The organism is Calothrix anomala FACHB-343, from assembly GCF_014696435.1.
GTDB classification, from domain to species: domain Bacteria; phylum Cyanobacteriota; class Cyanobacteriia; order Cyanobacteriales; family Nostocaceae; genus Aulosira; species Aulosira anomala_A.
Genome location: NZ_JACJQG010000053.1, coordinates 1 through 57,671, shown reverse-complemented (window position 1 = coordinate 57,671; position 57,671 = coordinate 1). Strand labels below are relative to the sequence as shown.

Annotated in this window: 43 protein-coding genes and 1 pseudogene (1 of these 44 running past the window's edge); 26 read left to right on the top strand and 18 right to left on the bottom strand. The window is 41.3% G+C overall.

Annotation, left to right across the window (positions count from 1 at the left end; genetic code table 11):
- A protein-coding gene (locus H6G08_RS25650; RefSeq protein WP_190548166.1) for an S-(hydroxymethyl)glutathione dehydrogenase/class III alcohol dehydrogenase crosses the window boundary here: on the top strand, positions 1–1,071 show its 3' portion. 39 nt of this gene lie to the left of the window's left edge; only the last 1,071 of its 1,110 coding nucleotides appear in the window; its start codon lies beyond the left edge, outside the window; it ends in the stop codon at positions 1,069–1,071.
- A 283-nt stretch (positions 1,072–1,354) separates the two neighbouring features.
- Here H6G08_RS25650 and H6G08_RS25645 read toward each other — a convergent pair whose 3' ends face one another.
- Positions 1,355–1,717, bottom strand: a complete 363-nt coding sequence (locus tag H6G08_RS25645; protein WP_190548164.1) for a DUF4864 domain-containing protein — start codon at positions 1,715–1,717, stop codon at positions 1,355–1,357.
- Positions 1,718–1,739: 22 nt separating this feature from the next.
- On the bottom strand, positions 1,740–2,804 hold the full coding sequence (locus H6G08_RS25640) for an SGNH/GDSL hydrolase family protein (RefSeq protein ID WP_190548162.1): 1,065 nt from the start codon (positions 2,802–2,804) through the stop codon (positions 1,740–1,742).
- Positions 2,805–3,947: 1,143 nt separating this feature from the next.
- Here H6G08_RS25640 and H6G08_RS25635 point away from each other — a divergent pair.
- Positions 3,948–4,160 (top strand): hypothetical protein, encoded by a 213-nt coding sequence (locus H6G08_RS25635; RefSeq protein WP_096642333.1) that lies wholly within the window; start codon positions 3,948–3,950, stop codon positions 4,158–4,160.
- Between the two features lie 244 nt (positions 4,161–4,404).
- Here the strand turns inward: H6G08_RS25635 and H6G08_RS25630 are convergent, their stop codons facing one another.
- From H6G08_RS25630 to H6G08_RS25600, 7 genes are all read right to left on the bottom strand, one after another.
- A complete protein-coding gene (locus tag H6G08_RS25630) occupies positions 4,405–5,325 on the bottom strand; it encodes a DNA-methyltransferase (protein WP_199322741.1) in 921 nt (306 codons plus the stop codon).
- 77 nt (positions 5,326–5,402) lie between these two features.
- Positions 5,403–5,843 (bottom strand): cyanase, encoded by a 441-nt coding sequence (gene cynS / locus H6G08_RS25625; protein WP_190548160.1) that lies wholly within the window; start codon positions 5,841–5,843, stop codon positions 5,403–5,405.
- Positions 5,844–6,469: 626 nt separating this feature from the next.
- Positions 6,470–7,540, bottom strand: coding sequence for a PstS family phosphate ABC transporter substrate-binding protein (locus H6G08_RS25620; RefSeq protein ID WP_190548158.1), 1,071 nt, complete (start codon positions 7,538–7,540; stop codon positions 6,470–6,472).
- Between the two features lie 208 nt (positions 7,541–7,748).
- Positions 7,749–8,897 (bottom strand): protein kinase domain-containing protein, encoded by a 1,149-nt coding sequence (locus H6G08_RS25615; RefSeq protein ID WP_313942729.1) that lies wholly within the window; start codon positions 8,895–8,897, stop codon positions 7,749–7,751.
- A gap of 732 nt (positions 8,898–9,629) precedes the next feature.
- A complete protein-coding gene (locus H6G08_RS25610; RefSeq protein ID WP_096642338.1) occupies positions 9,630–10,256 on the bottom strand; it encodes a cytochrome c oxidase subunit 3 in 627 nt (208 codons plus the stop codon).
- Positions 10,257–10,447: 191 nt separating this feature from the next.
- Positions 10,448–12,184, bottom strand: a complete 1,737-nt coding sequence (gene ctaD / locus H6G08_RS25605; RefSeq protein ID WP_190548154.1) for a cytochrome c oxidase subunit I — start codon at positions 12,182–12,184, stop codon at positions 10,448–10,450.
- 104 nt (positions 12,185–12,288) lie between these two features.
- Positions 12,289–13,374, bottom strand: a complete 1,086-nt coding sequence (locus tag H6G08_RS25600) for a cytochrome c oxidase subunit II (protein WP_190548152.1) — start codon at positions 13,372–13,374, stop codon at positions 12,289–12,291.
- 549 nt (positions 13,375–13,923) lie between these two features.
- On the opposite strand from H6G08_RS25600, the gene H6G08_RS25595 reads away from it, so the two are divergent.
- The 3 genes from H6G08_RS25595 (at position 13,924) to H6G08_RS25585 (ending at position 17,345) form a co-directional block, all read left to right on the top strand.
- Positions 13,924–14,895, top strand: coding sequence for a COX15/CtaA family protein (locus H6G08_RS25595; protein WP_190548150.1), 972 nt, complete (start codon positions 13,924–13,926; stop codon positions 14,893–14,895).
- Positions 14,896–15,083: 188 nt separating this feature from the next.
- The gene (locus tag H6G08_RS25590; RefSeq protein WP_190548148.1) at positions 15,084–16,043 is read left to right on the top strand and encodes a heme o synthase; all 960 of its coding nucleotides are present in this window, start codon (positions 15,084–15,086) and stop codon (positions 16,041–16,043) included.
- Between the two features lie 867 nt (positions 16,044–16,910).
- Positions 16,911–17,345, top strand: a complete 435-nt coding sequence (locus tag H6G08_RS25585; RefSeq protein WP_242046271.1) for a hypothetical protein — start codon at positions 16,911–16,913, stop codon at positions 17,343–17,345.
- A 164-nt stretch (positions 17,346–17,509) separates the two neighbouring features.
- Here H6G08_RS25585 and H6G08_RS25580 read toward each other — a convergent pair whose 3' ends face one another.
- Positions 17,510–20,971, bottom strand: a complete 3,462-nt coding sequence (locus H6G08_RS25580) for a CHAT domain-containing tetratricopeptide repeat protein (protein ID WP_190548146.1) — start codon at positions 20,969–20,971, stop codon at positions 17,510–17,512.
- A 1,376-nt stretch (positions 20,972–22,347) separates the two neighbouring features.
- Between H6G08_RS25580 and H6G08_RS25570 the strand changes: the two genes are divergently transcribed.
- Together H6G08_RS25570 and H6G08_RS25565 are read left to right on the top strand one after the other, a co-directional pair.
- The gene (locus H6G08_RS25570) at positions 22,348–23,670 is read left to right on the top strand and encodes a protein kinase domain-containing protein (protein WP_190548142.1); all 1,323 of its coding nucleotides are present in this window, start codon (positions 22,348–22,350) and stop codon (positions 23,668–23,670) included.
- 5 nt (positions 23,671–23,675) lie between these two features.
- Positions 23,676–25,091, top strand: a complete 1,416-nt coding sequence (locus H6G08_RS25565; RefSeq protein WP_190548140.1) for an RDD family protein — start codon at positions 23,676–23,678, stop codon at positions 25,089–25,091.
- Between the two features lie 152 nt (positions 25,092–25,243).
- Here H6G08_RS25565 and H6G08_RS25560 read toward each other — a convergent pair whose 3' ends face one another.
- Positions 25,244–26,500, bottom strand: a complete 1,257-nt coding sequence (locus tag H6G08_RS25560; RefSeq protein WP_190548138.1) for a glycosyltransferase family protein — start codon at positions 26,498–26,500, stop codon at positions 25,244–25,246.
- A gap of 229 nt (positions 26,501–26,729) precedes the next feature.
- Here H6G08_RS25560 and H6G08_RS25555 point away from each other — a divergent pair, with 229 nt between their 5' ends.
- From H6G08_RS25555 to H6G08_RS25540, 4 genes are all read left to right on the top strand, one after another.
- Positions 26,730–27,548, top strand: coding sequence for an Rpn family recombination-promoting nuclease/putative transposase (locus H6G08_RS25555; RefSeq protein ID WP_190548136.1), 819 nt, complete (start codon positions 26,730–26,732; stop codon positions 27,546–27,548).
- A 4-nt stretch (positions 27,549–27,552) separates the two neighbouring features.
- Complete coding sequence (locus tag H6G08_RS25550) at positions 27,553–27,747, top strand: hypothetical protein (protein ID WP_190548133.1); 195 nt, start codon at positions 27,553–27,555, stop codon at positions 27,745–27,747.
- Positions 27,748–27,759: 12 nt separating this feature from the next.
- Positions 27,760–28,362 (top strand): hypothetical protein, encoded by a 603-nt coding sequence (locus H6G08_RS25545; RefSeq protein WP_190548131.1) that lies wholly within the window; start codon positions 27,760–27,762, stop codon positions 28,360–28,362.
- 752 nt (positions 28,363–29,114) lie between these two features.
- On the top strand, positions 29,115–33,101 hold the full coding sequence (locus H6G08_RS25540) for a magnesium chelatase subunit H (RefSeq protein ID WP_190548129.1): 3,987 nt from the start codon (positions 29,115–29,117) through the stop codon (positions 33,099–33,101).
- A gap of 39 nt (positions 33,102–33,140) precedes the next feature.
- Here the strand turns inward: H6G08_RS25540 and H6G08_RS25535 are convergent, their stop codons facing one another.
- The gene (locus tag H6G08_RS25535) at positions 33,141–34,295 is read right to left on the bottom strand and encodes a PIN domain-containing protein (RefSeq protein WP_190548127.1); all 1,155 of its coding nucleotides are present in this window, start codon (positions 34,293–34,295) and stop codon (positions 33,141–33,143) included.
- Positions 34,296–34,647: 352 nt separating this feature from the next.
- Here H6G08_RS25535 and H6G08_RS25530 point away from each other — a divergent pair, with 352 nt between their 5' ends.
- From H6G08_RS25530 to H6G08_RS25500, 7 genes are all read left to right on the top strand, one after another.
- Positions 34,648–35,064 (top strand): XisH family protein, encoded by a 417-nt coding sequence (locus H6G08_RS25530; RefSeq protein ID WP_190548178.1) that lies wholly within the window; start codon positions 34,648–34,650, stop codon positions 35,062–35,064.
- Complete coding sequence (locus H6G08_RS25525) at positions 35,052–35,393, top strand: XisI protein (protein ID WP_190548125.1); 342 nt, start codon at positions 35,052–35,054, stop codon at positions 35,391–35,393. The genes H6G08_RS25530 and H6G08_RS25525 overlap by 13 nt, the downstream gene beginning before the upstream one ends.
- A gap of 22 nt (positions 35,394–35,415) precedes the next feature.
- A complete protein-coding gene (locus H6G08_RS25520; RefSeq protein ID WP_190548123.1) occupies positions 35,416–35,991 on the top strand; it encodes a Uma2 family endonuclease in 576 nt (191 codons plus the stop codon).
- 329 nt (positions 35,992–36,320) lie between these two features.
- Complete coding sequence (locus tag H6G08_RS25515; RefSeq protein ID WP_190548121.1) at positions 36,321–36,536, top strand: hypothetical protein; 216 nt, start codon at positions 36,321–36,323, stop codon at positions 36,534–36,536.
- Between the two features lie 44 nt (positions 36,537–36,580).
- Positions 36,581–36,850 (top strand): DUF2171 domain-containing protein, encoded by a 270-nt coding sequence (locus H6G08_RS25510; protein ID WP_190548119.1) that lies wholly within the window; start codon positions 36,581–36,583, stop codon positions 36,848–36,850.
- A gap of 494 nt (positions 36,851–37,344) precedes the next feature.
- Positions 37,345–38,046: a conjugal transfer protein TrbI gene (locus tag H6G08_RS25505; protein WP_190548117.1), complete on the top strand. Its 702-nt coding sequence runs from the start codon at positions 37,345–37,347 to the stop codon at positions 38,044–38,046.
- A 456-nt stretch (positions 38,047–38,502) separates the two neighbouring features.
- The gene (locus tag H6G08_RS25500) at positions 38,503–39,744 is read left to right on the top strand and encodes an S-layer homology domain-containing protein (RefSeq protein WP_190548114.1); all 1,242 of its coding nucleotides are present in this window, start codon (positions 38,503–38,505) and stop codon (positions 39,742–39,744) included.
- A 53-nt stretch (positions 39,745–39,797) separates the two neighbouring features.
- Here H6G08_RS25500 and H6G08_RS25495 read toward each other — a convergent pair whose 3' ends face one another.
- On the bottom strand, positions 39,798–41,129 hold the full coding sequence (locus tag H6G08_RS25495; RefSeq protein ID WP_190548112.1) for a sensor histidine kinase: 1,332 nt from the start codon (positions 41,127–41,129) through the stop codon (positions 39,798–39,800).
- Positions 41,130–41,410: 281 nt separating this feature from the next.
- On the opposite strand from H6G08_RS25495, the gene H6G08_RS25490 reads away from it, so the two are divergent.
- Complete coding sequence (locus H6G08_RS25490) at positions 41,411–41,728, top strand: DUF3155 domain-containing protein (RefSeq protein ID WP_096642104.1); 318 nt, start codon at positions 41,411–41,413, stop codon at positions 41,726–41,728.
- A 428-nt stretch (positions 41,729–42,156) separates the two neighbouring features.
- On the opposite strand, the gene H6G08_RS25485 is transcribed toward H6G08_RS25490, so the two are convergent.
- Together H6G08_RS25485 and H6G08_RS25480 are read right to left on the bottom strand one after the other, a co-directional pair.
- Positions 42,157–42,684 (bottom strand): cofactor assembly of complex C subunit B, encoded by a 528-nt coding sequence (locus tag H6G08_RS25485; protein WP_190548110.1) that lies wholly within the window; start codon positions 42,682–42,684, stop codon positions 42,157–42,159.
- Between the two features lie 59 nt (positions 42,685–42,743).
- A complete protein-coding gene (locus H6G08_RS25480; RefSeq protein WP_096642102.1) occupies positions 42,744–43,091 on the bottom strand; it encodes a PadR family transcriptional regulator in 348 nt (115 codons plus the stop codon).
- 596 nt (positions 43,092–43,687) lie between these two features.
- Between H6G08_RS25480 and H6G08_RS25475 the strand changes: the two genes are divergently transcribed.
- The 5 genes from H6G08_RS25475 (at position 43,688) to rpsN (ending at position 48,134) form a co-directional block, all read left to right on the top strand.
- On the top strand, positions 43,688–44,263 hold the full coding sequence (locus H6G08_RS25475; RefSeq protein ID WP_190548108.1) for a DUF3611 family protein: 576 nt from the start codon (positions 43,688–43,690) through the stop codon (positions 44,261–44,263).
- Between the two features lie 226 nt (positions 44,264–44,489).
- Entirely contained in the window at positions 44,490–45,770 is a 1,281-nt protein-coding gene (serS, locus tag H6G08_RS25470) for a serine--tRNA ligase (protein WP_190548106.1), read from the top strand.
- A 201-nt stretch (positions 45,771–45,971) separates the two neighbouring features.
- The gene (rseP, locus tag H6G08_RS25465) at positions 45,972–47,069 is read left to right on the top strand and encodes an RIP metalloprotease RseP (RefSeq protein WP_190548104.1); all 1,098 of its coding nucleotides are present in this window, start codon (positions 45,972–45,974) and stop codon (positions 47,067–47,069) included.
- Entirely contained in the window at positions 47,045–47,734 is a 690-nt protein-coding gene (gene nth, locus H6G08_RS25460) for an endonuclease III (RefSeq protein ID WP_190548102.1), read from the top strand. Before rseP ends, nth begins: the two co-directional genes overlap by 25 nt.
- Positions 47,735–47,831: 97 nt before the next feature.
- Entirely contained in the window at positions 47,832–48,134 is a 303-nt protein-coding gene (gene rpsN / locus H6G08_RS25455; RefSeq protein ID WP_167724537.1) for a 30S ribosomal protein S14, read from the top strand.
- A 76-nt stretch (positions 48,135–48,210) separates the two neighbouring features.
- On the opposite strand, the gene H6G08_RS25450 is transcribed toward rpsN, so the two are convergent.
- Positions 48,211–48,540: a DUF8822 family protein gene (locus H6G08_RS25450; protein WP_190548100.1), complete on the bottom strand. Its 330-nt coding sequence runs from the start codon at positions 48,538–48,540 to the stop codon at positions 48,211–48,213.
- 105 nt (positions 48,541–48,645) lie between these two features.
- On the opposite strand from H6G08_RS25450, the gene aat reads away from it, so the two are divergent.
- Positions 48,646–49,221 (top strand): leucyl/phenylalanyl-tRNA--protein transferase, encoded by a 576-nt coding sequence (aat, locus tag H6G08_RS25445; RefSeq protein WP_190548098.1) that lies wholly within the window; start codon positions 48,646–48,648, stop codon positions 49,219–49,221.
- Between the two features lie 607 nt (positions 49,222–49,828).
- Positions 49,829–56,377, top strand: coding sequence for a cadherin-like domain-containing protein (locus H6G08_RS25440; RefSeq protein WP_190548096.1), 6,549 nt, complete (start codon positions 49,829–49,831; stop codon positions 56,375–56,377).
- A gap of 187 nt (positions 56,378–56,564) precedes the next feature.
- On the opposite strand, the gene H6G08_RS38310 is transcribed toward H6G08_RS25440, so the two are convergent.
- Positions 56,565–57,239 carry a GGDEF domain-containing protein gene (locus H6G08_RS38310; protein WP_339381708.1) on the bottom strand — a complete coding sequence of 225 codons (675 nt, stop codon included), beginning with the start codon at positions 57,237–57,239 and terminating at the stop codon, positions 56,565–56,567.
- Positions 57,213–57,527 (bottom strand): annotated as a pseudogene (locus tag H6G08_RS38305) (GGDEF domain-containing protein); the annotation flags it as partial. The pseudogene H6G08_RS38305 and the gene H6G08_RS38310, both read right to left, overlap by 27 nt.
- Positions 57,528–57,671: the final 144 nt, after the last annotated feature.

The window sequence follows — 57,671 nt, the reverse complement described above, 5'->3', positions numbered from 1 at the left end:
CCATTAACTATAGAAACCGTTCAATTAGCAGGGCCACAAGCTGGTGAAGTTTTGGTAGAAATCAAAGCGAGTGGTGTTTGTCATACCGATGCATTTACTCTTTCTGGTGAAGATCCTGAAGGTTTGTTTCCCGCCATTTTAGGGCATGAAGGCGCAGGTGTAGTTGTCGATGTGGGTGCTGGTGTAACTAGTGTAAAACCAGGCGATCGCGTTATTCCTCTTTACACCCCAGAATGTCGTCAGTGTGAATATTGTCTCAGTCTCAAAACCAATCTCTGCCAAGCTATCCGCCCTACTCAAGGACGCGGTGTCATGCCTGATGGTACTAGTCGCTTTAGTATCGGTGGCGAAATGATTCATCATTATATGGGCACATCTACCTTCGCCAACTATACAGTTTTACCGGAAATTGCCGTTGCTAAAATTCGCGAGGATGCCCCCTTTGATAAGGTTTGTTACATTGGCTGCGGTGTTACCACAGGTATAGGCGCAGTTATTTATACAGCCAAAGTAGAACCAGGTGCAAAGGTAATAGTATTTGGCTTAGGGGGGATAGGCTTAAATGTCATCCAAGGAGCAAGGCTGGTGGGAGCAGATATGATTGTTGGGGTAGATATTAATCCCAGCAAACGCGCCTTAGCCGAAAAATTTGGGATGACACATTTTGTAAATCCCCAAGAAGTCGAAGGTGATTTAGTTCCTTATTTAGTTGACTTAACCAAAGGTGGTGCGGATTACACTTTTGAATGTATCGGCAATGTCAAAGTAATGCGCCAAGCCTTAGAATGCTGTCACAAAGGTTGGGGTGTTAGTGTAATTATTGGTGTTGCTGGTGCGGGACAAGAAATTAGTACTCGTCCTTTCCAATTAGTAACAGGGCGCGTGTGGAAAGGTTCAGCCTTCGGCGGTGCCAGAGGACGTACAGATGTGCCGAAAATTGTTGATTGGTATATGGAAGGAAAGATTAATATTGATGATTTAATTACCCATGTAATGCCCATTGAACAAATTAATGATGCCTTTGAATTAATGCACATAGGTGAATCAATTAGAAGTGTAGTTACATTTTAAAGTAGGGAAATGGGCATTGGGCATTGGGCATTGGGCATTGGGCATTGGGGAGACAAGGAGGACAAATGACTATAGTGATTACGCACACTCTACGAATTCTTCTCCCAAGGGGAGACGCTGCGCGTTGGCGGAAGCCTCTCGCAGAGAAGGCGTTCTTGGCGTCTACCCTGCGGGAAGCCACTGCGTGTCTAATGCGGTTCAATAAATTAAGCTTTTTGGCAATTTTTGCGTAAGTCCTTGACTATTGACTATTGACTATTGACTATTGACTATTGACAAATAACTAATTAATTTCCGCTTCTACAGGAATCAACACACACCCGTTAATCTTCCAGAGGGTATCCCGCTGCTTTGCCATGATATATAATGCCCTTACCGGAATTCCGTCAGGGCCTAGCAGCAATACTAATTGAGTTACCTTTCCGTGAATGGTTTTAATCTTCTCAAAAAAGACTGAACGGGGACGATACACCGCAGGGTAACCCAGTTTTACCATCTGCATAAAGTTTTCTGGGTTGCGGAACTGAATTTGAATTTCTGGACTTGCAAGGGCGAAGGCTCCTGCAGTATCATCCTTTTGAAAGGCTGCTAATTGCCGTTCTATTGTCTCACGGATGGCGATGGCATCGCTGGGACTAATTTCCATATATCTCAAAAAGAGCGATCGCTTAATTATTGCGCTCTGTAGATTTTAATTCTAATTTCTCTATTTCTGCTCGCCAAAGGTCATAACCATCTAATGATAAATGTAAGCCATCGGTGGTTAAATCTTCCCGTAATTTACCTTCTAAGTCTGTAAACCACTTATACATATTTACATAGGTAACTTTTTCTTGTTTGGCAATTACTTCTATTTGGGTATTTAAATTGCGAATTCTTTGATTAGAAATATTAGGTAAGCGCGTAGGTAATATTGATTGCACAATTATTTTTGCATTGGGGTGACTCAGACGTAAGGTACGCATAATTCGGCGATGATTGCGCAAAATTACTTCGTCTTTAGTACCTTTTCTTAAGTCGTTAATCCCAGCCATGATATATATGACATCTGGTCTGGTTTCCGAAAATGCTGATAATCTTTTTAAAATTCCGGTAGATGTATCGCCTGATATACCCTGATTTAACCACAATTTACCAGCAGGGAGTTTTTCTTGAGGAAACCACATGCTTAAGGAATCCCCAACTAAAATACCGAGAGAATCTGTGCCTTTGCTACGGGCGATCGATTTGGCTTCTAATACTAATAAACGTTTCCAATCTTCATAAGTTAATTGACGTTTGTTTGCCGATTCTAATGATTGCAAACTATCTGCAAATAGACGTTTATTTTGTTGAACTGTTTTTAAAGCTTCTAATCTTTGATCGTAAAGTTGGCTCCCTGATGCCAACACCCGATTAGCTTCGGGAAAAGTAGAATTTACTGATGATTCTACTAGTTTGGCAAATTTATCATCGCTAAATCTTGGTACCGCCAAGCTTGACTGGGGGTTAATTTTTTCACCTAATATTGGCTGGGAAATTGCTGATGTTTGCAAACCTGGGTGAGGAAATTCTTTTAAAAAGAAATTGACGCTGGGAATGCTTTGTTGATTGATTTTTGACTGGGAACCCTGTTGTAAATTCCACTGAAATCTTGAATGCTCTGGCAGAATAATCGACATCTGGGGAAGAGCCGATGCTGGTATTGCCAATACTGTTAACAAACCTGCTGTCAACAGATAAGGGTCCCTCATCGTATTTTCTCTCCTATACTCATTGCTTTTACTTATAACAGTAGTAATTGACTAAATTCAGGAAAATTATTTCGGTGTAACTGCTTATTTTGTTATTTTCATTTACTCTGTCTATATCTGTAAAGCGGATTCAGAGGATTTGCTTGGACAATTTACAATCTCTTTAAACCGAATTTTTACTGAACTACCGCAGATAAAATTTACTAGAGTACTTTAGTTACAAACAGAGATTTTACTAACTCTATCACTTCCTCCACTGTAATCTAAGTACTTTCACGTTTTTTGGGCTATTATCAACAATACTAATAGCTATTATATTTGTGACTTATATAACTAAAGTCATCAGTATTTACTCTACTATTTGCCGATGAATGACAGTGTAACTTTCTCATCAAGGAGGCGCTGACATTGAATGTTGTTGTCATGGTAAATGTCTAAATTTATTTCTAAATGTCTAATTTAGGAAATTTCAGCAAAAATTTCCAGTTTCCTATACCTAGAAACGATTTTAATTTTCTTATATCAAATTGGGCGTGCTTAGACAGCATAAATCAAAACAGAGGTTTAAGAGAAGGATGCAAACAAACAGAATTATATTACGAAAAGTAAATTTAGTTAAAACCCTCTTCCCCTCTACCATCTTTTCATGATAGATATTCATGCCGTCTGAGTGAATAAAATGAAAAATTTTACAACTATCACTAGTAGATGCGATCGCAACTCCTACATAGTGGGTAATACCCATCCTAGCTATGTGGAAAAACTTCAGTATGAATCATAGAACACAATACACAGGATATAAGGAAACAAGCAGGCGATCGCTAGAGGTTGATTTACATTGCTTTAGGCAGTTAAATTCGCTATTCTAGGGTAATCATCGGAAATTTTACACTTAAGTAATCAAGTTACTCACACGTTTCCTGGCATAATTGCAAATTTAGTCAAAAATCAAAAGGAATAGACGATTTTTGCTTATATTCTAACTAGAGGAATAGGAAAATTAGCGCGTTTTCTGCTAACTATATTTTGTCAACCGCCAGATGAATGCAAAAATGCGAAAACTACATTTGACTAATTCTCATAGATTATATATTTATGTAGAATAAGCGGAAAGGAAATGCTAAGATTTAGGCGAAGTCGTTAATATTTATCTGTTATTTCGTGGCTAGAGCTAGTACAGCGATCGGTGTCAGTCCGATTATTAAGGAGATTGTGCAAAAACAGGCACATTCAACTCGTTTAACTCTGAAAGAGGTTATACTGATGGGGATGTTAGCAATTGATAAACTCGACGATCAAAGTCGTCAAGAGCTAGCAGATGAAGTGCATAAAATGCAGGTTAACGGTGAGATATAAATCTGCTTTTTGGGGTCAATAATTAAAATTCCCAAATGAATATTCTCAATATTCAAAAATTTTCAATTTACAGTTTAGCCCCAAAAAAGGGATTGAGAAAATAAATCACTGTTCAGTTTTGGCTGATTTTTCCATCAATAATTGTCAGGTTTAAAGGATGAAAGATGAAGTAAAAACTCTATCAATACTCAATCTTGTTTAACTTTCGCACTCCATCCTCAAATGGGTGGGGTAAACTCATCCTTTAAGCTTCGTCTTCTACTTGATGGAAACGGTAAATACTTCCCCTGACATAATCCTCATTAATTTCAAAAGCAAACCATCGGCGTTGCAAAACCTCAGCAACAAATCCTGTAGTATTAGAACCAGCAAAAGGATCTAATACTATATCATCTCGCTCAGTCAAAAATTTAATAAAAAACTCGGCGAAAGCTTGAGGAAATCTGGCTGGATGGGGTTTAATTCCTGCAACTTTACAACGGCGTAAATATGCGCTATTTGATTCCGTATTGGCAATTTCCAGCAAATTTGGCGGAATTGCACCTTGATTATCTTTTTGAAATTTATCAGAAATATCGTGTCCGCTAGGCCGAATTTTTGCCTGATAGCCATTTTTAAGTAGTTGTTTCATACTTTGGCTATATGGTTTTAAAACTTGTCTGTTGTCTGCTTTAGGATTTGGTGTTTTTGATAACCACCAAACAACATTAACTGAATCTTTGACACGAATTCGCCTAATTGTTACCCATTCTGCCGGGGTAGGTAATCTGGCTGGATTATAATGATAAAATTCTTGCGCTAAAAAAAAGCCAACTTCTTTGCACAATCTAACTAAAAGTTCATATTGGTAGATACTGCGAACAGGATTACCGGGAAGATAAGCACCGCCTAAATCTAAAACAAATGAGCCGTTATCAGTCAGCTTTTTTTTAAATTCGTAGGCGAAAGGTAAAAACCATTCTATATATTTATCCGCACTTTCGTTACCATATTCTTTTTTACGTGCCAAAGCAAAGGGAGGAGAAGTGAGAATTAAATTAATACTGTTATCTTCAATATGTTTAATTAATTCCAGACTATCACCTAAATAAATTGCCCCGTAATTTTGATGATAATAAGGGCTAAAAATACTAGATTTATTTGATTTTGGGATATTTGCTGTCAAGATTAGCTAACTTTTTATACTAAGATAATGGCAGTGATGAGCACAAGGATAATGTTATCCTTGCTCAGATTCACAACTTACCATTTTTTGTAAGGGAGAAACTTTCCAGACATAATAATTTTTACGCGATCGCCTTTTGGATCTTCTTCTTTTTCAATATCCAAGGTAAAATCGATTGCGCTCATAATCCCATCACCGAATTTTTCCTGAATGATGTCTTTTATGGGCATACCATATACCTGCATAATTTCGTAAAAACGGTAAATTAAAGGATCTGTAGGAACAATTGGCCCCAATCCTTTAACAGGATATGCGGTTAAATCTTGAATATATATCGGCCCTAATTCCAATGTCTCTAAGATTAACTTCGCCTCTTCTTCAGAAGCACTAGCTTGACGGTAAAATACAGCTGCAATCCAGACTTCATCTCGTCCAAGAATTTTTTCTAAATCAGCGAAACTAAGTCCTTTCTGCTTCTTGGCGGCTAAGAGCTTTTGCGTAATTTCTGGTAGAGACATTGGCTAAATTTTAGGTGAGTACTTTTGTCAGAGTTAAATTTTACCACGTTAGGAATTGATTCATCGGATACATACACAAAAAAGTGGGGTTTATAGTTGTTGACGGTTGACGGTTGACGGTTGACTGATTTGAAAGGCTTTTAGGGACTTCCAAGAAATAAATTATCCAATCTTGTGGGGTGGGCATCTTGCCCGCCTTTGACTATGGGCGGGCGAGACGCCATTGGTGTCAATTTAAGCTAAAAGCTATATACGGCGCGTGTTGTACAATAACCCTCGCCCTCATCCCCTCACCCCTTCTCCCCCAGGAGAAGGGGAATTAAATCTCTTGCGGGTTGGGGGTGAGGGCAAAAACCTTGCTACAAAGCGGATTTAGCGTTAAGTTGACACCAATGGCGAGACGCCCACCCCAAAATAAAAGGACAAACGTCTCGCACGATGAGCGAACATCAGCGAGCAAGATGCTCGCACTACGGAATATGGGTAATTTATTTTTTGTAATTCATGTGATAAATCACACAACCAAACATGAAAATTTATCTTAAGAGTCAACAGTCAACCGTCAACAGTCAACCGTCAACGCTATTTTCAAGGTAGATGCTGTAGCCCTATGTCAAGTTCACTTACTAGCGAAGTCCCACAAAACCAGCTTGCTCAATAGCTTGTTGTCCTTGGTCAGTCAGCAATAGATTAGCATAGGCATTTCCCACCTTCTGCTGTTGACCTTGGTTTTGTTTGATAATCACAAACAATTTAGAGGTGATGGGATAGCTACCATTTTTGATCGCTTCAGTATTTACTTGGTTACGTTGGCGCGGACATTGTGCAGATGATACCAAGGGTTCGCGGTAAGGGGAAACAAAATCGCTAGCAGTGCGACCTATTGGTAAAGGCTTGACGCTACATTGAGGTATTACCGCACGAGCAGAAGCGTAATAGATACCGCCAGGGGTTTTACTAAGTTGGCGCAATGCATCTGTAGTTGAGTAAACATACTTGACATTAGAGCCAAGTTCTGATTTTTTGCTATTGCTGTTATTAGAGAAGATGGTAGTATCTGCATTCTCTGGCGGTTGGGAAAAAGCGGCGATCGCTAAATTAGGCCCGCCTACCTGATTCCAGTTAGTAATTTTACCTAAATATATTTGTTGCAATTGCTCCACAGTTAAACCAGGGACATTGAGCGCTGGATTAACTACCACTGCTACCCCATCAACGCCAATTTGCCGTTGCTCAAGTGTAACACCTCGCGCTTTGGCGATCGCTTGTTCTTCATCTGTGAGCGGACGAGAAGATTGAGCAAAATCTAATTCTCCATCTAGCAACATCCGAATTCCCGCGCTAGAACCAGGACTACCTTGCGCCGGATTTAAGTACTGTAATTGTAATTCTGGACGAGCGCTGAGAATTTGCGCATCTACTACTTGGCGAATTGGTGCCCAAGTTGTGCTACCACCATAGTTAAATGAATCTGTTGGCACATCAGCCAGTGATTGAAAGGTTGATGCAGTAGAGTTAGATTTAATACTCAAGTTAGTGGCTTCACTATTATTACCCCGGAAAGACTCTGGCTTAAGTAACCACCAGAGCAATCCACCAATCACCATGAGCGTGAGTACTTTCCCAATAATCAAACCTCTCAAAAAAATCGCAATATCTTCTTTGAGCAAAGCTTTTCCGTGGTTGCTATTATCCATATTCTTCAAGTTGTTATTTGGTATTGAAAACACAAAAAATTGAGATATCAATTGTATTAAGCACCCGGATAATTATTAGTTGATAACTGTAGATGAGAATTTATTGGATAGCTTGAAAATGGGCATTGGGCATTGGGCATTGGGCATTGGGAAAGAGTCAAATATAATTTTGAATTTTGCGGAAAGTCTGAGCGGAGGTTTCCTCCGATCAGAACTTTCCAAGAGAGAATTTTGAATTTTGAATTGTGTATCCTCCTTGTCCAAAATTTGCTCTAAAAGAATGTATGGGTGTGGGTTGTTTTGGCGGCGATAAATTCGTGCGAAAAAATGTATATATTAAAAGCATGAGGATGACGCTGGTGATGGTACCGAGTCCGATTCCTAAAAACAAAATAAACTTTTTATATAGTTGTAAGGCTTGCTCTGCATCATTTTCTGATGGCGTAGTCAATGGTGCAGATTCTGATAACTGAATCTCTGGAATTAATGCTTGCAAAGCTTCTGCGGCTGATTGGTAACGCTGGTTATGACGTTCGCGCACCATTTTGTCTAAAACATTCGCGAGGCGATCGCTTACTTGTACTTTGTCGCGCCAGATGATTTCTCCTGTATCGGGATCTTCTGGTAATTCCTCCGGCTTTAAACCTGTTAAAGCTTGAATTCCTATCATCCCCACTGCATAAATATCGCTGCTGAGTTTTGGCTTTCCCTTGGCTTGTTCTGTTGGCATATAGCCAGGAGTTCCAACTGCTATTGTTAAGGTTGCTCCTTGAATTCCTAGTTTTTTAATACTGCCAAAATCAATCAGCACTAGTTTTTGATCTGAGTGCCGCCGCATAATATTATGGGGTTTAATATCTCGGTGAATAATGTTATGTTGATGGACGAAGTTTAACACTTCTAAAATATCTTTTAATAAGTCTATAACGGCTGCTTCACTTAGCGGTTTTACTGAAACAATTTCTTGTGTCAAGTCATAACCATCAATAAATTCCTGGACTAAATAAAAGTCTCCATCTTCATGGAAGTGAGCAAATAATGTGGGAATTTGGTTATGATTTTTACCTAGATGATATAAACTTTCTGCTTCCCGTTCAAATAGATTTTTAGCAATTGGGATAACAGCCGGATGGGGATTTTTAGGATAAAAATGTTTGACAACACAGTATGGTTGTCCTGGTAAATCTAGATCGATAGCTAAGTAAGTATCGCCAGATCCTCCTCTAGCTATGAGTTGGAAAATTTTAAAGCGATTTCGCAGTATTTGCTTTTTTAGAAGATGCTGTTGTCTGTTTCTCGGCTCGCCGGAAAATAAGTAATTAATATCGCTAGTTACTCTACCCTTTAACTGTGTCACAGTCTGGTAGCGATGTCGAAGTGTTCTGATAATGCGAGGGTATTGACGCATGTGGCGTATTTTATCTACTTTGCGGACAAATTAGAGTTTGATGGTATAGTGTCATGGCTAATTGCAAATGAAATATTCACTAGTGCCTTAGTAGCTTTAATCACAAAGTTGAGTTAAGAGTTATTCATCTGCAAGCAATTTTCTAAACACACTTTAATGTATCATTAATCTACGTTTCAATGTATATATAAGAATGTATAAAAAAACTATAGTTGAGCGGTTAAGCATGAATTAAAAGTCAAAAATCATGCTGATAAGCTGTATAGCAAATAGCTTGATATTTGATTAATTATGCAGATTAAAGCTTAGGCAATTGGAGCTTTAAGACAATTGCGCGATCGCCTGATATAAAAGCTAAAACCTTGATATCTTTAATGTCTTTAATCGCGATTCCTGAACTGAGATAATGGGTTAATAGCTAGGAAAAAGCAACAATAGTAATACCAATTTTAAAAAAGAATGCGACAGATGCGTAGGTTGGGTTAAACGGAGTGAAACCCAACATATACAAGGCGTTGGGGTGTTGGGTTTCGTTCCTCAACCCAACCTACATTTGTAGCGATCATTCTTCAAATTGGTATAACTCTAAAAACAATCAAATTACGTAAATAACTGACAAAAAAACCCCCATTGGGGGGTGGGGTAGTTATTCGCGTGGAGTGAACAACTACTAACTATTACTTAGAGTAGATACAACAATCCGAACAGAATAATCCAAATTACGTCCACAAAGTGCCAGTAGATTTCTGCGGCTTCAATACCGAAGTGTTTTTCACTACTGTAATGACCGGGACGACGCGATCGCCATAACACAGCCGCGATCGCCAAAACGCCGAGAGTAACGTGCAAACCGTGAAACCCAGTTAACACATAAAAAGCACTGGCAAATAAATTGGTAGTTAAACCAAATTCTAAATGGGTGTATTCATATACCTGACCCACTAAGAAAATCGTACCCATCAAGGCAGTAATTGCCAACCAAGTACGCATACCCTTGGTATCATTCTTTTTGATAGCAGTGTCAGCATTATGCATGACAAAACTACTAGCAATTAGATTGACAGTGTTAACTCCAGGTAGTAGCAGTTCTAACTCTGGTGTACCTGCGGGAGGCCAGACAGGTAAAGTAGCACGGAAAGCGAGATAAGCTCCGAACAAACCCATAAAAATCATCCCTTCCGCAATCAGGAAGACAATTAGCCCAAACAGGCGATGATCTGGATGTTCTTCGTGCCCAACATGGGCAGCTTCCGCCGCGTGGTGATGATTTAGTTCAGCTTGTGCTGGATCAACTATTTGGCTTTGCATGAATTCTTTGTTAAAGATGAGGGACTAGGGAGGCAGGGGGCAGGGAGCAGGCGGCAGGGGGAATAACAATTCAAAATTCAAAATTCAAAATTCAAAATTAAGAATTCTATTTGACTGTTGACTGTTGACTATTGACCATTGACAGTTGACTCTTCCCCAATGCCCAATGCCCAATGCCCCATGCCCAACATTTATTCTTTTTCCGCAGTGATTCCGGGATATGGTTCGTCGGGTTCGGCTCTTAATACTGAGTTGACGCCACCAGATAATATGGGGTTGGGATCGGATAAGGGTACGCCTTCGCCGGCGTTTTCCAAACCGTAGTCGTAGGGGCCTGTAGCCAATACGGGAGTTTTATCAAAATTTTCGATGGCTGGGGGTGAGGAGGTCATCCACTCTAGGGTTAGTCCTTTCCAAGGATTATTACCTGCTTTCTCTCCGTATAGCCAACTCCAAATTGCATTGATAATGAAGGGAATTGTGGAAACAGCAAGTATGTAAGAACCATAAGTGCAAATTTCGTTCAACAAGGTGAATTTGGGGTCATATTGCGCTACCCGGCGGTTCATGCCCATTAAACCCAGTTTGTGCATGGGTAAGAAGGTCATGTTTAAACCCACAAGAGTTAAGGCAAAGTGAACCTTACCCCAGAATTCGTTCATTTTTCTTCCCGTCATTTTCGGGAACCAATGATAGATAGCGGCAAAAATTCCCAGGACGCTACCACCAAATAGTACGTAATGTAAATGGGCGACGACAAAATATGTGTCGTGTACGTGAATGTCAAAGGGTACAGAGGCTAACATTACGCCGCTAATCCCGCCAATCACAAAGGTACCAACAAAGCCCATTGCAAATAGCATGGGAGTAACTAGCTGGATTTTACCGCCCCACATGGTGCCTAACCAACTGAAAATTTTAATTCCTGTAGGTACGGCGATGATCATGGTGGTGATCATAAAGAACATCCGCAACCAACCGGGAATACCACTGGTAAACATGTGGTGTGCCCAGACAATTAGCCCTAAGAAACTAATTGCGAGGGATGAATATGCGATCGCTTTATAACCAAATATTGGTTTACGGGAATGCACGGGAATAATTTCCGAAATTACCCCGAAAAAGGGCAAAATCATGATATATACCGCCGGGTGGGAATAAAACCAGAACATATGCTGGTACACCACCGGATCGCCACCGCCTGTTGGGTTGAAAAATGTTGTCCCGGCGAGTAAGTCAAAAGCTAGCAAAATTAAACCAGCTGCTAACACTGGCGTCGATACTAACACCAGGGCGGAAGTTGCAAACATTGCCCAGCAAAATAAGGGCATTTGATGCACGCCCATACCGGGAATACGCATCCGCAGCAAGGTGACGAGGAAATTAATCGCCCCCAAAATTGATGATGTCCCTAGCAGCAAGACGCTGATAATCCAAATCGCCTCACCTACTTGGCCTGTGACTAAGCTGAGGGGCGGGTAAGAAGTCCAGCCGGCATCCGGTGCATCACCTACAGCTAAACTGGCAATTAATAACACCCCAGCAGGCGGAATCATCCAAAAGGCGACGGCATTTAAGCGCGGGAATGCCATATCCTTAGCCCCAATCATCAAGGGGATGAGGAAATTAGCAAACCCTGCACCTGCGGGCACAATCCACAAGAAAATCATGATTGTGGCGTGGAGGGTAAACAAGCTGTTATAGACTTCTGGGGTGACAAAATCTACATCAGGGGTTCTCAGTTCCGTGCGAACCAAGTCCGCCATCACACCGCCAATGCAGTAGAAAATAAACGAAGTAACGAGGTATTGAATCCCAATTACCTTGTGGTCGGTATTAAAGCTAAAGTAATCTTGCCATTTTCTCACCCCTGGTTCTTCAATCCGGGCAGGGATGTTGGCTGTTTCTTGGATTTGCGCTTGGGTCATAAAGGTTTTTTGTCAAGGGTCAATAGTCAATGGTCAATGGTCAAAAATAATTTATTAAAAACCTTGGACTGTTGACTGTGGACTATTGACTTTGGACTATTGACTTATTTGTGAACTTGATGAAGTACTTCTGGTTTAATTCCCATGTCCTTGGTGTAAGGGGCGAGGAATTCATCGGCTGATAGATTGGCGGGATTGAGAGCAACGGCTTGATTCAAGGTGTCGCGGCTAGCTACTAGTTGCTCTTGTATCCATTTGTCAAAGTTTTCTGGACTTTCTACAACTACTTGCGTTCTCATTGCGCCGTGGTAAGGGCCACAAAGTTCGGCGCAGATGAGGGCATAATCACCTTCAACTCTCGGTGTGAAGCGAATTTCGCTTTGTCTCCCAGGAATCGCATCTTGCTTGAGGCGGAACTCTGGTACCCAAAAGGCGTGAATCACATCGTTGGCTGTCATGTTGATTTTTACTTCCCGCCCGATGGGAAGGTGTAGTTCACCTGTAGACACGCCTGTTTCGGGATAGGTGAACAGCCAAGCATATTGCAGCCCTGTGACGTTAACTGCTAATGCTGGGGGTTTCCCGCCTTTGTCTGGGCTTTCGCCAATGGTGGGAGACACAATACCGATCCCTGGCGCATTTTGCTTTTGGGGAATTTGGTCAGCATTGCGAATTGCGGCTGTAGCTGGGTCTTGCATCGCCGCATCCGATTCTTGCTGATTGAGGTTGGGTTCGGTGCTGGGGGGTGTATCGGTTAGAGTAGCGGCGATTGCAGCCCCCGGCATATTCATTGACATATTTTGGGTAATTGGCGCTTCATGGACAGCATGGGGATCGAAGCCGCCAATGTCGTTGTATACGTCAAAACTGTATACGGAAATACCAATAACTATAATTGCGGGGATCGCTGTCCAGAGAATTTCTAGGGGTACGTTACCTTCCACTGGCGGCCCGTCTTGGTTGTCACCGGGTTTCCGTCGATAGCGAAAAGCAGCGTAAAGCAAAATACCTTCGACAATCAAAAAGATGCCTGTCGAAACAATCATCATTGTGTTAAACAAACCATCAACTAAGACGGCTTCATCAGAGGCTGCTGTTGGCAGCAGACCGTGATTTTGACCGTACCAAAGGCTGACGAGCGTTAGCACAATGCCAATGAGTAATGTCCAGATGGAACTTGGAATTTTCACGGCTCACTTAAATGAATTTACTATGTGATTTTAAAGCTGCCCACTTACTAAGGTAGTCGAGTCCACTCGCTGTGGACGTTAAAGGTCTGAAATTTTTATTAATTTTTTTAGCTATATAAATATTTTTGAGTAAAAGAGTCTTATCGGATATTGCTCAGGATAGATGTGAAGCATGGAAAAAATTTAAGAATAATTTTAGATATGGGATACTTTTTTGATTTTTAACAAAATTACCGAAAGCTGGCAATGCTTACTTTATCGGTATTTTGGTAGGTATTGCCCAGCCTACAAGTATCAAGAATCAAACTAGATTGCCTAAGTAAACTTTATGCCTTAAAAAAAATATCAACAACTTGAAAAATACCTAAAGCTTTTAGCAAAAAGTAGCAATAGTGCTTCAAAGTGTAAAGGAAAAGTATCACTGAAAGCTAAATCTATCAATCCTAGTCGTATACGCTAGGGTGGAAAAGGGTCGTGGCTGACAAACTAACAAATTAATAATTTTCAGTAAGTAGCTCTATTTGAGAGCGGGCATTAAAGGTATAGTTCATGAGCGAATTTGTCTTACAACCACAAAATGAAACGGTAGGCTCACAGCCACCAGATATAATTCGTCGTTTGGTTTGGAAGATCTGCATAGCCACCTTGATTTTGATGGCGATAGGTTCTGCCACAAGGGTGATGAATGCCGGACTTGCTTGCCCTGACTGGCCTTTGTGCTACGGGGAATTAGTGCCAGCCAAACAGATGAATTTCCAAGTATTTTTGGAATGGTTTCACAGATTGGATGCGGCTTTAATTGGTGTCAGCGCGATCGCCTTGGTTGGTTTATCTTGGTGGTATCGTCGCGCTTTACCCAATTGGCTCCCTTGGGCATCAGCATTTGCCCTGTTTTTAATTGTCTTTCAAGGCATCTTAGGGGGTCTGACAGTCACAGAACTGTTACGGTTTGATATCGTGACTGCCCACCTGGGAACTGCACTGTTGTTTTTCATGACACTCTTGGTAATTGGTACAGCCCTCACCCCTTACCAAGGAACTGGCAATGTTGGCAAGCTACCTTGGATAGGTATAACAGCCGCGATTTTGGTTTACCTGCAAAGTCTCTTAGGTGCTTTAGTCGGTTCGCGCTGGGCACTTCATCAATGTTTGGGCACATCCCAACTTTGTACAGTGATGTACAGCCATATTTTCGGCTTAGTTCCGCCAACGGTAGCAACTTTAGCAGTAGTCTGGCTATCTTGGCAAAGACCAGCACTCCACCCAGCTTTGCGCAGATTGGCAAATATGGCAGGGGGGTTATTGCTGCTGCAAATTCTTTTAGGCGTTGCGACTTTCAAATTACGTCTACAGGTAGAACTCCTCACCGTCACTCACCAAGCCATAGGCGCAGCCTTACTCGGTACTTTGGTTGCGTTCAGCGTCCTTGCCTTACGCGACTGGATTGCAAACCGTGAAACCAACAATCACCCCATCGCTGTAACTGTAACGGCGACAACATCAGTAAACGGATTGCATTGAATTGGGGCATGGGGCAATTCAATTTTGGATTTTGGATTTTGGATTTTAGATTGGAATCCAAAATCGCAAATCTAAAATCTAAAATTCCTTGTCTCCCCTGCCCCCCTGCCTCTTCCCCTTAGCCTCAGTGGCGAATTCGTTATGAGCAAGGGCTACACATCACTTGTTAAGAAGGAAATTGAGCCAAAATGATTGAGACTAATGTCTCTCGCCACCACGAAACGTTTTTTCAGGTAATCCAAAGTTACTACCAGCTAACTAAGCCTCGGATTATTCCGTTGCTGTTAATTACTACGGCTGGCAGTATGTGGATTGCTGCTAAGGGACAAGTAGATTTAGTATTGTTGCTAGTGACTATGACTGGCGGCACTTTGGCTGCTGCTAGCGCCCAGGTGATTAACTGTATCTACGATCGCGATATTGATTATGAGATGGAACGGACTCGTCATCGTCCGATTCCTTCGGGGAAGATACAGCCAAAAGGCGCTTTAGTTTTTGCGATCGCTCTCGCTATCATTTCTTTTACCCTCCTCACAGTTTTCGCTAACCTCCTCGCCGCCCTCCTGGCTTTTGCCGGCATTGTTTATTATGTTGTAGTTTATACCCACTGGCTAAAACGCCACACTACCCAAAATATTGTAATTGGTGGAGCAGCAGGGGCAATTCCCGCATTAGTAGGTTGGGCAGCTGTGACAGGTACCCTAAATTGGGGCGCATGGGTAATTTTTGCCAGCGTCTTTCTCTGGACACCGCCACATTTTTGGGCTTTAGCCTTGATGATTCGTGATGATTATGCCAAAGTCGGCATCCCCATGTTACCTTTGGTAGTCGGCGATCCCGCCACTGTAAAGCAAATTTGGTGGTATACCTTAGTAACAGTCGCTACAACCCTGTTACTTGTTTACCCGTTACATGACAGTGGCATTGTTTATTTTGCGATCGCTTCTACATTAGGCGCTGTATTCATCCACAAAGCTTGGCGCTTATTGCAAAACCCAGAGGATCGTACCATTGCCAGACAGCTATTTCTTTATTCCATTTCTTACATGATGCTGTTGTGTCTGGGAATGGTAGTAGATAGTTTGCCAATTACCCATCATCTAATAAATGCCGCGATCGCTCAGTTGCATTTAATTAGTTCGATTTAATTACGTGGTGCAATTCAAAGATAATTGACGAAGGCTGTCATTTGTCCTTCGTCATTTGTCATTGGTCATTGAATTCGAGTTAACTAAAAGACTGGAAGGCTTTATGAGACAATATTAAGCCTTATTGAAGATATTGCTGCCCGACATATCGCCCGCAGGCTAGAAGCCTGGGGCTAGCGCTACAAAGCCTGCCTCCGCAGGCTAGAGAAGTTGAGCCTGCGGAGGCAGGCTTTGTTCAATTAGCCGCACCCTTCTAGGGTGACGGCGGGATTGCGGGATCAGCGAGAGGTTTTCCCCCGACAATTTGGGATAATTGATTTTTTGCAGTTCCCTAATAACAAATGCATAGGCGTAACCCGCCTTCGGAATCGCAAAAAACAACAAAACCTAGCTACACAGATGCTTATTCTCAAATATCGCCATTTTTGCCCCAGCAATCTACCCTTTTACCTGTGGAAAACACCAAAATAAGTACGCAATATACCTAAATGAGTAAGCAATATACCTTTTCACTTGCGGAAAACACCAAAATGAGTGCGTAATTTACCGAAATGAGAAAGCGAAAAGGCTTAATGAGTAGATGAAATGGTATTTTACCTGCGGAAAACACAATAATGAGAACTCGTTAAGCCTTAACGAGAAGGTGAAATGGCTTTTCGCTTACTAAAAACAAAAAAATGAGTACTTGATTTCGATAAACAAGAAAGCGAAATGCTTTTTCGTTTACGAAAAATATAAAAATCAGTCCTAAATATGTATAAACGATAAAGCAGCCACATTTTCAGCAAACAAACTTAACCTCAAGCCTTTGCCCCTACAATCGTATTGTTTGCGGATGCAATGCTACGGTGAAAACTAGCAATTTATATGCAAAACCTGAAAGAATCCAATATAACTAAAAAATCCCAGATTGCTAAACAATACATTAATAATGTATTGCAGCAGTTGTTAATTGATTATAAAAATACCCGCGATGAAAGACGACAAATAGCTATTTGGGAAGAATCTCAGGATTTCAGCATATTAGGAGAAATAGAAATTTTTGCAACTGATATTGAAGGATATGCATCTCAAGTAATTGCCAATGATGACTTAGGACAATATCAAGAAATGATTCAAAAATTAACAAAAATGCATATATTTGATATTGCTTATTTTGCCGATTGGTACTTTGCTGAAAAAAGTCAATTTCCGCAAATTAAACTATATATAGAAAAACTTAACTACCTGCGGTTGTTAGTGATTGAGTATATAAACGATGCGATCGCGCTGCAATCCCAACAGACAATTCACATCGGATAGCTTCATCTACTCGCAGGCGATCGCCACCATAATCATCTGCTCAATTATATTCCAATCAAATTGTTTCCCAATACGATCTCTACTACAAGCCACTCCAAACTAATCCCCCTTCCCTTGTCCCCCCTGTCCTCCTTGTCCCCCTGCCCCCTGCCCCCCTGCCTCTTCTACCTCCACTCCCCCTGCACCGTAAACGCCGCCCATTCATTCAGACTGCGCCCTTGTTGCCATAACTTCATCTGCGCCGCACGCAACGCCTCAGCCGGCTTTTTATTTTGCTGTAACATCTGCTGATAAAATTCCTGCATTAATATAGATGTGCCTTCATCGTTCACTTGCCATAGGGATACCGCTACCCGCGCCGCACCTGCATACATTAATCCCCTTGTCAATCCTACCAAGCCCTCACCGTTGACTTCCTTACCAAGTCCAGTGTCGCAAGCACTTAAGACAATTAACTCTGCGGGGTAATCTTGGTTAAACAAATCGCCTAAACTTAATTTATTGTTGGTTAAATATTTACCTTGTTTATCATAGCTAGACAGTAGAATTCCTGATAACTGTGGTTCTTTGGGATCGACTATACCGTGAGTGGCAAAATGGAGAATGCGATATTGATTTAAAGCGCCGCTAGTCGCCCAATTGTAATTAGCATCAAAACTTAAAGCTTTGAGACTGTTGGCTGATGGTATAAGTTTTAAAATCGCTTTGGCTTCCTCGGCGGTGAATGGTAGCCGGTTCCAACCATTGCGCTTGAGGTTTTTGGCGGAACGATTTAGCTGAGATTGTTGTAATTCCGCCGAAACATCAAGATTTTTGTTCCTAGATTGAGGTTGATCAGCTTCTTGGCAATTTTCATCTTTAAATCGGCAATCGGTAGCATTAAATACCGGATCGGCAAGGATAGCTAATGCTTTCGGTGCGGGTTGACGCTTGGCGAGTTGTTGGCGTTGAAATGCAATGGTTGAGGCTGAGGGTAAATTGACGATTTCATGATTTACCATCAGTGGTTGGTATTCGGAACCAGGTTGAAAATGGGCATAGGGCATGGGGCATGGGGCATGGGAAAGACAGATTTTCATGCTTTGTTGTGCCGAATAGCTAGCTTTAAACAATGATTTCTCCCTTGTCCCCCTTGTCTCCCTTGTCCCCCCTTCATTCACATCAGCCAAGGCTGCAAAGGGAATAGTTTGCAATCCACCATCAGCGACAATGACTAACCGCTTTCCTGGTAATTGATTGGCGACAGGTGCGAGGATAAGTTTACTCAGGTTTTGGGCTTCTTCAATTGCAAATTTCTCTGCTGTTTCTTGTTGCAAACTGGAATGAAATCTTGTGGCAACTTTTTCGATTTCTTGGCGTGGGGGAAGGGTGTAAACTTGCATTGATGTAGAAGTAACAGCCCATAAATAACTGCGTTCTTCCCCTAATGAATACTGCAACAGTAGGGTGTCTTTATCTAGTTGTTGTTGAATTTGCGGTAATTTGAGAATGTCTTTATCTGGATCTGGGTTGGTTAATTTTGCATATTCTGGGTTAGAAGTGCGAATTTGGGCTTGTAGTTGTTCGTATTGATTGCTGAGATTGGCGATGTCTTGGCTCAGTCGTTGAATAGCGGCTTTGGTAACTAAGTCGTTTTTATTGGTTGAAGTTTCTAAATTGCGCAGCAGTGTAGTTTTAGCGTCTATTTGCTGTCGTAAATTCCGTTCTTGGGCGATGAGTTGCGGGTTTGCGCCTTTAAGAATTTTGGCGTTGGCTTCGTTTAATAATTCGATGAGGCTGCGGGCGCGGGAACGTTCGCTGTAGTGTAGGGCTAATGCAGCGTATCCTTGGGATGGTTCTTTTTTGTGTAGTTCCATCAGCAAGTCGATGCAGAATTTGTAAACACCTTGCTGAGTGGAGAAGTAAGAACTGCGAAGGTCTTTGTTGTCGATTTTGGTGCGTAATTCTTCGATAATTGCGATAGCGGCTTCTACATTGGTGCGTGCTGCTTGGAGATTTCCGCGACTCCGTTCTAGGCTGGCGAGGTTGTAAAGGGTAGTAGCTTCCCCAGAGCGATCGCCCACCGCCTGCAAGAGTGGGAGTGCTTTGTTGTAAAATTCCAAAGCTTTCTGCTTTTCCCCTAATGCGTTGTAAACTGCGCCGATATTATTCAGGGTAGTAGCTTCCCCACCCTTGTCGCCCACCGCCTGATACAGTGGCAGTGCTTTGTTGTAATATTCCAAAGCCTTCTGCTTTTCCCCTAAATCGGAGTAAACTCGCCCGATATTATTCAAGGTAGTAGCTTCTCCACCCCTGTCACCCACCGCCTGTCTTAGTGGGAGTGCATTGTTGTAATATTCCAATGCTTTTTGCTTTTCCCCTAATGCGTCGTAAACTGCGCCGATATTATTGAGGGTGGTAGCTTCCCCACCCCTGTTGCCCACCGCCCGCCACAGTGGGAGTGCATTGTTGTAATATTCCAATGCTTTTTGCTTTTCCCCTACAAAAAAGTAAACTGCGCCGATATTAACCAAGGTAGTAGCTTCCCCATCTCTGTCGCCCACCGCCCGATACAGTGGGAATGCATTGTTGTAATATTCCAATGCTTTTTGCTTTTCCCCTAAAGCGTCGTAAACTAGCCCGATATTATTCAAGGTAGAAGCTTCCCCACCCTTGTCCCCCACCGCCCGATACAGTGGAAGTGCATTGTTGTAATATTCCAAAGCTTTCTGCTTTTCCCCTAATGCGTTGTAAACTGCGCCGATATTATTCAAGGTAGTAGCTTCTCCACCCTTGTCGCCCACCGCCCGATACAGTGGGAATGCATTGTTGTAATATTCCAAAGCTTTCTGCTTTTCCCCTAAAGCATGGTAAACTGCGCCGATATTATTGAGGGTTCTAGCTTCCCCACCCTTGTCGCCCACCGCCCGATACAGTGGGAATGCATTGTTGTAATATTCCAAACCTTTCTGCTTTTCCCCTAATGCGGAGTAAAGATAGCCGATATTATTCAGGGTAGTAGCTTCCCCACCCTTGTCGCCCACCGCCCGATACAGTAGGAGTGCATTGTTGTAATATTCCAAAGCCTTTTGCTTTTCCCCTAAAGCATGGTAAACTGCGCCGATATTATTGAGGGTTCTAGCTTCCCCACCCTTATCGCCCACCGCACGCCTGAGTGGAAGTGCATTGTTGTAATATTCCAAAGCCTTCTGCTTTTCCCCTAATGCGGAGTAAACTAGCCCGATATTATTCAGGGTAGTAGCTTCCCCACCCTTGTCGCCCACCGCACGCCTGAGTGGAAGTGCATTGTTGTAATATTCCAAAGCCTTCTGCTTTTCCCCTAATGCGGAGTAAAGATAGCCGATATCATTGAGGGTAGTAGCTTCTTCTGCTTTATCCCCTACTTTCTGCCACAACACCACCGCTTCTTGCCATTTTTCTATTGCCTGCCGCAATGATTCTACTGTCCCTTGTTTGTAAAGTGCATAGCCTTCTTCAGTTGCTTTCATTGCTGCGGCGCGGGTTGCATCTTGCGTTGTGGTTGGCTGCTGGGCGATTTGCGTCTGTTTAAATGTGGCTTTTGCTCCCACTGACTCGGATAATAAAACCACACTCAGCAAGGCGGTTAAAGTGTAAAGCCTAAGCATAATTCGTAATTTGTAATTCGTAATTCGTAATTCGTAATTTGTAGGGGCGGGTTTATTTGGATCATCGTTAAGCAGCAAGGATATCTGTAAACCCGCCCCTACCGTAATTTGTAATTAAAAGGTATGAGAAGGTATTTAGGGGTTTGGGTGTCAATCTGTCGCTGGATTGGGGATAATTGGGATTATTAAGTTATTTTCAGAATATATACTGAGCTAGATGGGATTTAGTTTAAAGCTTGGGTGAATATTGGCTGAGGCTGGTTTCAGTTTTGGCAACAAATTTAAGGTAAGTTGTCTGTTCATGGGTGTTTTTCCTCGCTTCTGTTCTCTTTATCTGTGAGGGGCGAGGACTTATGCAGTTTTTGCGTTTTGATGTCAGATACAGGGTATTTCGCGTAAATTATGTATGCGCTTCGGGTATGGCATCCCAATCATTAACTTACCAAGCCCGCAACTCGTAGGATACTGCTGGCGAATGGTGGGTTAGACCCCTCAATGTTGATATACACTGTTCTTGCGCTTACCCGACACACCGCCCGCAGGCTAGAAGCCTGGGGCTAGCGCTACAAAGCCTGCCTCCGCAGGCTCAATTTCTCTAGCCTGCGGAGGCAGGCTTTGTTCAATTAGCCGCACCCTTCTAGGGTGACGGCGGTATTTCGGGATCAGCGAGAGGTTTTCCCGCCCCCACAATTTGGAATAATTCATTTTTTGCAGTTCCCTAATAACAAATGCATAGGCGTAACCCGCATTCACAATCGCCAAAAACAACAAAGCCTAGCTACACAGCCGCTTATTGTCATACATCGCCATTTTTGCCCCAGCAATCTACCTTTTCACTTGCGCAAAACACCAAAATGAGTACGCGATATACCTAAATGAGTAAGCAATATACCTTTTCACCTGCGGAAAACACCAAAATGAGTGCGCGATTTACCGAAATGAGAAAGCGAAAAGGCTTAATGAGTAGGCGAAATGGTATTTTACCTGCGGAAAATACAATAATGAGAACTCGTTAAGCCTTAACGAGAAGGTGAAATGGCTTTTTGCTTACTTAAAACAAAAAAATGAGTACTTGATTTCGATAAACGAGAAAGCTAAATGCTTTTTTGTTTACTAAAAATATAAAAATGAGTATTGAATATGTGTAAATGATAAAGCTGGCGCATTTTCAGCAAACAAACTTAACGCCAAGCCTTTGCCACGACAATCTTATTTTCAGAATTAAAAAGTCAAATATTTTTAGTTGAATTCCTCTGTTTTTAATCGCGGCGTGTTTTGTATCAAGTTACATTACGTTTGTTACAAAACGTAATTGCGAATCTGTTGAATTTTTTGTGTATGATATTTGTAAATATTTTTATTTCCTAAATATCTATATGTTTGGAGTTAGTCTAGTTGGGGAAACCCTTCAAGGACACTACCGAATTACAGCAAAACTGGGAGAAGGTGGTTTTGGGGAGACATATTTAGCTGTAGATACATCAAAATTCAATCGGCGTTGTGTTGTCAAAAGACTCAAACCTCAAAACCCATCCGCTTTTCAGTGGGTGCAGCACGCTTTTGAACAAGAAGCACAAATGCTAGAAACTTTAGGTAGACATCCTCAAATTCCAGATCTTCTAGCATACTTTCCCGAAAAACAAGAGTTTTTTTTAGTTCAAGAATTTATTGATGGTAACAATCTGCGTACAGAATTTGCTCCAGGTAGACAATGGAGTGAAAACGCTGTACTTTTTCTCTTGCGAGATATTTTAGAAGTATTAGAGTTTGTTCATCAACGCGGAGTAATTCACCGCGATATTAAACCGGAAAATTTAATTCTCCAAAAATCAGATCATAAAGTAGTGTTAATTGATTTTGGAGCAGTGAAGCAAATCAGTACCCAAGTGTTTAACACTAATGGACAGATAATATCCACTGCTGTTGTAGGTACGCAAGGTTATATGCCTGTAGAGCAGTTACGGGGACATCCAATGCTATCCAGCGATATTTACGCAGTAGGGATGATTGGGATTGAAGCTCTCACAGGCATATTGCCACTACAACTTGATGTAGATCCTAGCAGTTTGGAAGTGATCTGGCGAGAGCGATCGCAAGTACCAATCAGTGACAACCTAGCTAATTTTTTAGACACGATGGTACGCTACTTTCCCATCAACCGCTATAAATCTGCATCAGAAGCATTGGAGGTTGTACGCTATTTGACAGGCACAATGATGCCAATACCCACGCCAATACCCACGCCAATACCCACGCCAATACCCACGTCAACACCAACACCAACGCCAAATCCAAACCTAATAAAATATGCAGGATTTTCTACCAGATTTGCCGCCGATATTATTGATAGAACTATTTTAATTATTGGTAGTATAACCTTAGATTTGATTACGAATGTATCATCTAATAATGATGAATTTTGGGGACGTTTATTAGCTTATTACATCATTCTCGGCTTTATCTATTCTACAGTCATGGAAAGTTCACCAACCCAAGGAACCCTTGGTAAAATGCTCCTGGGAATTGTTGTAACTGATAAAGATGGTAATCGATTAAGTTTTGAACAAGCTGCTAAAAGATATTTTTGTAAATTACTTTCATATTTAACTATTTTTATCGGCTTTTTTATGGCAGGATTTACACCTAAAAAACGCACAATTCATGATATGGCATCAGGTTCTTTAGTAATCAGGAAATAGTCAATATGTCTACAAGCAGTTATGCAAGTTTTGGCAGAAGATTTGTTGCTGTTTTCATTGATGGAATTTTACTGCAATTGTTTTTCTTTATTACTACTTTTGAAAAAGCACCTGCTCAAATAGATAACCCAAAAGCAATTTTCTACTATATTTTTACCACAATTTTTGCCTGGGTTTACTTCGCATCTATGGAGAGTTCTGTAATTCAAGCTACCTTTGGTAAAAGATTACTAGGAATTATTGTTACAGATAAGGATGGCAAAAAAATATCTTTTGCTAAAGCTACAGCCAGATACTTTAGTAAATCATTTTTTATTATATTTTGGATATTCGCTGGCATAGTATTTGTAATGGCTGCAAGTACAGGAAATCAAAATTCTCCCTATTTAGTTTTAGCTGGATTACTATTTATTATTGGATTACTGATAGTTTTTATTGGCTACCTAATGGCTTTATTCACACCAGAAAAGCAAGCTCTGCATGATATTATTGCTAGATGCTTAGTTGTAAAAGGTAGTGGTCAATCTGTAGCTATTCCCTGGAAAGCTCTGATTGGATTAGCAATAGCAGCAGTTTTAGCCGGAAGAGTTCTCGCACAAGTTCCTGGAGCCACCATAGCCCCAACACCTACCGATACAAATACCGATCCTCCAGTTACCGAAAATGATAAACCATCTAGTAATACTAGTAATAATTGCGCTTCACTCACTAATAACATTTTTCAATTAGAACTAACTGAAGCTAACACATATATCAATGGAAATTGGAAATTAGGATTTGCCAATGGGATTGTTCAACATGAGGGATTACTCTCAATGAAAGACTCTTCAGGAATATTGATAGTTAGGTTTCCTGATGACGATGGTAGTACTAAAACTGTTAGGCAAAATATGCAACTCTGTTCATCTGCCAGAGGTTTAGTGCTTTTAGGAGAAAATCCGATTGATTTGAAGACGAATGAGACTAGTCCGACTTACGCACCTGATAATTTTATCATTGCTCAGGGCATAAATGGACAAATATTCCGCAATTATTCTCGAAATAACAATAATATAATTGAATCTCCAGTTGAAAGAGAATTTCTCGGATATTCTGCAATTGGAATTCAGATGGTTGAACTCAACTCAGAAGTTCTCGAAAAAGTGAATAAAGAAGGCAAAATCCCCTTTAATTTGAGTCAAGATACAGGTATTTTGATTCACTCAGTAGAAAATAATTCTAATGCTCAAGAAGCTGGTTTAGAAGCAGGAGATATTATTTTGAGTGTAGATAGCAAAGAAGTGACTCGTATAACTGAGGTACAAGCAATAATTAATTCCTCACTTTTTGGTTCTACTTTAAAATTTGAAGTTGATCGCAATGGTGAAAATAAATCTTTGAACGTTACAGCCGGATGTTGTGTTCTCCCGGAGAAGCCTTGAACAATATATAGCTGTTGACTGTTGACTGTTTACAGACTTGAAAGCCTTTTATTGTCAGGATTTTATCTTAGCTTGATGTCCTAATTTATGTGGCTAAAGCTACATTTGAATAATTAAATTTATTAGATGCAAGTATATATGTAAAAACACCTCTAATTTTCTATCTCTTCCTTCACCAAAGCTGCTAACTTCTCCGCCGCACCAGCTTCACCCCGAACATTGTGTAATTTCATCTGCATTTGCTCTAATTTTTCAGGGTGAGCAAGTAAATCTAATACCATTTCGCCAATATCTTTTGCTTGAAGTTTACCTACTAATTCTGGTACAATCTCTGCCTGTGCCCAAATATTCGGCCAAGCTAATAAACCTTTGCGTCTGAGAAATATCCAGTTAATTACTTTAGCAAATGTTGTGCCTACACCTGGTAAATTAGCTAATAATCCCGGTAAACCATCCCAAGAACGCATCGCATCAAGTTGTTGAGTTGGTATTAAGACAATCATCGGTACAGCTAAAGCACCAAGTTCGGCGGTGTTAGCTCCAACTGTAGTTAAACAGATACTACATTGAGATAATAATTGATAAGCTGGCGATTCTTGCCAAAGTTCTACAGTTAAACCTTTGGCTGTTTTTAATATTGGTTTTTGTTGATTATCTTCTGGAAAAATTAAGGAAGCACCGCTAAAACCAAAGGTTTCCACAAAAGAATTTTTTTGAGAATTTGCGAAACTAGCTAAGGTTTGTAAATCTAATGTTGGCGCTACGGGAATAACAAACTTAGTATTCGGTTTTTGTGCATGAATATATTCTGCGATCGCTATTGTTAATGGTACACCTTGAGCTAACTTAGCGGCTTTAGAACCCGGTAACAAACCAATGATTTCTGCGCTTTGTTCTTTATCCTGTACCAAAGAGGCATAACTATTAGCTTCTAACATCAAATCGCCAACCACAGTAAACTTGTGCGCGTATTTGCTGGGAATGCGTTCAGCAACTTTTGCTGTCATCACGCCAAATCTATCAACTATACTGTACCACCGCGCATCCCATTCGGCGTAAATCACTGTACTATAGCCGAGTTTTTTCCCAATAACTACCGGAAAAAACTGATCTCCACCCAGAAATACAACTACACCGTGACTTCTCCAATCCCAATTATCAACGGTTTTGCCCCAGAGTAAAAACTGCCAAAAATGTTCAGCTTTTTGAACTCTATCTACCTCTGGATAAGAAAGTGCGATCGCAGCTTCTTTACCGCTAGCATTAGGACAAGGTGATAAAATTACAGAAATCCTCACTAAAGAGCGATCTTCGCCCAATTGTTGACGTAATGCCTTAACTACTGGACGTACCCAAGTTGTCACTTCTCCAGGGCCATTGGAGAGAATCAAAATATCTACTGGAGTCATGAGTTAATCGTGAATAGTTAGGGGACATTAGTCAAGAGGCAAATGTTACCTGATTCTACTAATTCAAAATTCAAAATTAAGAATCCAGACAGAACAAGGCGTTGAGGTTGTGTATCTGTCGCATTCTTGTTTCAAATTGGTATTAGCCTTTGACTATGGACTATGGACTTTTGACAACCTTATCGCAAAATATACAATTTAAATGCGTAAAAGCTTAAAATTATAGACTATGTTTGATAATGTCTGTAAATTTCTTGCTGAATCATTTTCCCAGGACTTTGCAACTTGGTTACTCAACGAACCAATTACACTTACACAACTAAGTCCATCGGAATTATCCCTCGAACCCATCCGCGCCGATGCTTTAATTTTGTTGCAGTCGGATGAAATAGTTCTGCATTTAGAATTCCAAACTCGACCAGACGCGGATATTCCCTTTAGAATGTGTGATTATCGCTTGCGGGTGTATCGAAGATTTCCCCAGAAGCGAATGCGTCAAGTTGTAATTTATTTACAACCCAGCGATTCTGAGCTAGTTTACCAAACGGAATTCATCTTAGAGAATACCCGGCATAGATTTGAAGTCATCCGCCTTTGGGAACAACCAACAGAACTATTTTTCAACTCTCCCGGTTTGTTACCTTTTGCAACTTTAAGCCAAACCGAAAATCAACGCCAAACCTTAGAACAAGTTGCTGAAGTTATCGAAGCCATCAATGATACCCGCATCCGCAGTAATGTTGCTGCGTCAACAGCAGTTTTAGCTGGGCTAGTATTAAAGAAAGACGAGATTAAAAGAATTTTGCGAAGTGATATTATGCGCGAATCAGTGATTTATCAAGATATCTTGCAAGAAGGACTTAAGGAAGGATTTGAGCAGGGTATTGAACAGGGTATTGAACAGGGTATTGAACAAAAAGCTCAAGAAATTGCCATCAAAATGATTAACAAAAATATCGAAATTGAAACAATCGTAGATATTACTGGTTTAACCATTGAGCAAGTTCAACAATTACAGGCTAAAACTCTCGGTAATCAAGCCCAGTGATATTATGCGCGAATCTGTGATTTATCAAGATATCTTGCAAGAAGGGCTTAAAGAAGGATTTGAACGAAAAGCACAAGAGATTGCCATCAAAATGATTAACAAAAATATCGAAATTGAAACAATCGTAGATATTACTGGTTTAACTTTCGAGCAAGTTGAACATTTAAAGGCGCAAACAGGCAATAATCAATCACAGTAAGCTTTATTACTCATGTCTTATAGTGACTTCTCACTGTCAAAAGTCAAACGCGAATTTAACTTAACTATTGTTGAAAACGGACGCTTTTTACCGGAAACAGAGTCTATAGCACCTAGTCTTTACTTGCAAGAAGCCTTAAGCGAAGGACTACCATTAGCAACCGCTACTGGTTCGGAAAAAGCTCGTTCAGAATTGATTATTAGTCCTATTCTTGTAGAAGTTCGGAAAATACTTGAACGCAAAGTCAGCTTTTTTTCGGGTGAAGATTTCACCGTTGCAGCCGATTTAGGCTTAAGTGGAGTCTGTGATTTTTTAATTAGCCGTTCGCCAGAACAAATATTTATTGAAGCTCCGGTAATCGTGATTATTGAGGCGAAAAAAGGCGATTTAAAACCTGGTTTAGGACAATGCGCAGCCGAAATGATTGCTGCACAAAAATTCAATGAAGCTAATAATATACCAATTAAGACCATTTATGGCAGCGTCAGCAGTGGTACGGCTTGGCGCTTTCTTAAATTAGCAGGACAAACACTGAGTATTGACTTGAATGATTACACAGTTCCCCCAGTAGAGAAACTGTTGGGAATGTTGGTTTGGATGATACAGGAAGGTTAAATATTTTGCCGTTCTACTAGTTTTGACATACAGTTGCCAAAATTACTGGTTATATATCATCAAGCATGTGTAACTATATACAGCATATTTCAGGTAAATGAGGTACGCGCTTCTGGGCATGGCAGTGCCAATGCCCCTACAATCAATGATTATCTGGATCTCACCAAATTGCAATTCGCTGTATAAATTTTAAAGCGATCGCATTATTTCTTCAAATCAAGCATCAAGCTAAATTAATTACCAGCAAATTTATGTTTATCCGGTTGTACGCTCTATGGCTAAAAGCTTGATTATTTATCCTCATACTCATTAAATATGACTCAATTTTTGATAATTATTAGCAATAAAAACTCAATTCTGTACCAGAAAATACAATATTACTTCTCTGGAATCTGATATTTCCGAAAAAAGAGAATTTTATCTGAAGAATAGCGATATAAAATGATAGTAATAATATTGCTCTATGGTTAACTAGCAAGCATTTAAACCCTCAAAACATAAATGCTGCCAGCTATTTGTTTACATATTTTAACATTCAGTGTAGCAAATACTCATGGGTAAAGGCAATATCTACAAAGAAATATTTCATTATGTTTATCGATTTGTGTCAGTTAGACGACAAAATTAGCATTTGGTAGACGTTTTCTGATAAAAAAAATTCATATTCCTAAAAATAAATCGAAGTTACGAACGGCAAAATCAGCCGTGATGAACTTCTAGTAGAGAACGCGCATCAAAGGAGCCGAGGAAGCATGTTCACCCACGTCAAGTCCACCATCAGACATATTGCGCCTGATAATTTACGCGGACGTAATTTAATCAAGGTGGTCTATGTCGTGCTTGAGTCCCAGTACCAGAGTGCATTGTCGCAAGCTGTTCGTACCATTAACGCTAACCATCCCAACCTTGCGATTGAAATTAGTGGGTACTTAATTGAGGAACTCCGAGATTCAGAGAACTACGAGGAGTTCAAGCGGGATATCGAGAGTGCCAATATATTTATTGCCTCACTGATTTTCATTGAAGACTTAGCACAGAAAGTAGTAGCCGCCGTAGAACCATACCGCGATCGCTTAGACGTAGCTGTTGTATTCCCCTCAATGCCGGAAGTTATGCGCCTCAACAAAATGGGCAGCTTTTCTCTGGCACAATTGGGACAATCCAAAAGTGCGATCGCCCAATTCATGCGGAAGCGCAAAGAAAAATCCGGTGCAGGCTTCCAAGATGGGATGCTGAAACTGTTGCGGACTTTGCCACAGGTGCTAAAGTTTCTGCCAATGGACAAAGCACAAGATGCTCGCAATTTCATGCTGAGTTTTCAGTATTGGTTAGGAGGTTCGCCAGAAAACCTGGAAAACTTCTTGCTGATGCTGACTGATAAATATGTATTAAAAGGTGTAGATAAAGCCAATCAGCCCTCGACAACATATCAAGCGCCAGTGGTTTACCCCGATCTGGGAATTTGGCATCCCCTGGCTCCGAGTATGTTTGAGGATGTAAGAGAATACCTCAATTGGTACACAGCCCGTAAGGATATATCCAAGAATCTCAAAGATCCTTTAGCTCCCTGTGTGGGTTTGGTATTACAACGTACTCACCTAGTTACAGGCGATGATGCTCACTATGTAGCGATCGTCCAGGAGATAGAATCCCTGGGAGCCAAAGTACTACCAGTATTTGCGGGTGGTTTGGATTTCTCCAAGCCTGTGGATGCTTACTTTTACGAACCAACTACCAATACACCTTTAGTAGATGCGGTAATTTCTTTGACTGGGTTTGCTTTGGTAGGCGGCCCGGCTAGACAAGATCATCCCAAAGCTATTGACGCACTCAAGCGGTTAAATCGTCCCTACATGGTAGCTTTACCCTTAGTCTTCCAAACCACAGAAGAGTGGATGGATAGCGATTTAGGGTTACATCCAATTCAAGTAGCCTTGCAAATTGCCATACCGGAATTGGATGGAGCAATTGAGCCGATCATTTTATCAGGTAGAGATGGTGCTACCGGAAAAGCGATCGCACTCCAAGACCGTGTGGAAGTAGTCGCCAAACGCGCCTTAAAATGGGCAAATCTCCGCCGCAAACCCAAACTAGATAAAAAAGTCGCCATTACCGTTTTCAGTTTCCCCCCTGATAAAGGGAATGTGGGTACCGCCGCATATTTAGATGTGTTCGGTTCCATTTACGAGGTGATGAAAGCGCTCAAAAATAACGGCTACGATTTACCGGAATTACCGGAATCAGCCGAGGCGCTGATGCAAGAAGTCATCCACGATGCTCAAGCACAGTACGCTAGCCCAGAACTTAACATCGCCTATAAAATGTCAGTGCCAGAATATGAAGCATTGACACCTTACTCCCAACGCCTAGAAGAAAACTGGGGCCCCCCTCCCGGACATCTCAACAGCGATGGGCAAAATCTGCTGATTTACGGTAAGCATTTCGGCAATGTCTTCATCGGCGTCCAGCCTACCTTTGGTTATGAAGGCGACCCGATGCGGTTGTTATTCTCCCGTTCTGCTAGCCCGCACCACGGTTTTGCTGCTTACTACACCTATTTAGAGCAAGTTTGGCAAGCTGATGCCGTGTTACACTTCGGTACTCACGGTTCTCTGGAATTTATGCCCGGTAAGCAAATGGGGATGTCTGGTGATTGTTATCCAGACCAACTAATTGGCACAATTCCTAACCTGTATTATTACGCAGCCAATAACCCCAGCGAAGCCACAATTGCCAAGCGCCGCAGCTATGCCGAGACAATTTCCTACCTGACACCACCTGCTGAGAATGCTGGTTTATACAAGGGTTTAAAAGAACTCAGCGAATTGATTGCTTCTTACCAAACCCTGAAAGACACAGGACGCGGTATCCCCATTGTTAACTCCATCATGGATAAATGCCGGATGGTGAACCTGGATAAGGATATCGACTTGCCAGAAACCGATGCCAAGGATATGACCGAAGATGAACGGGATAATATTGTTGGCAGCGTGTACCGCAAGCTGATGGAAATTGAATCGCGGTTGTTGCCATGTGGATTGCATATTATTGGTAAACCACCGACAGCCGAAGAAGCGATCGCAACTCTGGTCAACATCGCTAGCTTAGATCGTCAAGAAGAAGGACTTCAAGGCTTACCGGGAATTATCGCCAACAGCATTGGGCGTAACATTGACGATATTTACCAAAATAATGACCGAGGTATCTTAGAAGATGTCCAGCTATTGCAAGACATCACCTTAGCTACCCGCGCCGCAGTTAGCGCCCTGGTAAAAGAGCAAACTGACGCAGAAGGTCGCGTATCCCTGGTTTCCCGGTTGAATTTCTTCAACATGGGTAAAAAAGAACCTTGGGTAGAAGCATTGCATCAAGCAGGCTATACCAAAGTTGATAACGCCGCCTTAAAGCCACTATTTGAGTATTTGGAATTCTGTTTACAACAAGTTTGTGCAGATAACGAACTCGGTGGATTACTCAAAGGCTTAGAAGGCGAATACATCCTACCCGGCCCCGGTGGCGACCCCATCCGTAACCCAGATGTATTACCCACAGGTAAGAACATTCACGCCCTTGACCCCCAATCCATCCCCACAACTGCGGCGGTACAATCAGCCAAAATCGTTGTGGATCGGCTGTTAGCCAGAAACAAAGCCGAAAACGACGGTAAATGGCCGGAAACCATCGCCTGTGTACTTTGGGGAACCGATAACATCAAGACCTACGGGGAATCACTAGCCCAAATCATGTGGATGGTTGGTGTTAGACCTGTTCCCGATGCTTTGGGAAGAGTCAACAAGTTAGAATTAATACCATTAGAAGAGTTGGGCAGACCGAGAATAGACGTTGTCATCAACTGTTCTGGCGTATTCCGCGACTTGTTCATCAACCAAATGAACCTGCTAGATCAAGCAGTGAAGATGGCTGCTGAGGTAGACGAACCCTTAGAAATGAACTTTGTCCGCAAACACGCCTTGCAACAAGCTGAGGAAATGGGGATTAATCTGCGTCAAGCAGCTACCCGCGTCTTCTCCAATGCTTCCGGTTCCTACTCGTCAAATATTAACTTGGCGGTTGAAAACAGCACTTGGGATAGCGAAGCCGAATTACAAGAAATGTACCTGAAGCGGAAATCCTTCGCCTTCAATTCCGATAACCCCGGAATTATGGACGAATCCCGGCAGATTTTTGAAAGCACTTTGAAAACTGCTGATGCGACATTCCAAAATCTCGATTCTTCCGAGATTAGCTTAACGGACGTTTCCCATTATTTCGACTCAGATCCCACCAAGCTGGTTGCAAGTTTGCGGGGTGATGGTAAAACACCAGCATCTTACATTGCAGACACCACCACAGCTAACGCCCAAGTGCGGACATTATCAGAAACCGTGCGCTTAGATGCTCGTACTAAATTATTAAATCCCAAATGGTACGAGGGAATGCTATCTCACGGTTACGAAGGTGTGCGCGAACTCTCCAAGCGGTTGGTCAATACAATGGGTTGGAGTGCGACAGCTGGCGCTGTAGATAACTGGATTTACGAAGATACCAATGAAACCTTCATCAAAGATGAAGAAATGCAAAAACGGTTGATGAATCTTAATCCTCATTCTTTCCGCAAAGTTGTATCAACTTTGTTGGAAGTGAATGGACGGGGTTATTGGGAGACTAGCGAGGAAAATTTAAACCGCCTACGCGAGTTATACCAAGAAGTTGAAGACCGGATTGAAGGCATAGAATAGTAATAATTAGGCAGGCGTATTGCCTGCCTTAACTTTAATCTAAAAGAAACAAGAATCAAACTCTTCCTGAATCTCCTCAAACTTATCAGGAGTCAGCACAATATTTCCGATTGAGCCGTTTGGATCTAAGTCAATGTTATCAACAGCATTAAAACATAAATTATCTAATTCATCTCTGAATAAAATAATTTCTAATTCAACAGAGATTAAAAGTTTTTGATTTACAGTTCCTTCAACTTTCTCAATCCCGTAATATGTATCATCTTCACTATCCCAATAAGCATATTCTTTACTATCATAGCTAATATTAGCAGTATAACTAACCTCAGTCTTTAGTTCAAAGGTAACAATTGGATACTCAAATTCGTCATCATTTATATCTACAATAGATTTATCAATAATTTTTATCGCTTCTACTACTACTTCTATAGATTCACTTCCCAATTCAAAGTAACCATGTGCAAAGTCTTCACTTAAAGAAAAATCTAAAGAGCTAAAACTATCTGATATTTCATTTTTAACCTCGTTCCAATTATCATCAAGTATTTTGTAGCACAAATCTACTTCTATAGATTCCTGTTCTATAATTTCTGTCAATAATTTATCAATGCTTTCTTTGCATATTAAATACTCACTTTGATTAGAAGCTTCTAACCAATCTCTATCACCGCTGATCACATAAATTCTTCTATTTTCAATTTTAGCCTTCTCTTCTATTGCTGCTATCGCAAATGCATCTGGAAATTCGTGCTTCTTTTGCCCATCCTTAAAAGGAGGAATTATTTTGAAGTATTTATTAAAAACATATTCTGCTAAAACAGTATCTACCGATAATATCTCTATCTGTGATTCTTTGATAAACTGATTAAATTGTTCTTTTAATTCATTACATAATTCCTCTTCATTTAAGGAGGAATCTAATAAGGGTTTGAATCTAAGAGAATTATGAATAATTTTAGCTTGTTTGCGAAACTGTTTGTGGAGGCTTTTGAAGGATGAAGAAGCTTGTTGTGTTAAATTCTCAATATGAGCCATCACTTTTTGTTGTGTGACTGTAGTCAAGTACAGGCAAACCTTTCCATCTTTAACTAGCTCTATAAGTTTTTTGAAGGATTTAGATTGGTAGTTAAAGTTTGCCCTATCAAATACTTCTGTGTCTAAAGCTACTAAACGAGTAGGTTGTCTGATTCGCATATTTTTTAAGTATAACTCAATACCTGTATTATAGCTTTTTTAGGAAATATACTGTAGCAAATTAGTTTAATATACTTAAGCTCTTAATTATGAGCTTTATCCTCTAAAGCATAAATGCTTAGATGGATGAAATTTTAACTATTGCTGTGTGTAAAGTAATCAATACCTAAAGTCAATGATTCTAAATATCTTTCTTGCCAAAGTTATGATCGCACTTCCACAACAGGCGATCGCTTTCTGATGTTTACGGAGTGTGTTTACGCGCGCTGATTTTTCGTTAGACATCCCTTAGTCAATTATTATAATAAATGTAATCATAGTGAATACATTAGCTGATGTCAGCAGAAATAAAATGCCAGCAAAAGACATTTACCATGATGCTGTTAAAAATGCCTTAATTAAAGATGGCTGGACAATTATAGCCGATCCTTATTTTTTGCAGTATGAAGATGCAGAGCTTTATGCGGATTTATTTGTAGAAAAATCTTTATTAGTAGAACAAGAAGGAAGAAAAATAGTTGTTGAAATCAAGAGTTTCATCAGTCCTTCACCTATGAAAGATTTTGAAAATGCTCTTGGGCAATATATCTTATACCGCGATATTTTAAGATTAGCCAATAAAGACTATGAAATTTATTTAGCAATTAGAGATACAATATTTGATACTTTCTTTCTACGAAAATCTATTCAAGCAGTCGTTAAACGCAATCAAATTGAATTTATTATTTTTAACAACGAAAGGGAGGAAATTACTTTATGGATAAATTAGGACAATATAGAGAGTTAATTAAACAGGTACTCAATGACTATGACAGCCTGTCTCGCAAATCTCCCGAAACTCATTCAGAAACTTGTTTAGTATTTGATGAAAATAACGATCATTATCTCTGGTTGACGGTAGATTGGCAAGGTAGCAAAAGACTTAAATATACTCATGTTCATATTAGGATAAAAAATGAAAAAATATATATAGAAGAAGACTGGACAGAAGAGGGAATAGCGATTGAATTAATTAGGCTTGGTGTAAATAGTAGTGAGATTGTCTTAGCTTTTCAACCTCCAGATGTTAGAAAATTTACAGAGTTTGCAACAGCTTAGTTAATTATCCTCTTATCAGAGTATGGATGCTATAACTCTCAATTTAAGCCCAGTGATTCAGCTTACAGATGAGCAATTTTTTCAGCTTTGTCAAATAAACGAACTCATCAGATTTGAGCGTAAACCTGATGGAACATTACTGCTAATGCCTCTTGTAGGAGGTTTAACTAGTAATCGCAATGTTAATATTACTGCTCAACTTGGGTTATGGAATCGTGATGAATTGCTAGGTGTTGCTTTTAGTTCTTCTACTGGTTTTACTTTACCAAATGGAGCAGTTCGTTCTCCTGATGCATCCTGGTTAAGGCGTAATAAATGGGATGCTCTGACTCAGGAGCAAAAAGAAAGATTTGCACCAGTATGTCCAGATTTTGTGGTGGAATTACGTTCTGCTAGCGATTGTTTGCAAAGGCTACACAACAAAATGCAAGAATATCTAGATAATGGTTCTAGATTAGGCTGGTTAATTGATTTAGAAACTAAAACAGTAGAAATTTATCGCCATAATCAAGATATTGAAATATTACAATCTCCTGCTAGTTTATTAGGAGAAGATATACTATCTGGATTTGTGCTGACTTTAAAAGATATCTGGTAAGTTTATCAATAAAAAGTGCGATCGCTTAAACACCACAGATATAGTTAAACTAACTCACACTCCTATCAGCTGATAACTCAATACAGTTCAGTTAGCGCCAAAAACATTAAGCTGCGTAGGTTGGGTTGAGGAACGAAACCCAACATTTCCAGGGGTTTGTTGGGTTTCACTTCGTTCAACCCAACCTACAATTATCCTTAACTGAACCGTATCAGCTTATAACTCCAGATAGGATTTACTCTTTAAGCCTTTAAGCCTTCTGATAGTGTATTTCCCAAAACCAAAAATCTAAGCTAAAGATGTTTGGTGATAAAAGTTAGGGGGAAATCATGCCTAGCGGTCATGCTAATCATAAGGGTAGTTCTAACAAACCCAATGTTAATGCTAATGGGGTAATTGATGACGCTGTAGATGAAGCAGTAAATCCCGAAGACTTACTACCAGAAGAGTTAACTAATACTGAAACTCTCAGAGTTGACGAAGCTGTTAATTATCCTCCCGCTACCCAACGTCCAGCTAAGGAAGGAAATAACACAAATAAATAAGCTTTGACGAAGAGACTTTTTAAGTATTTAATCAGAGGCTAAAAATGGAGATCTCAAAGATTAAAGAACATTTACCAGTCTATGCAGAAGGCTCTGGCGGTTTAGCAGGAGCATCTGATACACATATTGGTAATGTCGATGCTGTAGAAAATGGTAACTACATCAAATTGACTAAAAATAATGCTCATGATGGAAAACATCACTGGTTTCCTATCAACTGGGTAAGAGCAGTAGATGAACGTGCTGTATATCTCAATAAAACTGTAGATGAAGCAATGGCGCAATTGCTGAATGAACAACCTACAAATGTTTAATTTTTAGCTATCTGTCCTTGATTTTTGCCCAAATATCTGCATTCATGGAATTTTGAAAGTCTAAGTTTTCTGATTTTTGGCGCTAAAACCAAGTGTATCGACCAATTGCTCAGGAAATACCAGAAAATCAATTATCGCAAATTGTAGGGGCGAGGTTTTCTCGCCCTTATGAGTTAAAACATGCCTAATAATATGATATGGTAATCTTTTTAATTGCATTAATTGCAATGGTTGACACAGATATAAAAACTTCGGGAACAATCTAACCAAGATTGCTGTCATATCTCCTATATATACTGAACTAACTAATCGAACTTATTAATAGGCGCGTATTAGCAGCATAAAAAAGCTCAAGAGCGATCGCAAATAATGCGCGTCTTAAAAATACTTTATCTACGGAATATGCCTGTAGGCAGGTTGCAAAATATTCAGAAACAATTTCAGTAAATCTGCGTCCTTAAATTATCTCAAGAGACTGAAACGGAAACCCTACCATGACAACTATTTATCGTTGGAAATCAGGAACAGCTGCCTTAATGGCAATGGCAATTACTACAGGTGCAATTACTCCTTTATTTACCTCTGCTCCTGCTAGTGCCCAATACAATATTAACCAATCCCGAGTAGTTACTATTCCTTCCAATGTAACATTGCCTGTTACTTATGAAAAAGAAAAAGTAATTGTTAATCCAGGGGAAACTTTAGCGCTAACACTAAAGATAGAAAGCGATATTATTGATCGGAACAGAAATGTATTGATTCCTCAAGGAACTGATGTTATTGGTAGATTAGAACCTGTAACCCTGGGTGGAGTTTATTCAGGTAACAGTAACAGTAACAGTAATAATAACAAAAACAAAGGTGTCCGATTTGTCGCCCAAGAATTAGTATTTCCTTCTGGTCGCCGTCAGCAAATTAATGCTACTTCGCGCACATATTCCCAAACTGAAAGAATCTCCCAAGGTGCAGATACAGGTAGTATTTTAACAGATGCTGCTATTGGTGCAGGTGCAGCGACTGTAATTTCACTAATTACTGGTAACCGCAAAATAGAAGTTTTAGAACCTGTAGGTGGTGCAGCTGCTGGTGCTTTAGCAAGTATCCTGTTGCGGAAAAAACAAGCAGATGTTTACGTCTTACGTCCTCAGCAAGATTTAGACATTACTTTAACTTCTAGTTTGGCACTATCCCGCTAATAGGCTTAATTAGATTTAAGTCGTGAATTTAATCATCCCTAATGCGCGATCGCTACTTTTTAGATGTATGCGATCGCTTATTTTTTTTAATTCTTATCTCTGCCAAATTGTTATTTTCATAAATTGTATTTAATTAACTTTATCTACCAGTGATATTACATAATCTGTCATATTTTCACAAATCCAAGCTTATCCTACATTTCATCCGGATCGCCGTGTCAGGTTTTGAATAAATAAACTCAATATCCATACATAATCTGGGGTAATTATAAAATTATTCCAGATTATAGATTGCGCTTTTTTGACTTCATTTATGACTTTATATATATGTCTAGCTCACCAGTCATGACTTAAGTCACGGTTTCTAAAAAGACAAAATAATTAGGAACATTCACCTGACTAAATTGTCTAATTATTTAACAACAAAAACAAATAAATTATATTGGACTAAACTCTATGTTTGCTTTAAATCGTTGGCAATCTGGCACTGCTGCACTCATGGCATTGAGCATCACAACAGGTACTGTAGCACCTTTATTTACAGCAGCACCCTCATTTGCTCAAACTACTTTTACTGATGTTTCTTCTAATTATTGGGCGTCACAATTTATTCAACAATTATCACAAAGAGGTGTAATTGCTGGCTTTCCTGATGGTAGTTTCCGTCCAGAAGAACCAGTAACCCGCGCTCAATTTGCTGCTATGGTAAACAAAGCTTTCCAAAAATCACCACAACGGCAAGCAATTAATTTTACAGATGTACCAAGTAACTATTGGGCGTCTAGTGCAATTCAGCAAGCTTATACCATCGGTTTCTTATCAGGATATCCCGGAAATCGCTTTGAACCTAACCAAGCAATTCCCCGTCAACAGGTTTTAGTTTCTCTCGCTAACGGTTTAGAATATAGTCCTAATAGTAATGTTGAAAGTACTCTGCAATATTTCAACGATGCTTCTAACATTGCTGACTATGCCCGTAGCCCCATCGCAGCTGCAACTGAAAAACAAATTGTAGTCAACTATCCCAATGTTAAGTTCCTCAATCCTACTAGCACCGCTACCAGGGCACAAGTAGCAGCTTTTATCTATCAAGCTTTGGTTAGTTCCAATCAAGCCTCAGCGATTAACTCACCCTATGTTGTAGCGCTGCAAAATACCACACCCACACCCGTAGCAGTAACAATTCCTCAAGGTACTGCTATCCCTGTGAAGTACGATAAAGCAGAAAAAATTCTTGTAACCAAAACCGAAACCGCACCTTTAACCCTAACAGTCGCGCAAAACGTCGTCACTCAAGACGGTGCGATAGTGATTCCCGCAGGTAGTCAAGTAGTTGGTCAACTCAAACCAGCTGAAGGTGGTTCGCAATTCGTAGCCCAAAAACTAGTATTAACATCAGGTCAAGAATATCAAATTAACGCCACCTCTGAGGTCATTAACAAAACAGAAACAGTCAACAAGGGCACAAACGTCGGCACCATCATTAAAGATACCGTCTTGGGCGCAGGAGCCGCAGCTGCGGTATCCGCCGTCACAGGCGATCGCGCGATCGCTACAGAAGAAGTACTCGGTGGCGCAGGTATCGGTGCTTTAATTGGCTTATTCTTCGGTAAAAACAGCGTTGACCTCATCGCCATCGACCCCGACACCGACCTACAAATGACCATCAATCAAAACTTGTTGGTTTCGTTGAGATAATCAACAGTCAACAGTCAACAGTCAACAGTCAACGGTCAACGGTCAACCCTTGACTAATTCTCAACTTCTGGCAACCAAATTATAAAAGTTGTTCCCGGTGCCTTGGGTGATGCGATTGTGGAATTAATTGCAGGGCTAAAGACTTCAATCTTACCCTGCATTTGCTCTATTAATTGTTTTGCGATCGCTAATCCCAAACCAGTACCAGGAATTTCTGTTTGCGCCTGTACGCCTCGGTAATGACGTTCGCCAATATGTGCTAAATCTTCTGGGGGAATACCAGGGCCTGTATCGCTAATAGCAATTCCCTGTAAATTATCTTGCTCTTGCCCTACCTGAAGCAGAATTTTCCCACCAGAGGGAGTGTATTTCAAAGCATTATCTAAAATATTGCTCAATACTTCTCGTAAAGCCTTGACATTCACATGGACTAAAGGTAGGTTTCGCGGAATTTTAGTTATGAGTTGCAGCTTTCGTTCCTGAGCAATTGCTTTAGCCGATACTAATAACGGGGTTAATATTTCCAATAAAGCACAGTCAGTTGCTTGTTCTCCTGTTCCTGGTAATAACAGGGGAAGTTTTGCTTCTTGATGAATGGTAGCTTCTACAACTACTTCATTTTCCGGAAGCGATCGCTGTGCTACATCTGGAGGTGCTAAGTCAATTACTTGGTCAAACTGTAGCAGTAATTCTTGCAAGCGATCGCTTTCTCTGATGATATTACCAGCCACATCTCGATTCGCATCCCCCGCCCGCAAGCGCTTCATTAGCAGCTTTCCAAACGTCCTAATGGCTGTTAAGGGATTGCGAAACTGGTGTAGGAGGTTATCCAGCAAATCTCGCTGCTGTTCTTGCAGGATTTGTTGTTGATGTAATTGCTGCTGTAACCAGGCACGACGCTGATCTAAAATACAGGCGATCGCTAAAGTTTGAGCTATTCTTTGAATTTCGCTTTGTTCCTGCTCATTCCAAGCTCTATCTTCCCTACCTGTTACTAATAAACCCATCATCACACCCTCATGAATTAAGGGTAAAACAATTTGGTTTTCACTCAGTAAATATTCCTCTGAAGTCTCAGGTTCCTGTGATGAATTTGTCGATTCTACCCTACCTGTTAATAATTTTCCCTGATTCGCTGGTAATGCCAAAACATTTTGTACTGTAAGTTCTTCCGGCATTTTGGCATCAGCAGTTCCCTCAAATTTCCGTAATATAGCTGTCTCTGGATATACCACCACCGGAATCAGTTTGGCCTCCCCTGTGGGAGCATCCACCAATTCTTGCGTTAAGTAGACAATACTCAACGATGCTCCTAGCCCTTGGGTCAATAGCGCTATTTGCTCTTGGCATAGAGCAACAAAATCAGAACTGGCAGACATTAACATTTTTCAGATTTTGCTCTAGTTTATAGAAATTGGGGGTAAATTAAAGAAGAGGGTTATTTTGTTCCTCACCCATTTAATAAAGCTTAACTAAATCTTCTTAGTAATGCTTTGTCTCAGGGAATTATATATTCCCTAATTTTGATTTCTCTTGTTTTCAAGAGATTATTTAAGTTGTATCAATACTTTAAAAACTGTTGATTTTTTGAACTAGAACTTATATAATTACGACGGATTTTGTAGCTATCACTACAATCTATAGCTTGAAAGAGGAGGAAAATAGGTTGGCAAGGAGACGGAAACGGAAAAGTCGTCGTCGCCAAGAAGGGCGTCGAATTCTAGAGCATGTGCCTCAATATAGCATCGAAAGTGGCGAAGAAAAACCTGTGACAGCAGCCAGAAAATTTATTCAAGCTGAAGGTATCGCGCCACCTGCGTTGCTACTTGTGAAACGGAACGAACACACCACAGACCGATATTTCTGGGCAGAAAAGGGACTGTTTGGTGCTCAATACGTAGAAGAGAACCATTTCTTGTTTCCCAGCCTGAGGGTATTAGAACCTCCCGCCGGTCAGGAAACCCTAGCTTTAGCTAGTCGTTGAACTACAAATGGTTATCTTACGCCTTAATGTTACTTCTGACAATCATTTAACTGGCAAAATTGCTGGCGTTATGCAAAAGTTTGATTTGACTTTGTAGCTGAGTTGCCAGTTGGGCTATTCCAGGTAATGGGAAAATCGACTTGTTTCAAACCAAGCTAGTTTGCATGGGTTGATTGATAGCTTCGTAATCGATACAGAAGTCAGCATAGAGCGAAAAGTGTTTCCTAGCGGGAGCTAAATTGCACGTTTATTTGGTAGATTGCTTAGGACACTCTGTCAACTGCTATAGTTATTTCCCTACGATCTCGTATCGTAGGGAAACTGACATCTTATAGATTCTAATTTCAGATTCCTAGTGTGTGTTTCCGGAAAATTTAGACAGAAGTCAGCATATCATACCCAAAAGATGTGCAGAAATTGAAAATTTATCAAATAGCTTTTAACTGTAGTGCCTTCTGCAACTCTGTGAGTTCGTCTCGATGAGCAATTACAGTTATTTTACTTGAGGATTGTTGCTGATTCGGGTTTGATTCCAGTTTGAGCGACACTTTCTCAAGTCTTCCGGCTTTCTTCCAATAAAAAATACCACTCATAGGTGAGAGCAGTAGTAGCCCAAAAAATAGGCTACGAACACTCGGAAAAAGTATTGACAAAACCAGAGACAAACAAACCAAACCAGCAAATGCTAGCAGCGTTAAAAACACAGCTAGAAACCAGCTTGGTTTAACAAACCCTTCAAAAGTCACTTGGTTTTGTTCACGATCTACTGCTGCCACTCGATAAGAACGGGAGCGAAAATACTCCTTAAGTTGAGGCATCAAAGTGGCTTCATCTTGCTCAGAGATCAGTTGTGCTGTCTGAGTACGCTCTTTAGTAGAAGCGCGAATAAAGAAAAACAGCCCAACCGACAACAACAAGGTAAGTAGAAACGTGGATGGCAGAATAGCAGTATCCATAACTAAAACAGGTACTATTTGATTGGAGGCGACTTATTCATTTCATTATTAATTATTCGTTACTTTGTTCGTTGATTGATGTACTCGAGCCAAAGCCGAGCTAAATCTTGCGATTGAGCTTGCCATTCTGGAGAAACTTGGTACATCCGCCTCGGGCGTCCCCGCCCTTCGAGTTTCTTCCAGTATCCATCTATTGCCCTTTGGTCTTCGAGAAATTTAATCGCACTATACAGTACGGTATCCGAAAGCCGATAGGTTGGATATTCATTCTCCAGTCGCTGGATCAACTCGGTTCCGTAAGATTCACCTTGCAGTAAAACATACAGAATGTAACAAACTGCTAGTTCCTGACAGAGGTAAGTTGGCGGAGGATTCTCAAAGAATTGATATATATCCTCAAGTTTCATGGTTAGGGAATGGCTAAAAAATGCCTTAGGGTAAGAACTAAAATGCTGGTAGCCAGTATATAGCGATACTTTTTTCTAAGTAAGGATATAGCGCTACTTAGGCATAATTTACAAACGTAGACAAGACAAGGCTGTCCTACATCAGTTGAAGTTGTAGGACGATTGTGTGAGTTTCAGGGAAACAGAAAATGCATCCCTGCCCAAGCTCAAGACGATGTGGTGAGGAGCAATTTAAGATATTGGCAAAGCCAACACCTTAGTGTCAAGTGATGCCGAGCTGGTTAGAACTGCTTAAGCATAAGATGCCATCGATGAAATTTTACAGGTAAAATGCAATTTTGTCTGTAAAAGTTAATAAACACTTTTTTTACAATGATTATCCCAGTGCAGACCGTAGAATATGGGGGCTAGGTGTGAGGGGCTAGGGGCGGCTAGGGACTAGGAACTAGGTGTGAGGGGCTAAATCTGGGATAATAATTACTCTTGCCACTACCAATGCCCAATGCCCATCTGCCCAATGCCCAATGCCCAATGCCCAATGCCCCATACCCGATGCCCATATATGTTAAAAGTGCCTAGTAAATTGGTAACAGCTTATGTCGCAAAATCCTGACATTACATCGTCTTCTAATATTCGAGCAATTGGTCAGAAGTTTCGCCTAATAGGTTGGATCAGTTTTTGGATACAGCTGGTATTAGGTGTAGTTTCTGGTGTGATTTTGCTGTTATTTGCCATCTCTAGCCAAAGACCTGGGAGTACAGGTAATAATGCGGGAGCAGGATTTGGCATTTTTTTGGCAATTTGCGGGCTAGTTACCTTGGGTGTAGGAATTTATTTAGCTTTTCGTTACAGCAGACTAGGTACTCAACTCTTATCTGGTAATCCCAACAACCGACCGCGTAAAAGCGAAACTATACAAGTATTGCGTTTAGGTGTGATGGTAAATTTAGTGGGAATTCTCTTGACTCTTTTAGGAGCACAGGCGATCGTTGGAACGTTAGCAGCCAGAGCAATTACCCAAACTCAATTTATCTTTTCGCCTCAAGGTAATCAACCATTCATTAGCGGTTTAGATATGTTTGTCGTCCAAGCAAATACCAATACTGTAATGGCTCACTTTGCAGGGTTGATTGCATCGTTGTGGCTACTCAATCGGATTAGTAAGCCTTAGTCAATAGTCATTGGTCAGAGACGCGATTCATCGCGTCTGTACAATTGTCCTCCTTGTCTTCCTTCCCATGCCCCATGCCCAATCCCCCATGCCCATTTTCAGGCTAGGTTTGACAATATACGAGATTTAATTAAATTTTGTATTGTAAATCCTGTGCTGTTATACCAAAATCAGGATATGCTGATGTGTTGGCAGGAAATACTAGGCAAAAGATAAAGAAAAATCTGTGCTGGATATTAAGCAAATACGAGAAAATCCCCAATTAGTTCAAGAACGCTTGAATAGCCGTAGTGGTAAATACGATATTCAACCAATATTAGAGTTAAATCAAAAACAACGGGAATTGGAAGGCACTCGCAGTCAACTCCAAGCCCGGAGTAATGAAATTGGTAAGATTGTTGGGCAAAAGATTAAATCTGGAATTGATGCACAGTCGCCAGAAATTCAATCTTTGCGGGATGAGGGTAATTCGGTCAAGGCTCAATTGAGCGAACTAGAACCGCAAGAAAAAGCGATTAAAGCGGAAATTGAGCAATTGGTGCTTGCACTTCCTAATTTACCCAGTGAGTATACGCCTGTTGGTAAAAGTGAAGAAGAGAATATAGAAGTTCGGCGTTGGGGTAATGAATATATTCCTCAAAACCCAAATATTCTCCCCCATTGGGAAATTGGCGAAAAGCTAGGTATTTTGAATGTAGCGCGGGCTGTGAAAATTGCCCAAAGTCGTTTTGTCAACCTCATCGGTGCTGGCGCGGCGCTGGAGAGGGCGTTAATTCAATTTATGCTGGCGCGTCAAATTGAAGCCGGTTATTTAGAAGTCAGTCCGCCGATTTTGGTAAATAGCGAGTCGTTGACAGCAACCGGTCAATTACCCAAGTTTGCTGAAGATAGCTTTAAATGTGCTGATGATGATTTGTGGTTAATTCCTACAGCAGAAGTTCCCGTAACTAACCTATATCGTGGAGAAATTCTGGATGCGGAAGATTTACCTATTTACCATTGTGCTTATACTCCCTGTTTTCGGCGCGAAGCTGGGAGTTATGGGCGTGATATGCGGGGATTAATTCGTCTGCATCAATTCAATAAAGTAGAATTGGTGAAATTTGTGCATCCGAGTAGTTCTTTTGATGAACTAGAAAAACTGGTAGGAAATGCAGAAGCGATTTTACAAGCGTTGCGATTACCTTACCGAGTCATCAATTTATGCACGGGAGATTTAGGATTTTCTGCTACCAAAACCTATGATTTAGAGGTTTGGTTACCTTCAGCAGGGAAATACCGAGAAATTTCTAGCTGTTCTAATTTTATTGATTTCCAGGCACGACGGGCGGATATTCGCTTCAAGGAAGCAGGTAAAAAAGGTACACAGTTTGTCCATACCCTCAATGGTTCTGGTTTGGCTGTAGGTAGAACTATGGCAGCAATTTTGGAGAATTATCAACAGCCAGATGGGACAGTTTTGATACCAGAAGTCCTGCAACCCTATTTAGGGAGGGAAGTATTGTAGTTATTGGTCATTGGTCATTTGTCAAGAATTTCTGGACTGTTGGCTGTTGACCATTGTACAGACGCGATTAATCGCGTCTCTAACAACTGACTACTGACCTTTAGAGAGAAAATGTTCAATTCCAGGGTGTAAAGACCAATGCTAACGATTGACACATTTTAGAATGGAAATATGTATATAGCTTAATATCTTGTTTGATCTATGTCAGTTTTAGCAGCGATCGCAGTTTTGGCTGTTTTGATCTTGGTACACGAACTAGGACATTTCATTGCAGCACGTTCTCAGGGCATTCATGTTAACCGGTTTTCTTTAGGTTTTGGCCCGGTTCTTTGGAAATACCAAGGTACAGAAACCGAATATGCTATCCGCGCTTTTCCTTTGGGCGGCTTTGTCGGCTTTCCTGATGACGATCCAGATAGCAATATTCCCCCCAATGACCCGAATCTGCTGCGTAACCGTCCTATATTAGATAGAGCGATCGTCATCAGTGCAGGTGTGATCGCCAATTTAATATTTGCCTATTTGCTGTTGGTGGGACAAGTTAGTTTTGTTGGTGTAGGACATGCTAATCAACCCGGCGTTTTTATTCAACATTTAGCACCAAACGCCAGCCCTGTAGCAGCAAATGCGGGAATTAAACCAGGAGATGTCATAGTATCGGCTAATCAAAGAAAATTTGGCACTTCTTTGCAAGAAATCGACGCTTTTAGAGATTTAATTAAAACTAGTGCAGGTAAGCCAGTTGAACTGGAAATTGCTCGTGGTGACCAAAAGTTATCGCTAACTGTGGTGCCAGAAGCAAAATCTAAAGGCGGTACAATTGGCATTGAGCTTTCTCCCAACGGTAAAGTTGAGCGTCGTCGTATTTCTAACCCGATTGAAGCTTTGTCAGTTGGTGCGACTGAATTTCAGCGCATTGTGCTGATGACCTTTAAAGGTTTTGGACAGCTAATTACTAACTTTGGTGAAACTGCAAGCCAAGTAGCTGGCCCAGTGAAAATTGTGGAAATTGGTGCTAACATTGCCCAAAATGATACCGGCAGTTTGTTCTTCTTTGCAGCATTAATCAGCATTAACTTGGCAATCATCAACATTTTGCCCCTACCAGCTTTAGATGGCGGACAACTGGCTTTTCTGTTGATTGAAGGTTTAAGCGGTAAGCCCTTACCTATGCGCATTCAAGAAGGTGTTATGCAAACAGGTTTGGTGCTACTGTTAGGTCTAGGTATTTTCCTGATTGTTAAAGAAACTACTCAATTAACCATACAGTTGGAGTGGGTACAAAAATTGTTCCAGTGATTGCTACTCGCAAACCCCCATCTAAGAAGCAACGAGCGCTAGAAATTTTAACTCGCTTGCAGTGCCTTTATCCAGATGCAACTTGCTCTTTAAATTACGAAACACCTGTGCAGCTATTGGTAGCAACAATATTGTCTGCACAGTGTACTGATGAACGAGTGAATAAAGTGACACCAGCTTTATTTGCTCGCTTTCCTGATGCTGAAAGCTTGGCTAATGCTGATTTGACAGAGTTGGAAGAATTGGTACGTTCGACAGGATTTTATCGAAATAAGGCGAAGAATATTCAAGGCGCTTGTCGAAAGATTGTGACTGAGTTTAACTCTGTAGTTCCCAATACAATGGAAGAACTATTAACACTTCCTGGGGTAGCGCGGAAAACGGCTAATGTGGTTTTAGCTCATGCTTATGGAATTAATGCTGGGGTGACTGTTGATACTCACGTTAAACGCCTTAGCAATCATTTGGGTTTGACAAAACATACAGATCCTGTTCAGATTGAGCGAGATTTGATGAAGTTATTACCACAAGCAGATTGGGAAAATTGGTCAATTCGCTTGATTTATCACGGAAGGGCTGTGTGTAAAGCGCGTTCTCCCTTATGTGTTGCTTGTGAATTAGCAGATTTGTGCCCAAATGCGAATAAGCCAACGTCAGTAGGATAAGCTATAATAGCAGCCCTAGAATTGCTAGGAATTAAGGTTAAAAACCTGTCCTAACTGTAGAATGGAAAATGCTGTCTTTAAATAAATTAGAGAGTGTATGGCCAAAAAGAGCATGATTGAGCGCGAGAAAAAGCGCGCTAAGTTGGTAGAAAAGTATGCTGAGAAGCGGGAAGCATTACAGTTAGACTTCCAAAATGCTGAATCTCCCCTAGACAAGTTAGAAATTCACCGCAAAATTCAACAATTACCCCGTAACAGCGCACCTAACCGTCGCCGTAACCGTTGCTGGGTAACAGGTCGTCCTAGAGGTGTATATCGTGACTTTGGGCTATCTCGGAACGTCCTGCGGGAATGGGCGCACGAAGGTTTGTTACCTGGAGTGGTTAAGTCTAGCTGGTAGTCATTAGTCATTGGTCAATAGTCAATTGTCAATAGTTTTGAACTTTTGACTATGGACTTTTGACTATGGACTTTGTTTATTGACCGCAACACCGATCGATTCCCAGACTTTCTAAGAGTAGATCGCTGACGGCGTTGGCGATCGCAAACTCTCCATAAAAGCTTTTAGAAAAATCAAAGGCCTGCATCTCTGTAACAATGGCAATTACTAGGGAACCAAGGTCGTTTTCTCCTTCCATGCGTTGACGGACAAAAATCTGGGTGGCGCGTTGAGCAATCTTGCGATTAACTGTTTCTGGGAGAAATTCTGTATCCAGCCATCGTAGCAGGCTTTGTTGTAGCCATTCGCCTTCAAGCTGGGGATTTTCGGATGGTGGTAGAGTGATTGGCGGAATTGGTTCTGTCATTTTTTTTAAACGCAGAGGGATACAAAGAGAAATGTATGGGAACGCAGGTGATGGCTGTTACCATCGAATTGCGTTATGAATATGTTTTTTATTGCAATCTGCACTATGGAATATGATATCGCTGCGATTATTCAAGGTTATGCTCAAGGCTATTTTCTCATGGCTGATGACTATGGAGGCTTGGGCTGGTATGGTAGCCGCGATCGCACATTGATTCCTTTAGATGACAGATTTCGCTATCCTAAATCGCTGCAGCGGGTTTTGAACCAAGAACGGTTTACAGTCGCCATTAATCGTGATTTTCCGGCGGTGGTAGCTGGTTGCGCTAACCGCGAGACTACTTGGATTTCAGGAGAATTAAAGGAAATATATCAGCTACTTTACCAGCATGGTTACGCTTTTAGTTTTGAAACTTGGCAAGGTGATGAACTAGCTGGGGGAATTTTAGGAATTGCGATCGCAGGTGCTTTTATTGGCGAATCGATGTTTTACCGCATTCCTGAAGGCTCAAAGGTAGCAATGGTAAAGTTGGTGGAGAGATTGCGTCAAAAGCAATTTGTCCTGTTTGACGCACAAATGATGAATCCCCATTTGGCGAGATTTGGAGCTTATCGGATTCGCGATAAAGAATATCAAGCCCTACTTCAGAAAGCTTTAAAAAGCCCTTGCAATTTCAAGTAAGTAGGGCGGTGCAATTAAACATAACTGGCAAGGGCTGTCATTAGTCATTAGTCATTTGTCATTGGTAAAGGTTTCAAGCCAATTTACGTTTCTTAACATAGTTTGGTTTTTTTCCACCGACTTACTTAAGTCCTTTTCACTGCAATTTAGGCTAATAAGCATAAAAGTATTCCGAGAAAGTGAGTTAGCAATAAGCAAAATCAAGCAAATTGCTGCTTTGATTTATTGCATGTTATTAGTAACTAATCAAAATTAAAGAAATCATGAAGTAAATGTGTTTTAAAATACATTGATTTCATAGAAAACTATATATTTCAGCTTACTAAAATAGAGGAATGCATAAATTTTCTTTCTAGTAAAATTTCCATACACTATACCTGCAATAATGATAAGTTACCAATCAGTTCGTCGTAGTAAGTTGATTTGCTCTAATATTCTGACTGCATTCATTATGTTTGCTGGTATACCGCAGTGAGTAATATATTGTGTGTTATTATTATGGGTTTGCCATGATTATTAAAAAAGCATTTCGGTGATTATTCAAAAAAATACTATTGAAGAGTGAAGCTGTTAAATGTGAAATTAATTATTAGGAGAAATTATTTTAATGAATTGTAATAAAAATATATTGTTGCAAGATTCGCATTTATTAAATGCAGCGATCGCTCTAGGAAATCAAAGCAATAAAATCAAATACATCAGCAGCTTAAATGTAGTAGTGGGTAAAGTGTTGGTAGTGTTCGATAGTCGGGTTTGCGATCTGCCAACTTTTTTAAATGGGTTAGTTGAAGGAGCAATACCCCATATTTTAGGAGCAGATGAAGATGCGCTGACAACTATTACCCAACTATTAACGAAAACGGGAGCGAAGCAATTAGCGATCGTTGCTCACGGCGAACCAGGTGTAATGTACATTGGTGCAAATCCCCTGAATCTAGAGCAATTGCATAGGAAAGCTTACCTGCTACAAGAATGGGGCGTAGAAGAGATTGCGCTCTATAGTTGTGAGGTAGCAAAAGGCGATCGCGGTCAAGCCTTTATTCATAATTTCAGCCAAATGACTGGGGCCAACATTGCTGCATCTGCAACCAAGATTGGTAACAATAATCTTGGCGGAAATTGGCATCTGGAAATTGCAACCGCACCAATAAATCCCAGATTGGCATTTTTGCCTTCAGTTCAATCTCAGTATCGTGCGACCTTAGGTAACGAATTTCGCGTCAATACTACAACTAATGGCGATCAGTGGTATTCTTCGGTAACGGCACTATCAGATGGTGGCTTTGTTGTTACATGGTCATCATCTGTCGGTGACGGCAATGGTTGGGGCATTTATGGGCAACGCTATAACGCCAGTGGAGCCGCTGTTGGCTCCCAATTTCTCATTAACACCACTACCGCCAATGACCAGCAGTATTCTTCAGTAACGTCACTATCAGATGGTGGCTTTGTTGTTACATGGTCATCGAATGGTCAGGACGGTAATGGTTGGGGCATTTATGGTCGGCGCTATAATGCCAGTGGAACTGCTGGCTCCGCATTTCTGATTAACACCACTACCGCCAATGACCAGTTGTATTCTTCAGTAACGGGACTGTCGGATGGTGGTTTTGTGGTTACCTGGTCATCAAATGGTCAGGACGGTAATGGTTGGGGCATTTATGGTCGGCGCTATAATGCCAGTGGAACTGCTGGCTCTCAATTTCTGATTAACACCACTACCGCCAATGACCAGCACTATTCTTCAGTAACGGCACTGTCGGATGGTGGCTTTGTTGTTACCTGGTCATCAAATGGTCAGGACGGTAATGGTTGGGGTATCTATGGGCAACGCTATAACGCCAGTGGAGCCGTTGCTGGTTCCCAATTTCGCATTAACACCACCACCAACGGCGATCAGCAATATTCATCGGTAGCAGGGCTTGCGGATGGTAACTTTGTTGTTACATGGTCATCATCTGTCGGTGACAGCAGTGGTTGGGGCATCTTTGGGCAACGCTATAACACCGATGGTACAGCAGAAGGCTTGCAATTTCGCATTAACACCACTACTACCAACGATCAGCTGTATTCTTCAGTAACAGCATTGTCCGTTTCGGACGGAGGCTTTGTCGTCATCTGGTCATCATCTGGACAAGACGGCAATGGTTGGGGCGTTTATGGGCGACGCTATAACGCCAGTGGCACAGCAATTGGCACTGAGTTTTTAATTAATCAGACAACCTCCGGCGACCAGTGGAATCAAACTTTTGCAAATGGGACTTACAGTGTTGATCAGCTTGCTAATGGCAATTTAGTAGTCACCTGGTATGGTAACGGTTCCGGTGATAGTACAGGAGTGTTTGCCCGCATCTTCGAGCCTCCGGTACTGGACTTAAATGGTAATACCACTGGCAACGACTTTAGTGCCACCTTTACCGAAGATGCAGCTGCAACTAGCATCGTCAGCACAGTCACTAGTGGGTTAACTTTAAGCGAACCTGAGAATCAAAATATTTTCTCGGCTACCATCACCATTACCAACTTACTTGATGGCAATGCCGAATCCTTAGCTGCTAATACATCAGGCACGGGTATTACAGCCTCCTACAACACAACAACTGGAACGCTAACGTTAACTGGTACAGTAGCCGCCTCAGTTTATCAAACAGTGCTGCGAAGCATTACCTACAGAAACACCTCCCAAAACCCAAACACCACACCTAGAAACATTAGCTTTGTTGTTACGGATATTAGCGGTGCAACTAGCATTGCCCGAATCTCAACCGTTAACGTCATCTCTGTTAACGATGCACCTTCTGGAAGCAATAAAACAATTACAACGAATGAGGACACAGGCTATATCTTTACTGTGTCTGATTTTGGCTTCAGTGATATTGAGAATCATGCCTTCAATCGTGTCCGCATCACTACAGTTCCTGCAGCAGGTAATCTCACCCTCAATGGTGCTGCCGTCATAGCAGGTACTTTTATAAATGCCAGCGACATTATTGCAGGCAATTTCCGATTCACCCCTGCTCTCAACGCGAACGGCAACAATTATGCTTTGTTCACCTTCCAAGTAGAAGATAACGGTGGCACTGCTAATAATGGAGTCAATCTAGATCAAACTCCCAACAGCATCACGATTGACGTTACTCCAGTTAACGACGATCCAGTTTTGACGCCGCCTAATCCTATCGCTTATTTTGATACTGCTAATGATGATAATTTTCTGCCTGTAACTGGTACGCTTACTGTTACTGCTGAAGATGCTGGTCAAACTTTAACCTATGGATTGGTTAGCGCGATCGCAGACTCTACCTTGAGTGGTTTTACCCTTTCCAAAACTGGCACCTACGGTAAGCTTTACCTCAACAGCAGTACAGGCGCTTATCGGTTTGTTCCCAATGACACCGCTATTGAAGCCCTAAAAACAAATACCTCTGAATCCTTTACAGTCACTGTCACCAATGGAGATGGTGGTACAGATTCCAAATCACTCAACATCAATCTAACAGGTGTTAACGATACACCGACACTTACTGCTACTGTTAGCGCCGCTAGCTACATCGACACGGCGAATAACGACAGCTTCAACGCTATCAGTGGACAACTTAGCAGCAGCGACAGAGATAGCGGTGATAGTTTCACCTATGGCATAGTCGGCGGTACTGATAACAATACGACAGTCACCAAAGTTGGGAATTATGGTACCTTAAGCCTGAACAAAACCACAGGCGCATACACCTTTACTCCCGATGATGCAGTGATTGAAGCACTCACAACCAATGCGGTTGAAAGCTTCACTTTGCAAGTTAGTGATGGAGATGGTGCAACAGCCAATCAAACCCTGACTATTAACCTGACAGGCGTTAACGATACACCGACACTCACTGCTACTGTTAGCGCCGCTAGCTACATCGACACGGCGAATAACGACAGTTTCAACGCCATCAGTGGACAACTTAGCAGCAGCGACAGAGATAGCGGTGATAGTTTCACCTATGGCATAGTCGGCGGTACTGATAACGGTACGACAATTACTAAAGCTGGGAATTACGGCACCTTAAGTCTGAACAAAACTACAGGCGCGTATACGTTCACTCCTGATGATGGGGCGATTGAAGCACTCACAACCAATGCGGTTGAAAGCTTCACGTTGCAAGTCAGTGATGGAGATGGTGCTACAACCAATCAAACCCTGACTATTAACCTCACAGGTGTTAACGATACACCGACACTTACTGCTACTGTTAGCGCCGCTAGCTACATTGACACAGCGACTAACGACAGCTTCAATCCCATCAGTGGACAACTTACCAGCAGCGACAGAGATAGTGGCGATAGTTTCACCTATGGCATAGTTGGCGGTACTGATAACAATACGACAATTACCAAAGCTGGGAATTATGGCACCTTAAGCCTGAACAAAACTACAGGCGCGTATACGTTCACTCCTGATGATGCGGCGATTGAAGCACTCACAACCAATGCGGTTGAAAGCTTCACGTTACAAGTCAGTGATGACAATGGTGCTACAGCCAATCAAACCCTGACTATTAACCTGACAGGCGTTAATGATACACCAACACTCACTGCTACTGTGACTGCCGCTAGCTACATCGACACGGCGAATAACGACAGTTTCAACGCTATCAGTGGACAACTTAGCAGCAGCGATAGAGATAGCGGTGATAGTTTCACCTATGGCATAGTTGGCGGTACTAATAACAATACGACAATTACCAAAGCCGGGAATTATGGCACCTTAAGCCTAAACAAAACCACAGGCGCATACACCTTTACTCCCGATGATGCGGCGATTGAAGCGCTTACAACCAATGCCGTTGAAAGCTTTACTTTACAAGTCAGTGATGACAATGGTGCTACAGCCAATCAAACCCTGACTATTAACCTGACAGGCGTTAACGATACACCAACACTCACTGCTACTGTGACTGCCGCTAGCTACATCGACACGGCGAATAACGACAGTTTCAACGCTATCAGTGGACAACTTAACAGCAGCGACAGAGATAGTGGCGATAGTTTCACCTATGGCATAGTCGGCGGTACAACTAACGCTACGATAATTACCAAAGCTGGAACTTATGGCACCTTAAGCCTGAACAAAACCACAAACGCATACACCTTTACTCCTGATGATGCGGCGATTGAAGCACTCACAACCAATGCGGTTGAAAGCTTCACGTTGCAAGTCAGCGATGACAATGGTGCTACAGCCAATCAAACCCTGACTATTAACCTGACAGGCGTTAATGATACACCAACACTCACTGCTACTGTTAGCGCCGCTAGCTACATCGACACGGCGAATAACGACAGTTTCAACGCTATCAGTGGACAACTTAGCAGCAGCGATAGAGATAGCGGTGATAGTTTCACCTATGGCATAGTCGGCGGTACAACTAACGCTACGATAGTCACCAAAGCTGGAACTTATGGCACCTTAAGCCTAAACAAAACCACAGGCGCATACACCTTTACTCCCGATGATGCAGTGATTGAAGCACTTACAACCAATGCGGTTGAAAGCTTCACGTTGCAAGTCAGCGATGGAGATGGTGCTACAGCCAATCAAACCCTGACTATTAACCTCACAGGTGTTAACGATACACCGACACTTACTGCTACTGTTAGCGCCGCTAGCTACATTGACACAGCGAATAATGACAGCTTCAATCCCATCAGTGGACAACTCACCAGCAGCGATAGAGATAGCGGTGATAGTTTCACCTATGGCATAGTTGGCGGTACAACTAACGCTACGACAGTCACCAAAGCCGGGAATTATGGCACCTTAAGCCTGAACAAAACCACAGGCGCATACACCTTTACTCCCGATGATGCGGCGATTGAAGCGCTTACAACCAATGCGGTTGAAAGCTTTACTTTGCAAGTCAGTGATGGAGATGGTGCTACAGCCAATCAAACCCTGACTATTAACCTCACAGGCGTTAATGACGCGCCTTATGCCGTTGCTGACTCCTTCAACATTAACGAAGACAGCACGACGACTAACATGTATAACAGCTTATTGAGCAACGATACTGATGTCGATACAGGAGACACAAAGAATATTCTCAGCGTCACCACTACAGGAACAAAGGGAACTGTATTATTTAACTCTAGTACTCAAAGCCTGAGCTACAGCGCTACAGGATTCGATTTCCTGAGTGTGGGACAAACTGCTACAGATAGCTTCAGTTACACAATTGTAGATTCTCAAGGAGCAACATCGACTGCTTCTGTCAATTTCACTATTACAGGCGTTAATGATGCCCCCACTCTAGTAAGTCCAGCCATTGAGGATCAAATCATCTCAGTTAACCAATCCTTCTCATTCAATATCAGTACCAACTTTACTGATATTGACCAAGGAGATGTTCTTACTTACAGTGCTACAGGATTGCCCAGTGGATTTAGCATTAATGTCAACACTGGTATAATATCAGGCTCTACTTCTAACGCTGGTATTTTTACGGTGAATGTCACAGCCAATGATGGACGTAGTGGCGTTAGTAACCCCTTTGACCTGATCGTTGCTAATAATAATGCGACTGCAGGCAATGACATCATTTATGTGAGTCAACTTAGCGGTATTAATAAGGATAAGGTTAATGCCAAAGCAGGAAGCGATCGCGTTATTGGTACCAGTGCTAATGAGTTTCTTGGCGGTGCGGAAGGTAATGATTACCTTGATGGTCAGGGTGGTAACGACAAACTTATTGGTGGTGATGATAACGACACACTAATTGGTGGACTTGGCAATGATGACCTCCAAGGCGGCGACGATAATGATATGCTCATTGGTTGGGGAAGTGGTACAGGTAGCGCAAATCAAATCGATGAACTCAACGGTGGTGACGGTGCAGACACCTATATTCTGGGAAATAGCACCTCAGTCTTTTACAGCTTTGGTGGCTTTAATGACTATGCCAAGATTATCAGCTTTGAAGCTCAGGATCGGATTCAGCTGAAGGGAACAGCTAGCAACTACTCTTTGAGTCCAGTTCCATCATCTGTGTCTACAGGTAAAGCATCTGTCGGTATCTTTACCAATTCTGGAACAGAATTGATTGCAGTCCTTAAAAACGAAGGTTTAAACTCAACAAGCCTCTCAACCGATTCTCGTTTTGTTTTCATCGTTTAATCCCATCTTCATAGAGTGATTTGGGGTAAGTGAGGTCAACCTCTATACCCCAAGTCTCCATCGCAAAAACAAAGCAATCAACACAGTCCAAATTTGGCATAAGTTTGTATTAATCCCTATCTCCTTAAGCCCTTGAGACTCTTTCTTCCATAACTAAGCTAAGGCTAACCTATTAGCCTTTGTCGCTTCAAAAACGGATTTGATTGCGTCCGTTTTTTTTGGCTTCTCGAACTTTGTCGCTAGCACGCTGTAATAAAGCTACCGGAACATCTTTTTCTATCAATTCGACAACGCCAAAACTAGCGGTCATGTAAAATTGTTGACTGTTGTAAGCGGTGACAATTTCCTGACTCAAAGCTTGGCGAATTCGTTCAGCTATCTGACAGGCGGTATTTAGGTCTGTGTCAGCCATGACGATACAGAATTCCTCGCCACCGTAACGTGTAACCCAGTCTACCGACCTGACATTATTTTTCAGTATTTGTGCGGCGGTTTTTAGGGCGCGATCGCCTGTGGGAAAGCCGTAGGTGCGATTTACTTCACCAAAATGATCTAAATCGAGTAGGATAACTACTAATAATTTTTTATACTTATGTGATTTTTCAATTTCACGGGGTAGTAATCTGTCGAGATAGCGACGATTGAAAACCTCAGTTAAACCATCATGTTCGGCTTCGGCTCGGTATTTTTGCGCTAAACGACTGGCTTTTAATACCATCTCATTAATCATTCGTTCGGCAGTCACTCGGATGCGATGCTCAAAATCAGCGATTAGCTTGTCTTGTCCTGCTGCATCTGCGATCGCATCAAAGTCTTCAATGGTGATAACTTGGTTACGTCCTCTTTGTTTGGCAGCATAAATACATTGATTGATTTCCTGCCATATTTGCTCCATAGAAGAATGTCCCTTCATGGGTACGACTCCTAAAGAAGCTGTCAGTTGAAGGAAAGACTTGTTCTCTAAAGGGAATTTATAATTTTGAACCTGAGTTTTGAGAAACTCTGCAAAGGCTTTACCTTGCTCAATATTGCCACGCATACAAATAGCGAATTTATCACCACCTGTGCGGGCGACTATTCCGGCTCCTAGTGCGTACTGTTGGAGAATTTTGCCAAGTTCTTGCAATATGCGATCGCCTACACTATGACCATGACTATCATTGTTGACAACTCCCCCTACTTAAGGCGTGGGGATTCTTCCTTCACAGAAAAACGCCTTGCAAAAGCAGTGCCTTTACTTGGTCTTACTCTTTCTCCAGAAGCGGTAGCGAGATGCCCTCCCGCCAAAAGTCGT

Coding starts and splice junctions, on each gene's coding strand:
- H6G08_RS25530 (WP_190548178.1), top strand. CDS start 34,648: ATGCCAGCAAAAGACATTTACCATGATGCTGTTAAAAATGCCTTAATT.
- rseP (WP_190548104.1), top strand. CDS start 45,972: ATGTCAGTTTTAGCAGCGATCGCAGTTTTGGCTGTTTTGATCTTGGTA.
- H6G08_RS25540 (WP_190548129.1), top strand. CDS start 29,115: ATGTTCACCCACGTCAAGTCCACCATCAGACATATTGCGCCTGATAAT.
- H6G08_RS25620 (WP_190548158.1), bottom strand. CDS start 7,540: ATGGATAATAGCAACCACGGAAAAGCTTTGCTCAAAGAAGATATTGCG.
- H6G08_RS25560 (WP_190548138.1), bottom strand. CDS start 26,500: ATGACTCCAGTAGATATTTTGATTCTCTCCAATGGCCCTGGAGAAGTG.
- H6G08_RS25505 (WP_190548117.1), top strand. CDS start 37,345: ATGACAACTATTTATCGTTGGAAATCAGGAACAGCTGCCTTAATGGCA.
- H6G08_RS25510 (WP_190548119.1), top strand. CDS start 36,581: ATGGAGATCTCAAAGATTAAAGAACATTTACCAGTCTATGCAGAAGGC.
- ctaD (WP_190548154.1), bottom strand. CDS start 12,184: ATGACCCAAGCGCAAATCCAAGAAACAGCCAACATCCCTGCCCGGATT.
- H6G08_RS25520 (WP_190548123.1), top strand. CDS start 35,416: ATGGATGCTATAACTCTCAATTTAAGCCCAGTGATTCAGCTTACAGAT.
- H6G08_RS25590 (WP_190548148.1), top strand. CDS start 15,084: ATGATTGAGACTAATGTCTCTCGCCACCACGAAACGTTTTTTCAGGTA.
- H6G08_RS25500 (WP_190548114.1), top strand. CDS start 38,503: ATGTTTGCTTTAAATCGTTGGCAATCTGGCACTGCTGCACTCATGGCA.
- H6G08_RS25475 (WP_190548108.1), top strand. CDS start 43,688: ATGTCGCAAAATCCTGACATTACATCGTCTTCTAATATTCGAGCAATT.
- H6G08_RS25570 (WP_190548142.1), top strand. CDS start 22,348: ATGTTTGGAGTTAGTCTAGTTGGGGAAACCCTTCAAGGACACTACCGA.
- H6G08_RS25595 (WP_190548150.1), top strand. CDS start 13,924: ATGAGCGAATTTGTCTTACAACCACAAAATGAAACGGTAGGCTCACAG.
- H6G08_RS25585 (WP_242046271.1), top strand. CDS start 16,911: ATGCAAAACCTGAAAGAATCCAATATAACTAAAAAATCCCAGATTGCT.
- cynS (WP_190548160.1), bottom strand. CDS start 5,843: ATGTCTCTACCAGAAATTACGCAAAAGCTCTTAGCCGCCAAGAAGCAG.
- H6G08_RS25485 (WP_190548110.1), bottom strand. CDS start 42,684: ATGGATACTGCTATTCTGCCATCCACGTTTCTACTTACCTTGTTGTTG.
- H6G08_RS25515 (WP_190548121.1), top strand. CDS start 36,321: ATGCCTAGCGGTCATGCTAATCATAAGGGTAGTTCTAACAAACCCAAT.
- H6G08_RS25645 (WP_190548164.1), bottom strand. CDS start 1,717: ATGGAAATTAGTCCCAGCGATGCCATCGCCATCCGTGAGACAATAGAA.
- H6G08_RS25640 (WP_190548162.1), bottom strand. CDS start 2,804: ATGAGGGACCCTTATCTGTTGACAGCAGGTTTGTTAACAGTATTGGCA.
- H6G08_RS25450 (WP_190548100.1), bottom strand. CDS start 48,540: ATGACAGAACCAATTCCGCCAATCACTCTACCACCATCCGAAAATCCC.
- H6G08_RS25610 (WP_096642338.1), bottom strand. CDS start 10,256: ATGCAAAGCCAAATAGTTGATCCAGCACAAGCTGAACTAAATCATCAC.
- rpsN (WP_167724537.1), top strand. CDS start 47,832: ATGGCCAAAAAGAGCATGATTGAGCGCGAGAAAAAGCGCGCTAAGTTG.
- H6G08_RS25535 (WP_190548127.1), bottom strand. CDS start 34,295: ATGCGAATCAGACAACCTACTCGTTTAGTAGCTTTAGACACAGAAGTA.
- H6G08_RS25555 (WP_190548136.1), top strand. CDS start 26,730: ATGTTTGATAATGTCTGTAAATTTCTTGCTGAATCATTTTCCCAGGAC.
- H6G08_RS25525 (WP_190548125.1), top strand. CDS start 35,052: ATGGATAAATTAGGACAATATAGAGAGTTAATTAAACAGGTACTCAAT.
- aat (WP_190548098.1), top strand. CDS start 48,646: ATGGAATATGATATCGCTGCGATTATTCAAGGTTATGCTCAAGGCTAT.
- H6G08_RS25550 (WP_190548133.1), top strand. CDS start 27,553: ATGCGCGAATCTGTGATTTATCAAGATATCTTGCAAGAAGGGCTTAAA.
- H6G08_RS25580 (WP_190548146.1), bottom strand. CDS start 20,971: ATGCTTAGGCTTTACACTTTAACCGCCTTGCTGAGTGTGGTTTTATTA.
- H6G08_RS25495 (WP_190548112.1), bottom strand. CDS start 41,129: ATGTTAATGTCTGCCAGTTCTGATTTTGTTGCTCTATGCCAAGAGCAA.
- H6G08_RS25565 (WP_190548140.1), top strand. CDS start 23,676: ATGTCTACAAGCAGTTATGCAAGTTTTGGCAGAAGATTTGTTGCTGTT.
- H6G08_RS25545 (WP_190548131.1), top strand. CDS start 27,760: ATGTCTTATAGTGACTTCTCACTGTCAAAAGTCAAACGCGAATTTAAC.
- H6G08_RS25480 (WP_096642102.1), bottom strand. CDS start 43,091: ATGAAACTTGAGGATATATATCAATTCTTTGAGAATCCTCCGCCAACT.
- H6G08_RS25440 (WP_190548096.1), top strand. CDS start 49,829: ATGAATTGTAATAAAAATATATTGTTGCAAGATTCGCATTTATTAAAT.